Here is a 56515-nt window from a genome sequence, read left to right as displayed (position 1 = left end):
TGGTGGAGGGAGCAAAGAGGTCAAGTCTCCCGACAGAATGAAGCAGGACGGTCAGTGGAATGCTCAAGACCTGAGTGTGATGCACGCTCCTTGGAGTTCCGCACAGATCCGGGTTGAGTTTATTTTTGATAAATCCGGGTCGGACCCACGCTGTACTAGTCGAACCAACATTTAAAGTTTCAAGGGCAATATCTTCATACGATTTGGCGCGTAGTTGAATCCCTCTACCGCTCGCGCAAATCCGCTGTCTGCGTTGCTCGCCGACAACTTATACGGCGAGCAACTTCATTACTTTCAAAGAATCCTTAACAAACCAGCTAGCCTGCCATTAAGATTTTTGAGATTTTCGGCTTTCCTCAATCAACAACTCAAAATAAACCCACCCTCCCACACAATCAATTAAATGAACAACACCACCATTGAAAGCCTCATTAGCCTCAAGGGCATCAATAAAGGTTATAAAATAAACAACAATTACCTGCCCATCCTTCAAGATGTATTTTTGACCATAAAAACAGGCGAAAGCTGTGCTCTCTTGGGAGCTTCGGGATCAGGTAAAAGCACACTGCTGAATATTCTCGGGTTACTGGACTCAGTTGATGCCGGTGAGTATCGCTTCGCCGGTCACGATGTATGCTCCGCTACCCCCGATGAACTGGCAGCCATTCGCAATCAACAGATCGGATTTGTCTTTCAGAGTTTCAACCTGATACCGCGCCTTAACGCTATCGAAAACGTGGCATTGCCACTAAGGTATCGCTCAATGAAGCCTGGTGATGCGCGACAACGAGCGCAGCAAATGCTCGCAGAGGTCGGTCTGGAACAGCGAGCTCATCATCGCCCGGCAGACTTGTCGGGTGGTCAGCGACAACGACTGGCGATTGCGCGGGCACTTGTAGGTCAACCCTCCTTGATACTGGCTGACGAACCCACCGGCAACCTCGACCCTGGCACGGCTGATGACATCATGGACCTGTTGATTTCGCTCAACCGGGCACATGACGTAACGCTTGTCGTGGTCACCCACGATTCGGCGATCGCCAGGCGCCTGAATCGGCAGATTCGCGTTACTAACGGTGCTGTACAGGAACTCTGTCCTTGTCCCGCGTGATGCCGGGTCGCGGACGAAGCGCACTTCTGCTGATGCATGACGTCAGCTCCAGCCTCCGCACGCTGGGCAAGCGTTCGGTTCTCGCGCTGCTGGGGATCGCCATTGGCAGTTCGTCGGTGGTTGCCATGATCAACATCGCAAGTAACGCCGCCGAAGAAGCATCAATGATTTTCAAAGGAATGGGAGTTAACACGTTCGTGGCCCATCTATCCACGGCGAACGAAAAACGGACACCTGCTTACGCGACCTTTGATGCCGGGCAATTTCGCAAGGCAGTACCCAATCTTCTGAACATTGCACCGACCGCGTACGTCGGAGCTTCGGTGGTATTCAAGGGGCGCAGTCTGAACGCCGACCTGATTGGCAGCACAGGCGAGTTGATGGATGCCATGGATTTAACACTCCGCGCGGGGCGCTTCATGTCCGAATTCGATCAGGGTGAAACTTACGTGGTGGTTGGACACTCACTCGCCGAGACCCTGGGAGCGGCCGATGAACCACTGCGTACAGGGGACCGGATTCGCATCAACAACTACCTGTTTCAGGTGATCGGCATTCTGCAGGACAGGCCCGATACCCTGCTCATTCCAATCAGGGCCAATGACTCCTTGTTCCTTACCTTGAACGGCATGCGCCGAATCAGCCCTTTGGCACAAATACGTAACGTGATTATCCGGGTCTCCCCCGATCAGGAGATCAACGCGGCTGCTACAGCATTAGTCGACCCTTTGAAACAGTTGCCAGGCGTAACAGATGTCGCAATGTTGCTCCCGCATCAGCTCATGGATGGAATGTCGCGTCAAAACCGTACCTTCGCTTACTTGTTGTTGGCGCTTGGGGCAATTTCTTTGGTGGGAGGCGGTACCGGCGTGATGAACGTCATGCTGATGAACGTGACTCAAAGACGACGAGAGATCGGCGTTCGCATGGCGCTGGGCGCATGTCGGCGGGACATTCGCAATCTTTTCATGCTGGAGGCGATCACACTGACCGCCGTGGGCGCCTTTTGCGGTGGAGTCCTGGGCATCGGCTTCGCATTCATGTACGCCCATTTGTCTGACTGGACGTTTTTCCTCGCACCTGCTGCACTACCGCTCGGCGTCATCAGCACCCTGGGGGTGGGTGTATTTTTTGGTCTGTATCCGGCCGTACTGGCTTCTCGGCTGCAACCGGTTGAGGCGTTGCGCGATGAGTAGCGGACGAGCCTTGATGGTCACCCTGCTTTGCCTTTTTACCCAGAGCGGCAAAGCGTCAATGGAAATCACCCGACAGCTGTCGGCGCCGACGTTACACGACGGCCACTCTCGCAGTGCACTGTTGAGCCAGCAGGCGACACACATATCCTTGGGCGACGCCGTGTATCTCGGATTGCGCAATCATCGCGGAATTCGAAGTGCTTATCTGCAACGCGTGGGACAGAAATTCGACTTGCGCGTGGCCAAGGATGCGTTCAGTCCGAAGCTGTTGCTCAAGGGACACTACACAGATAACCAGGGCAGCGAAGACCGGGCCCGAAAGACGTCGCTATCCCCCAGTGTCAGTTTGCTTGGCGAATACGGTACGCGTCTGAGCGTGAGCTGGACCCGACAACTGAATGATGCCGAGCGTGCAGGCCGCTTTCGCGGCGACGGCCTGGAGATGACGTTGATTCAGCCACTTCTGCGGGGTGCGGGGCGGGATGTCTCCACTGCCCCCCTGCGCCTGGAACAACTCAAGGAGCAAGCGAACCGCCTGAATCTCAAGACCAGCGTCTCCCAGGCAATTGTCGACATCATCACGACCTACCGCGAACTGCTCAGGTCGCAAGAGCAACTTGCCATTGTTCAGGAGGCGCTCAGGCGAACGCGATCGCTGCTGGATGTGAACAAGGCGTTGATCACTGCCGGGCGAATGGCCGAGTTCGAAATCGTCCAGACCGAAGCCGAAATTGCTGTGCAGGAAATGGACGTCGAAGAAGCACAGAATCAGGTGCACATCAGTCGTCTGGATCTTCTGCGTCTGCTGGCTCTGGACTTGTCTACCCCACTCCACGCCAGCGAAGTGCTGGAGGCATTCCGCATCACGATCGACCAGCCGGAAGCTCTGCGCCTGGCACAGATTCAGCAACCGCAATATTTATCCATGCTGCTCGGCAGCCATCAGGCCGATCTGAACCTGCTCATCGCCAAAGACCAGGCGCGTTGGGATGTCTCGTTGGTGGCCGGCGCCACTCAGATTCATGGTCGCTATGACAACGGCATCGGTTCCGGAAGAAACTGGGATAGCTACGCCGGTGTGCAACTGGAAATCCCCATAGGTGCCCTCAGTACCCGCCAGGCCGAGATTCACGCGCATATCAATTTGCAGACGCAGGAAATCAATCTGGCAGACGCTCGCCAGGAACTGGAGCGCGACGTCAATAACGCAGTGCGTGAGCTCGGCACACGCTGGCGCCAATATGAAATTGCGCAGCGAGCCACCGAACTGTCCAGACGCAAGCTTGAAATCGAACAGGAAAAACTCAACGCCGGGCGCTCCAGCAACTTTCAGATCATCAGCTTTGAGAGCGATCTGCGAAACGCCGAAAATGCTCGTCTGAGTGCATTGATCTCGTATTTGAACGCCCAGACCCAACTCGACCTGACCCTCGGCATGACCCTGGAAAGCTGGGAGATTGCACTCAATGACGTCTGATAACAAAGCCCCAGTCATTTGGTACTCAAGTCGCTTTGTCTGGGTTGCTCTGTCGATATCGTTGGTCCTGGCAGGCATCGCGATCATCAATGTGCAAGCATGGATTGTCAGCAGACCCGATGGTGAAAACTGGGTGAGCATACGCAACGAATCACTGGTTCACAAAATCGGCCTGGCAGGAACAATAGAGCCCAATAAGACTGTCCTTCTGACCGCGCCATTTGAAGGCAACATTCAAACAATCCGGGTGGGGCAAGGACAGCGGGTGCACCAAGGCCAGACACTGTTGACCATGGACCCTGCTTCCATCGAATCGCAGCTGCGCGATGCCCTTTCGGCGCAGCTCAAGGCGCAGCGTACTGCCCGGGAGCTGACAGATTGGGAGAACAGTGCGCAAGTCGCACGGGCACGCCGAACAGTCCGTACGGCCGAAATAGCCGTGAGCAATCTGCAGCGCCGGCTTGGCGACACTCAGCGACTATTGAAGCGCGGCATCATTGCGCGCAGCGAGCTGGACGATTTGAATCAGCAGATGCAGATGCACGAGCTTGAACTGGTGGCAGCTCAAAACGAGTTGCAACACGTATTGGATGAGGGGGCTGGCGAGCATCGGCGAGTGGCAGAAATGGAACTGAAGAATGCCACAGTCAGGTACGAAGGATTGCAAGCGTTGCTCGCTGACCAGAACATCCTCGCACCTTTCACCGGAGTGGTCGTGCCTGCCCGTACTTCGCAACTCCCCGGTGCAATCTCACTCGGGCCTTTGCAGGCAGGGGCCAGACTCAGTCAGGGACAAGCGTTGTTCGGACTCGCCGATATCGAGCATCTGAAAATCGTGGCCTCGGTATCGGAGCTCGACATCAATCAGTTACATCCGGGACAAGAGGTCGAGATAGAGGGCGATGGTTTCGAGGGCGAACGCCTGAAGGGCACAGTGCAGGTGGTCAGCAGCCTGGCCGAACCGAGCGACGAATCAAGCGGCGGTGCGAGTTTCTCGGTAACTCTGTCAGTCTCGAAATTGACCCCTGAACAGATGCAACGTGTCCGGCTGGGCATGAGCGCACGCCTGGCCATCATCACTTACCGCAATGAGCAGGCGATCATTATCCCGCCGCAGGCAATCCGCCTGGAGGGTCTGAGCAAAGTTGTGGATTATCGGGAGGCAATGGATCGCCCCATCCAGCAAATCCCAGTCTCCACCGGACGATCAACCCTCGATGGTGTAGAGGTCTTTGGGCTGCTGCCGGGATTCATTCGCCTGGGGAACCAGGGCAATCCGTTGTAAGCCGCCCTGATTCAGATTGCCCCGAAAGGCGTTTCTGGTATTTGATTGAGCCTTTCCCATTGGTAAAAGGATTTGCTCATGAGCTACCGCACACTGGGTCATTCGGGTCTTCAGGTGTCCACCCTGACTCTGGGCACCATGATGTTCGGCGAACAGACCAGCACCGAGGATTCCCTGCGCATCATCGACAAGGCCTGGGATCAGGGCATCAACTTCATCGACACCGCCGATGTCTACACCAACGGCCGTTCCGAGGAGATCGTCGGCGAGGCCATCGCCAGCCGCCGCCACGAATGGGTGCTGGCCACCAAGGTCGGCTTCGGTCCCGTGGACGGCGTCCCCAACCGCAGCGGCCTGAGTCGCAAGCACCTGTTCAACGGTATCGACGCCAGCCTGACGCGCCTGGGCACCGACTACCTCGACATCTATTACCTGCACCGCGAAGACCACAATACGCCGCTGGAAGTCACGGTGTCGGCCATCGGCGATCTGATTCGCCATGGCAAAATCCGCTATTGGGGCCTGTCGAACTACCGTGGCTGGCGCATCGCCGAAGTCATCCGCATCGCCGACAAACTGGACGTTGACCGGCCGGTGATCAGCCAGCCGCTGTACAACATCGTCAACCGCCAGGCTGAATCCGAGCAGATCACGGCTGCGCAAAACTACGGTCTCGGCGTGGTGCCCTACAGCCCGCTGGCGCGCGGGGTGCTCAGCGGCAAGTACGCGCCGGACGTGAAACCGGACGCCAACAGCCGCGCCGGGCGGGCAGACAAACGCATTCTGGAAACCGAATGGCGTGTCGAGTCCCTGCGCATCGCCCAGCAAATCCAGCAATACACTCAGGAACGCGGCGTAGGCATCGTCGAGTTCGCGATTGCCTGGGTGTTGAACAACAGCGCCGTTACCTCAGCCATTGTCGGGCCGCGTACCGAAGCGCAGTGGGACGCCTACACTAAGGCGCAGACGGTGAAGCTTACGACCGATGACGAGGCGTTCATCGATTCGCTGGTGACGCCGGGACATGCGTCGACACCGGGGTTCAATGATGTGAGCCACTTCGTGTCCGGCCGCAGACCGCTTAACTGAAGAAACATAAACCACTGTAGGAGCGAGCTTGCTCGCGATGGTGGTCAACGATAACGCGGGGGAGCCTGCCTGCCCGCGGTGTCTGGTCGTTCATCGCGAGCAAGCTCGCTCCTACAGGGTGGATGTTGGAAATATTGATCATCCGGACAATATTCAGCACAAAAACCACGTATCCTGCCCGCCCCGTTTAACCTTCAACCCGCGAGGACAGCTTGTCTAAAGGTATCGCTCTATCGGTTTCAGCCTCGGTGCTGTTTGCCGTCATGTATTACTACACGTCGCTGCTCACCCCCTTGAGCGGTGTGGAAATCTTCGGTTGGCGCATGCTGCTGACCGTGCCGTGCATGACCGTGTTCATGGTGCTGTCCGGCGAATGGAAGCGCGTGTTGGACATCGTTCGGCGGGTCGTTGCCAATCCGAAACTGATGGGCGCGCTGATCGCCTCCTCTTTCCTGCTCGCCGTGCAGCTGTGGCTGTTCATGTGGGCACCGCTGAACGGGTACAGCCTGGACGTGTCCCTCGGTTATTTCCTGCTGCCGCTGACCATGGTCCTGACCGGCCGCCTCGCCTATGGCGAACGCCTGTCCTATCTGCAGAAAATCGCCGTGGTGTTCGCCTGCCTGGGCGTGATCAACGAGGTGTATCAGGTCGGTGGTTTTTCCTGGGCGACCTTGCTGGTCTGCATCGGCTATCCGACTTACTTCGTCGTTCGCAAACGGCTGGCAACGGACAATCTCGGCGGCTTGTGGCTGGACATGGCATTGACGCTGCCGGTGGCGATCTGGTTCGTTCAGAGCGGCGCACAAGGTTTCGGGGTGTTTGACCAGCATCCATGGTTGTCGCTGCTGATCCCGATGCTTGGCGTGATCAGCGCGTCGGCGCTGGTGGTCTACATCATTGCCAGTCGCCTGCTGCCGTTCAGCCTGTTCGGCTTGTTGAGCTACGTCGAACCGGTGTTGCTGCTGGGCGTGGCGCTGCTGTTGGGAGAGAGCATCAAGGCCGGCGAATGGCTGACCTACATCCCGATCTGGATGGCTGTGCTGGTGCTGGTGTTTGAAGGGTTCAAGCATCTGGTGCGGCAGCGCAGACCTTAACTACCGACACAAAACAAAGTGGGAGCGGGCTTGCTCGCGAAGGCGGTGTATCAGTCAGCATTGATGGCGACTGGCACTCCGTCTTCGCGAGCAAGCCCGCTCCCACAGTTTTTTTACAGCGTCAACGGCTTAGTCGGTGGACAACACACCACGACGAACCTGGTCACGCTCGATCGATTCGAACAGCGCCTTGAAGTTGCCTTCGCCGAAACCATCGTCGCCCTTGCGCTGGATGAACTCGAAGAACACCGGCCCCATCAGGGTTTCCGAGAAGATCTGCAACAGCAGGCGCTTGTCGCCCGACTCGGACGAACCATCCAGCAGGATGCCCCGTGCCTGCAGTTCGCCCACCGGTTCGCCATGGTTCGGCAAACGGCCTTCGAGCATTTCGTAGTAGGTGTCCGGTGGCGCGGTCATGAAGCGCATGCCGATGCTTTTCAGGTGATCCCAGGTCTTGATCAGGTCATCGGACAGGAAAGCAACGTGCTGGATGCCCTCGCCGTTGAACTGCATCAGGAACTCTTCGATCTGCCCGGCGCCCTTGGACGACTCTTCGTTCAACGGAATGCGGATCATGCCATCGGGTGCGGTCATGGCCTTGGAGGTCAGGCCGGTGTACTCGCCCTTGATGTCGAAGTAGCGGATTTCGCGGAAATTGAACAGCTTCTCGTAGAAGTTGGCCCAGTAGGCCATGCGACCGCGATACACGTTGTGGGTCAGGTGATCGATGATCTTCAGGCCGGCACCGACCGGGTGACGGTCAACGCCTTCGAGGAACACGAAGTCGATGTCATAGATCGAGTTGCCTTCACCGAAACGGTCGATCAGGTACAGTGGCGCACCACCGATGCCTTTGATCGCCGGCAGGTTCAGTTCCATCGGGCCGGTTTCAATGTGGATCGGCTGGGCGCCGAGTTCCAGGGCGCGCTTGTAGGCTTTTTGCGAATCCTTGACCCGGAACGCCATGCCGCACACCGACGGACCGTGCTCGGCCGCGAAGTACGAGGCCACGCTGTGGGGTTCATTGTTGAGGATCAGGTTGATCGCGCCCTGGCGATACAGGTGCACGTCCTTGGAGCGGTGGGTCGCCACCTTGGTGAAGCCCATGATCTCGAAGATCGGCTCCAGGGTATTGGGGGTCGGCGATGCGAGCTCGATGAATTCAAAGCCCATCAGGCCCATTGGGTTTTCGTATAAATCTGCCATGGTTGGCGCCTCATCATTCTTTATCAATTAACAAAGGTTAGTTGTAAGCAATGCTGAGACCGGTGGGTGGCGCACAGGAGATGCCCCGCACACTGCGGGCGAGAAAATCACCGTAGATCAGTTGAAACCCGAATATCTTCATTATCGACCCAAGGCTCTTGCGGGCGAGGCTTCTGCTGCCAGAAGACGATTATTATTGTATGCGTAACCTGATTCTACACAGCGTAAATCAGTTTGTCCGCCTTCTGTATCAAATCCCCTTTTTCCTTGCCCGCGCAAGGGGTTTATTGCAGAGGAAAATCCCCGCCAGTATCAGCCCGCCACCCAGGCACATGGCCAGTGTCAGCGGCTCATCCAGCAGCAGCGCGCCAAGAATCACCGCCGTCAACGGGTTCAGGGCAATGAACACCCCGGAACGCGTCGCACCGATTTTGCGAATGCCGTCGTAATAGCCAATGTACGCCAGCGCCGATCCCAGCACGCCGAGGTACAAAAGACTCGACCATTGCTGCGCACCCAGGTGGGCGATCGCGACAACACTCGCCTCACCACGGACGATGCAGGCCATCCAGAGCATGGCGGTGCCCAGCAGAATCGAATACGTCACTGTTTGCACCGGCCCCAGGGTCTGGTTCAGTTCTCTGGAGCACAGCGAGTAGATGCCCCAGCCCAGGACACAGCCGAAAATCAGCAGATCACCGAGCCAGGCGTCGGCTCCACCGGCCAATAATTGCGGGTTGCGACTGACGATCACCTGGCTCGCGCCTGCGATGCAGATCGCAATGCCGACGACTTTTGCCCGGTTCAAACGCTCCTTGAACAGTAGCCAGGAAGCCAGGCCGATCACTGCCGGGTTCAGAGCCACGATCAAGGATGCCCGTGAAGCGTTGATGTACTGCAAGCCATAAAAGAAGCACAGGTTGTAAAAAAAAATCCCGAAAAAGCCAAGCAATGACAATTGTAGCCATTGCCGGGCGCTGGGCCGGGCCAGCGGTATCCGCGCCAGGCGCACAAACAGTAGCAACGCCACGCTGGCCAGCAGGAACCGCAGACTGGCAGCCAGCAGCGGGCTGAGGCTGCCGGCCAGATAGCGTCCGGCAACGAAGGTGCCACCCCACACCATGGTGACCGCCGCCAGCTTTAGGTACACCGGCAGATCCGAGGGTTTTGACAGGGTTTGCTCGCAGATCGTCATAAGATTCCAGGGCCGGATGTCGGAGAGATGACGTATCATTCGACTAATACACAGTCATCGTAAAATGAGTAAACACTCATGACTCTCACTCAACTGGAGATTTTCTCCATCGTGGCCGAACTCCACGGCTTCACGGCAGCGGCCAATCGCCTGGGTATTTCCCAATCGGCGGTGTCCCATGCCTTGAAGTCCCTGGAGCAGGAATTGGGTGTCGAGTTGTTGCGCCGGCATCAATCCCGGGTCGAGCCAAGCGACATTGGCCAGCAGTTGTTGCTGCGCGCCCGAGCGATGCTGGGCCTGGCCAACACCCTGCGCCAGGAAGCGGCCGATGCACGGGGCATGAAACGCGGCACGTTGCGCATCGGTTCCTTCGGCCCGACCTCATCGATCAAGTTGCTGCCGTTGATTCTGCAGCAGTACCGCGTCGCCCATCCCGGCATCGAGGTGCATATCGACGAAGGCCCTGATCGCCAGGTACTCCAGTGGCTGGAGGAACGACGGATCGACATCGGCTTTGTGGTGTTGCCCGAGGAGCGTTTCGATACGGTCGCGTTGATCGAAGACCAGATGGTCGCGCTGCTGCCCGCTGGCCATCCGCTGGCAGCTCACGACAGCCTGAGCCTGAAGGATCTGTGTCACGCCCCGTTTGTGCTGACCGAGGCCGGCTCTTCGGAGCTGGTTTCACGCCTGTTCGCCGAGGCCCGACTGATGCCCAACATCCGTTATCGCTGCTCGCAGTTGATGAGCACCCTGGATGTTGTCGCGCGTGGCGACGGGGTGACGGTGGTTGCCGAAGGTTCATTACCCAATCAGATTGACAGCCGCTGCGTGAAAAAACCGCTGTCGCCGGCGGTGGTGCGCCAGGTCGGCCTGGCGGTACTCGATCGACGCCAGGCATCACCCGCGACGCTGGCCTTTATCAATCTGGCCGTAAGCCTTGACTTCCATAGAACGGCATAACCGCCAAGGGCCAACTATCATGGCCCATACCCGAACTCTTCATGGGAGGCGTATTACCCTGCCAGCGTTTGAGAGCCCTACTTTTTTCGTGACAGGATTCGCGAATGCCACTGAAAGCCAAAACCCGCAGTCGCGGTACAAGAATTGCTGTCACCCTGATCAGTGGATTGCTCCCAGTGCTGCTGGGGGCCGCCATTCTTTACATGCAAGCAGGCCGTGCACTCAAACAAGACGCCGAACAAACCGCCGAAGAAGCGATTCGCCAGTTCGACTTGATGCTCGACAACAACTCCCAGGCCGCTCGCGAACTGCTGCCGCTGTCTGGCCAAAGTTGTGCTGACGTCAAACTGGCTCTGCGTGAACAGGTCACTCGCCGCCCATTCGTGCGCGCGACCAATCTGGTGTGGGACAACAACCTCTATTGCAGCTCTTTGTTCGGCGACTACCAGGAGAACGTCAACCCCGGTGACTACACCCAGGGCGCCTTGTGGCTCATGAATGGCAACCTGGTGACACCCGACACCGCCTTGCTGGTGTACCGTCTGAGCGAAGGGAAAAAAGGCGTGCTGACAACCCTCGATGGTTATCACTTGAGCAACATTCTGCGCTTGATCGGTCGCAAGACCTTGCTGTTGCTGCAGGTCGGCCCGGACTGGATGTCCGTCGATGGCAAGGTTCACACCGGTGCTGTACCTGAACCGCCCGTTGCGCCAAGCCGTTTGTCCTCCGGGCACTATGCATTTGCCGTGGCAGCCGGTTTCCCCGAAGGCGAAACCTGGCGATACATGAGCAGCGAATATCCGCCGCTGTTCAGCCTGCTGATTTTCTTCGGTGTGATTGCCGGGTCAATCGGTCATTTCCTGCAAAAACGCTCATCGGCACCCACCCAGGAAATGCAACGGGCACTGGAAGCCGCAGAGTTCATTCCCTATTTCCAGCCCGTGGTGCATGGCGACAGCAAAAGCTGGTCCGGTGCTGAAGTGCTGATGCGCTGGAAACATCCGAAGGAAGGCCTGGTGCGTCCGGACCTGTTCATCCCGTTTGCCGAGCACTCGGGACTGATCGTGCCGATGACCCGCTCGCTGATGCGGCAGACTGCTGCCCTGCTCGCCCCGCAATCCGCCAGATTCAACAAACCGTTTCACATTGGCATCAACATCACCGCCAGCCATTGCCAGGACCTGGAACTGGTCAAGGACTGTCGTGACTTTCTCGATACGTTCGAACCGGGCTCGATCCATCTGGTACTGGAGCTGACCGAGCGCGAACTGATCGAGCCCACGGCCATCACCCTGCAACTGTTCGAGCAACTTCGCGAACTGGGTGTGAAAATCGCCATCGACGATTTTGGCACGGGTCACTCGAGCCTTGGCTACCTGCGCCAGTTCAATGTGGACTTCCTGAAAATCGACCAGAGTTTTGTCGCCATGATCGGTATCGACACACTCTCGAGCCACATCCTCGACAGCATCATCGAACTGGCAGTCAAACTCGACCTTGCCCTGGTGGCCGAAGGTGTCGAGACCCGTGAGCAGAGTGATTACCTGAGCGCTCATCAGGTCAACTTCCTGCAAGGTTATCTATTCGGCAAACCCATGCCCGGCGCGGAATTCATTAGTGCATTAAGCGACCATTAACTCGCGAATTTAATTGATAAAACAACGCTTGCACGCACCAATTTGAATCAAAACGCTACTGCCGTTACATGAAAAAAAAGACAGGATTTACTCTTGGCCAATTAACTACTACAATTTTTCATGCCTGCGCTAATTTGGCAGGTGAGCCACTATCACCGAGTCGCTTCAAGGCTCTTGGCTTATAGCTTTGTTTGCGGTTGGTATCAGCCAAATACACTATTGGAGTAAAGATATTGTCCAGACTCGCTGAATTTCGTGCAGCCGAAAAGGCCCTTCAAGAGCAGCTCAAGCAGCTGGAATCCCTGAAGAACGATGCCGGGCTCAAGAAAGAAATCGAATTCGAAGAGAAGCTCCAGGGTTTGATGAAAACCTATGGCAAGAGCCTGCGCGACATCATCGCCATTCTCGACCCCAACCCGGCAAAATCCGGCCTGCAGGCAGCAGCACCTAAAACCCGCCGCGCCCGTGTGGTCAAGGTTTATCAGAACCCGCACACCGGCGAGCTGATTGAAACCAAGGGCGGCAACCACCGCGGCCTGAAAGCCTGGAAAGAACAGTACGGTGCAGCCACCGTTGACTCCTGGCTGCGCGGCTAACTCTCGCGGTGACAAAAAAGCCCTGCATATGCAGGGCTTTTTCATGGGTTATCTAAATGCCCGGGGCAGGCACCAGACAACTACCTGACTGCCAACAACTTTGTGCTTAATCCATTTGGATATCTAAAATTTTCTTCATGCATCGAAAAAGCACTGACGCCAACTAAAGTTTCAAGCTGTTACGGGCAGCGTCTATTTCTTCCTGGCTCGCCTTATAAGCCTCGGCCTGCCCTGCGTAGGAAAGAACATAGGCCTTATCGGCATCCACCGCGGCCACCAGTGTTTGAGAAAGCACGTGCCTGCCGTTTTGCGTGACGGTGCAGGTTGTTTCCAGCGCGGCCAATCGACTCAAGGTAGTCGAATGAATTCGCGTGCAGACACTTTGATACCCACCCTGAAAGAAGTCTTTTTGAACCGACTTGCGCATCTCCAGCAATACGCCTTCGAGGTTTACCTGGTGATCGCTTTGTACCGGGCTCATGGTCAGTTCCATCACCATGAGCGGCGATCCATTCTGATCATTTTTCACCGCCCGCTGACGGCTGACCCCCGACGCCGATTCAGGCACTTCTTCGACCTGCCAGCCTTCCGGCCAGGTCACTACTGGCGCATCGGCGCGAGCAACGCCAGCCAGCGAAAACACGCTTAGCAGGATGAACAGCACGTTACGGATTCGAATCATTGCAATGGGCACTCAAGGATCAAGCTGTAAAGTCTGGGCCCAGGCCGGCTGTCAGGCAATAGCCGACTGTTTGGGTTTGGTGATGTCCGAACCCTTGCGTATCATTGTCACCAATTGTTAGCCCACATATTTCCCGGAGGGCCCATGAGCCTGCACGAATTGAACACCTTCCCCGGCGTCACCGCCCAACCGGACGCCGCTACGCAGAAATTCGTCTTCAACCACACCATGCTGCGGGTCAAGGACATCACCAGGTCCCTGGATTTCTACACGCGCATCCTGGGTTTTACCCTGGTGGAAAAACGCGACTTCCTGGAAGCCGAGTTCAGCCTGTATTTCCTCGCGCTGGTCGACAAAAACCAGATCCCGGCCGATGCCGCCGCGCGCACCGAGTGGATGAAATCGATCCCCGGCATTCTGGAACTGACCCACAACCATGGCACAGAGAACGATGCGGATTTCGCCTACCACAATGGCAATACCGACCCACGCGGTTTCGGCCACATCTGCATCTCGGTGCCGGATATCGTCGCCGCTTGCGAGCGCTTTGAAGCACTGGGCTGCGACTTCCAGAAACGCTTGAGCGATGGTCGCATGAAGAGCCTGGCGTTCATCAAGGACCCGGACGCCTACTGGGTAGAGATCATCCAGCCTGCTCCGCTGTAGGAGCGAGCTTGCTCGCGAAAAACCCGAGAACGCCGCGGGGCACCTGCCAACCCGCGTTATCGTTAACGACCATCGCGAGCGAGCTCGCTCCTACAGGCGTTGTGTTTTCAGTGCCGGCGCCGATGCCCCTTGTAGGAGCGAGCTTGCCCGCGAAAAACCCGAGAACGCCGCGGGGCGCCTGCCAACCCGCGTTATCGTTAACGACCATCGCGAGCGAGCTCGCTCCTACAGGCGTTGTGTTTTCAGTGCCGGCGCCGATGCCCCTTGTAGGAGCGAGCTTGCTCGCGAAAAACCCGAGAACGCCGCGGGGCACCTGCCAACCCGCGTTATCGTTAACGACCATCGCGAGCGAGCTCGCTCCTACAGGCGTTGTGTTTTCAGTGCCGGCGCCGATGCCCCTTGTAGGAGCGAGCTTGCTCGCGAAAAACCCGAGAACGCCGCGGGGCACCTGCCAACCCGCGTTATCGTTAACGACCATCGCGAGCGAGCTCGCTCCTACAGGCGTTGTGTTTTCAGTGCCGGCGCCGATGCCCCTTGTAGGAGCGAGCTTGCTCGCGAAAAACCCGAGAACGCCGCGGGGCACCTGCCAACCCGCGTTATCGTTAACGACCATCGCGAGCGAGCTCGCTCCTACAGGCGTTGTGTTTTCAGTGCCGGCGCCGATGCCCCTTGTAGGAGCGAGCTTGCTCGCGAAAAACCCGAGAACGCCGCGGGGCGCCTGCCAACCAGCGTTATCGTTAACGACCATCGCGAGCGAGCTCGCTCCTACAGTCGTTGTGTTTTCAGTGCCGGCGCCGATGCCCCTTGTAGGAGCGAGCTTGCTCGCGAAAAACCCGAGAACGCCGCGGGGCGCCTGCCAACCAGCGTTATCGTTAACGACCATCGCGAGCGAGCTCGCTCCTACAGTCGTTGTGTTTTCAGTGCCGGCGCCGATGCCCCTTGTAGGAGCGAGCTTGCTCGCGAAAAACCCGAGAACGCCGCGGGGCACCTGCCAACCAGCGTTATCGTTAATGACCATCGCGAGCGAGCTCGCTCCTACATGGGTGATGTGCAGGGCAAAAAAAAAACCCCATGATCAATCATGGGGTTTGGTGTTTTCAGCGCTGGGCTTTATGCCGGGGCGGAAGTACGGATCAAGTGATCGAAGGCGCTGAGAGAAGCTTTGGCACCCTCGCCCACCGCGATCACGATCTGCTTGTACGGAACAGTGGTCACGTCGCCGGCAGCGAACACACCCGGCACCGAGGTTTCACCGCGAGCGTCGACGATGATCTCGCCGCGCGGCGACAACTCTACGGTGCCTTTGAGCCAATCGGTGTTCGGCAGCAGACCGATCTGCACGAAGATCCCTTCCAGTTCCACACTGCGCAATTCGTCGTTCTGGCGATCCTTGTAGCGCAGGCCGTTGACCTTCTGACCGTCACCGGTGACTTCAGTGGTTTGTGCGCTGGTGATCACGGTGACGTTGGGCAGGCTGTGCAACTTGCGCTGCAATACCGCATCGGCACGCAACTGCACATCGAACTCCAGCAGCGTGACATGAGCCACGATACCGGCCAGGTCGATGGCCGCTTCGACACCCGAGTTGCCGCCACCAATCACTGCCACGCGCTTGCCCTTGAACAGCGGGCCATCGCAGTGCGGGCAGTAGGCAACGCCTTTGTTGCGGTATTCCTGCTCGCCTGGAACATTCATTTCTCGCCACCGCGCACCGGTTGCCAGAATCACGCTCCTGGCCTTCAGCGATGCACCGCTGGCGAAGTGTATCTGGTGCAGCTCGCCATTCTTGCCAGGCACCAATTTGTCCGCACGTTGCAGGTTCATGATGTCCACGTCGTACTGCTTGACGTGCTCTTCCAGGGCCACAGCCAGCTTCGGACCCTCGGTTTCCTGCACCGAGATAAAGTTCTCGATGGCCATGGTGTCCAGCACCTGCCCACCAAAACGTTCGGCCGCGACACCGGTGCGAATACCTTTGCGGGCCGCATAGATTGCCGCCGAAGCACCGGCCGGGCCACCGCCAACCACCAGCACATCAAAGGCATCCTTGGCGCTGATTTTCTCGGCCTGGCGTTCGATGCCGCTGGTGTCGATCCTGGCGAGGATTTCTTCCAGGCCCATGCGGCCCTGGCCGAAGTTCACACCGTTCAGGTAAATGCTGGGCACGGCCATGATCTGGCGCTCGTCGACTTCGCCCTGGAACAGCGCACCGTCGATGGCGACATGGCGAATGTTCGGGTTCAGTACCGCCATCAGGTTCAACGCCTGGACCACGTCCGGGCAGTTCTGGCATGACAGCGAGAAGTAAGTCTCGAAGTTGAACTCGCCTTTGAGCGAGCGAATCTGTTCGATCACTTCCGCACTGGCTTTGGACGGGTGACCGCCGACTTGCAGCAGGGCCAGCACCAGGGACGTGAATTCATGGCCCATCGGGATGCCGGCGAAACGCAGGCTGATATCCGCTCCCGGGCGATTGATCGAGAACGACGGCTTGCGTGCATCATCGCCGTTGTCGAGCAAAGTAATCCGGGTGGAAAGACTGGCAACGTCTTTCAATAGTTCGAGCATTTCCCGGGATTTCGCACCGTCGTCGAGGGAAGCAACGATCTCGATCGGCTGGGTGACCCGTTCCAGGTACGATTTCAACTGGGCTTTAAGATTGGCGTCCAACATACGGGCGATTTCCTTTTTGCTGATTCATTTGGAGCAGGCATAAAAAAACGCCCGAGCGAATCTCGCCCGGGCGTTTTTATTGGGCGGTGCAGCTTGCTTAGAAGGTGCGGAAGTCCGCCCTGATGAAGCGAGTCACAGACTTAGATCTTGCCAACCAGGTCCAGCGACGGAGCCAGAGTGGCCTCGCCTTCTTTCCACTTGGCAGGGCAAACCTGGCCCGGGTGAGCAGCGACGTACTGGGCAGCCTTGATTTTGCGCAGCAGCTCGGAAGCGTCACGGCCTACACCGCCATCGTTCAGTTCAACGATCTTGATCTGGCCTTCCGGGTTGATCACGAAGGTGCCACGGTCAGCCAGACCGGCGTCTTCGATCAGCACGTCGAAGTTACGGGAGATGGCGTGGGTCGGGTCGCCGATCATGGTGTACTGGATTTTGCCGATGGCTGGCGAAGTGTTGTGCCAGGCAGCGTGGGCAAAGTGGGTATCGGTGGAAACGCTATAGATCTCGACGCCCAGTTTCTGGAAAGCGTCGTAGTTGTCAGCCAGGTCTTCCAGCTCGGTCGGGCATACGAAGGTGAAGTCTGCCGGGTAGAAGAAAACCACAGACCATTTGCCTTTCAGGTCAGCGTCCGAGACTTTTACGAAGTCGCCATTTTTGAATGCGTCAGCTTTGAACGGTTTAACTTGGCTGTTGATGATAGGCATCGTTGACTCTCCGTCAGGGGGTTAAGAAGTTGATGGAGAGAACTTTACCCACTCGTCGGATAGAAGGCTCATTGGCAAACCTCATGCTGCTGATTGGCTTTCGCTATTAGCCGGCTGTATTAATAGAAGAAAACGGTATCTAGGACTCAATCGGCCTTTCTGTAATGCGTGCCATCCCGAAGAACGGACTGGCCTCGATGTAACGCATGGCCGACTTCATGTCCTTCCAGCCCACGTAACTCATGAGCGACTTCAAATCCCAGCCACTTTGATGCGCCCAAGTCGCAAAGCCACGGCGCAAGGAATGGCTGGTGTAGAGTTCGGCGGCAATGCCGGCGCGCTCCAGCGCCTGACGCAATAACGGAATCACGCTATTGGCGTGCAACCCCTCCTCGCCCAAATGCCCCCAGCGGTCGACGCTACGGAATACCGGCCCACGCACCAGGGCTGCCTCGGTAATCCAGTCGATGTAAGCCTGCACCGGACACAAACGCTGCAAGGCCGGCGTTTGATACGTCTTGCCGAGGTTGTCGCGATCACTCTTGCTGCGCGGCAGATAGAGACTGATGCCGGAACCAGCGCTTGCCTGCACGTGTTCAACCCGCAGCCGGCACAACTCATCACTACGAAAGCCGCGCCAGAAGCCCAGCAGGATCAACGCCATGTCGCGCCTGGCCCGCAGCAAACCCGGTCGGTCGCCTTCGGCCCTGGCGGTTTGCACTTCCTGCTCCAGACAACTGACCACCTGCTCCAGATGCTGAAGCTGCAAGGGTTCGGCCTGTTTTTCCTGGGCCGGGTGCAGCGCGCGGATGCCCTTGAACACCTTGCGCACCACCGGCGCCTTGGTGGGATCGGCAAAACCCTGGCTGTTGTGCCACTGCGCCAATGCCGACAAACGCAGTTTCAGCGTATTGATCGATAACACGCCGGCATGGGCCACCAGGTAGCGCGCCACGCTGTCGCCGGTTGCCGGCAGAAAACCGCCCCACGTGACTTCGAAGTGTTCGATGGCTGCCCGATAGCTGCGACGGGTGTTGTCGCGAGTCGCCGCTTGCAGATAGCGATCCAGATCGCTCATAGAAAATGAACCTGTTTGACCGACTGTAGGAGCGAGCTCGCTCGCGATGATCGTTAACGATAACGCTGGTTGCCAGGTGCCCCGCGGCGTTCTCGGGTTTTTCGCGAGCAAGCTCGCTCCTACGGCGGCACGAATAACACAAAACTCTGTAGGAGCGAGCTCGCTCGCGATGGTCGTCAACGATAACGCTGGCTGGCAGGTGCCCCGCGGCGTTCCCGGGTTTTTCGCGAGCGAGCTCGCTCCTACAGGGTTTGTGTACGGAAATAGCGCGAGGAATACCTCGAAACCGTGATCACACGGGGTAATACCAGTATATCCCGTGTCAGCTACATTCAGTATTTAACTTTTCAGATTGAATGGTACAATGTGTATTTACGTGGTACGTACCACATCATCAAATCCCGGGAGAACTCATGGCACGCGGCGGTGTAAATAAAGCGGTGGTGCAAGCCGCTCGGTTGGCGATCCTCGCCCGTGGCGAAAACCCCAGCATCGATGCCGTACGGATCGAGATGGGCAATACCGGTTCGAAAACCACGATTCATCGCTACCTCAAAGAGCTCGATGACAGGAACGAACCGGTCGAACCACCGGCGGAACCGATTGACGACGAACTGATGGCGCTGGTGGCGCGGCTCGCACAACGCCTGAAGGAGCAAGCGCAGGAGCCCATCGACCAGGCGCGCGCGCAGTACGAGGAACAACGCAAGGCGCTGGAAAACCAGCTCGGCGAAGCGCAAGAAGCCAATAGCGAACTGCACCAGCAATACGAGTTTCAGAGCCTGGCGCTGACTCAGGAATCCGAGGCCCTGCAAGAAACCCGCGCCATGCTGCAAACGGAGCAAACCCGCAACGCCGGGCTGAACCAGGCGCTGGCCGATTTCGAATTACGCTTGAAAGACAAGGACGAGCAGATTCGCTCCCTTGAAGAAAAACACCTGCACACTCGGGACGCACTGGAGCACTACCGCAACGCGGTCAAGGAACAGCGCGAACAGGAATTGAGTCGCCATGAAGGCCAGGTGCAACAGATACAGATGGAGCTGCGCCAGGCACAACAAAGCGCGCTGGTGCGCCAGGACGAAATCACCCAATTGCACCGCGACAACGAACGCTTGCTGACCGAAAACCGCGGCACGCTGCGCGAGCTGAGCCTGCTCCAAGAACAGCTCAAGCAAAGCAATACCCGTCAGGATCAGTTGCTGGAACAGGCCACCCGCGTCGACAGCGAGCGCACCCTCCTCCAGGAACGCCTGCGCGTCGCCCTGCTGGAAAGCCAGGCCCTCAAACAGAACGTCGACGAGCAGTCGCAGCTCAACAGGTCACTGGAAATCGAGCTGACCAGAACCCGGACGGATCTGGAAGAACGCGTACGTCTGGCCGCAACCATTGCGGCAGCGGCAGACGCAGCGAAGGACGATTAACCGGCGACCGGCGTACGCATGGTGACGAACTCTTCGGCGGCCGTCGGGTGCACCCCGATGGTTTCGTCGAAGTCGCGCTTGGTGGCGCCGGCCTTCAAGGCAATCGCCAGACCCTGGACGATTTCACCGGCATCCGGACCGACCATGTGGCAACCCAATACCTTGTCGGTCCTGGCGTCGACCACCAGCTTCATCAGCGTGCGCTCCTGACATTCAGTCAGGGTCAGTTTCATCGGCCGGAAGCGGCTTTCGAAGATCTGCACGTCGTGGCCGGCTTCGCGGGCCTCTTCCTCGGTCAACCCGACGGTGCCGATGTTTGGCAGGCTGAACACCGCTGTCGGGATCATCTTGTAATCCACCGGACGATACTGCTCCGGCTTGAACAGGCGTCGTGCAACCGCCATGCCCTCTGCCAGGGCAACCGGTGTCAGCTGAACACGACCGATCACATCGCCCAGCGCCAGGATCGACGGCTCCGCCGTCTGATACAGCTCATCGACCTCGACAAAGCCTTTCCTGTCGAGTTTGACCCCGGTGTTTTCCAGCCCGAGATTGTCCAGCATCGGACGACGGCCCGTGGCGTAGAACACGCAATCGGCTTCCAGCTGGCGACCATCCTTGAGCGTGACTTTCAGACTGCCGTCGGCCTGCTTGTCGATGCGCTCGATGTCCGCGTTGAATTGCAGGTCCATGCCGCGCTTGGTCAACTCTTCCTGCAAGTGCTTGCGCACGGAAGTGTCGAAGCCGCGCAGGAACAGTTCACCGCGATACAACAGCGTGGTCTCGGCGCCCAGGCCGTGGAAGATCCCGGCGAACTCGACCGCAATGTAGCCCCCGCCCACCACCAACACTCGCTTGGGCAGTTGTTTAAGGAAGAACGCCTGGTTGGAACTGATGGCATGCTCATGTCCCGGGATATCCGGAATCTGCGGCCAGCCACCGGTAGCGATCAGGATATTTTTGGCGGTAAAGCGCTCGCCATTGATCTCGACCTGATGCGGATCGACGATCCTGGCGTGGCCTTCATGCAAGGTCACGCCACTGTTGACCAGCAGATTGCGATAAATGCCATTGAGGCGATTGATCTCGCGGTCCTTGTTGGCGATCAGCGTCGGCCAATCGAACTGCGCCTCATCCAGGCTCCAGCCAAAACCGGAAGCCTGCTCGAAGTCTTCGGCGAAGTGCGCACCGTAGACCAGCAACTTTTTCGGCACGCAGCCGACGTTCACACAGGTACCGCCCAGGTAGCGGCTCTCGGCCACGGCCACTTTCGCACCGAACCCGGCGGCAAACCGCGCAGCCCGCACACCACCGGAACCGGCACCAATCACATAAAGGTCAAAATCGTAGGCCATTTTCAATCTCCTCGGCAGGTGACCAGCATACCCGCAGACATTTGTGGGGCAAGCGCTGCAGACGATATGAGGCCGGAAAATGAAAAAGCCACCCGAAGGTGGCTTTTCAACACAATCCGGTCTTCGGCTATCAGTAAGCCTTGCCCGTCTTGTAGAAGTTCTCGAAGCAGAAGTTGGTCGCGTCGATGTAGCCTTCGGCGCCACCGCAGTCGAAACGCTTGCCCTTGAACTTGTAGGCGATCACGCAACCATCCTGCGCCTGTTTCATCAGGGCGTCAGTGATCTGGATCTCGCCACCTTTGCCTGGCTCGGTTTGTTCGATCAGGCTGAAGATGTCCGGCGTCATGATGTAACGACCGATGATCGCCAGGTTCGACGGGGCATCTTCCGGCTTTGGCTTCTCGACCATGTTGCGTACGCGGTACAGGTCGTCACCGATCAGGTCGCCTGCAATCACGCCGTACTTGCTGGTTTCCTGCGGGTCTACTTCCATGATCGCGACGATGGTGCAGCGGTACTGCTTGTACAGCTTGACCATCTGCTTGAGTACGCCGTCACCTTCCAGGTTGACGCACAGGTCATCCGCCAGCACCACGGCGAACGGCTCGTCACCGATCAGTGGACGACCGGTCAGAATCGCGTGACCCAGACCTTTCATTTCGGTCTGACGGGTGTAGGAGAAGGAGCACTCATCCAACAGGCGGCGGATGCCGACCAGGTATTTCTCCTTGTCGGTGCCCTTGATCTGGTTTTCCAGCTCGTAGCTGATGTCGAAATGGTCTTCCAGGGCGCGCTTGCCGCGACCGGTGACGATGGAGATTTCGTTCAAGCCGGCATCCAATGCCTCTTCGACGCCGTACTGGATCAGTGGCTTGTTTACCACCGGCAGCATTTCTTTGGGCATGGCTTTAGTCGCTGGCAGGAAGCGAGTACCGTAACCGGCTGCTGGGAACAAGCATTTCTTGATCATATAAGTCCTTGTAACGGCTGTGTGTACGAGTTTCGGCGCAGTCTAATCAGGCGGCGTGCACCTTACAATGCCCCGCGCTGGCTAACCGATGCCAACATAGAGAAATATTCTTGCCGTTAGTTCCCTGCGCGGGTGCGCAGGTTACCGGGCAAACTCTTATGCATAGCAGAGATTCGCGCAATTGCACGCTTTCTACCTTGGCCGGGGCATCCCACCATACGCCCAACGGCACCCGGTGCGCGCGTTTGGCGGTATCATGGCGCGATTGAACCAGACAACGAGGTTAATAAATGTCGGCAGTAAAAAGCGTCAACGGATTCCTGATCAATCAGGTGAAAGACGGTCAATGGTGGGTGGCGAGTGCCGCCGGTGAAAATATCGCCGGACCTTTCCCTTCCGAAGCCCTGGCAATCGAAGTGGCTTCGGTACTGGAGCTTGAGCATCCGGAACCCAAGCGACGCGGCAAGGACAAGAACTGACCGACGCCCCTTTCGAATAGCCCTGTCATTGCACAGGGCTTTTTTGTGAATACAGAAAAAGAAGTGGCCTTTCGCTATAACCTTTTGATCCCGGCGCTGTCTCAGCCTTGCCCCACCACCCTGACGATGATCAATCCATGAACAAGATTTTGCCTTTGCTAACGGTATTGGCCCTGAACGGCTGCGCAACATCGGAAGAAACCTACCTGAACAATGGAGAGCAGGGCTTGACGATCGATTGCTCGGGAGAGGCCAATTCCTGGGCCGCCTGCTACGAAAAAGCCGATGCCTCCTGTGCGGGCACCGGCTACCGGATTGTCGGTACCGACGGCACGCCATCGCTCAAGGAAAGTGAAAAGACCCTCGGGGCCGATATCGGCAATTTCAAGAGCCGCAGCGTCGTGGTGGTCTGCAAATCAGGCACTCGACCCTACAGATGAATTTCGGCGAACTTGATCCCGAGTCCGCGCAGCGTTTCGATCAATTCGTCGAGTTTACCGAAGGACTCGACTTCATCATTGTCATCCACCAGGAAATAGCTGCGCCCGGCGCTTTTCTTGAAAAACACGATCCACTCTCCAAGGTCCGCCGGATTCTGAATCACATGGGTGGCAGAGATAAGCCCCTCTGCATGGCGCGCCCGGACCTGCTCTCGCTTCATACTCGACTCCAGAAATAACGATGCCGCCAAAGCCAGGCTTTGGCGGCATCGGTGCTGTTGGTCGATAGTCTATCAGCCGGAAATGCACTCGGTGGCGGCATTCTGTACGTCCTTTGGACGTACCGGGACGTTGGACATGCTCTCGTGCAGCTTGATGCTGCTGCCGCCCGAGCGCTCTTCAATGTCGAATACGGCAGACGGACCCGAGGAAAACTTGAGCGGGACGATCACGCGCAATCCATCCTTGTGCGGCTGGATTTGCAAGGCACCACGACTGTCGGCCAGTTTTTCGCTGAGGCATTGCGCATATTCATGGGGCTTCTTGCCAGAAATCACGTTCATGGTCGGCAGCGACTCGTTGATTTCAGAGACGTTCGCACAACCACTCACCAATACCGCCAGCGAAAGAAACGAAAAACCCCATTTCATACAAAACCTCCTATAAAGACGCTCGGACAGCGCAGATGCGTTTTTTCTCCAGGGCAACCTGCTTTATCGCTCATCAAACGTGAAATTAGCGTTTTTAATTGTCAAAGTGGCCGGATAATAAGGCGGTGGGGCTGATAAACTGCGCCAATCGCCCATGCTATCGTTTTGATTTTGTAGAAAAAGCCCTTCTGGAGGCGCCTCATGAAATTTATCCATCAGCGCGAGCACCTCAATGAAGACGACATTGTCGTCATTCAATGCTCCCAAATGTGCAACATCCGTTTGATGAACGACGCCAACTTCCGCAGCTTTAAAAATGGCGGCCGTCACACCTATCACGGCGGTGCATTCGACACGTTTCCGGCGCGCATCACCGCCCCGAGCACCGGTTTCTGGAACATCACGATCGATACAGTCAACCGTCGCCCTATCAGCGTGACCCGCAAACCCACCCTGACACACTCGATCAAAATCATTCGCCGCTCCAGCTCGAAACTGAGCTGAACAGCGCACCCGAAACAAACGACAGGCAGATACAACCGTGGCCCAAACGACCAAGTACGTCATCAAATACAAACTCAACGGTGAGCGCCGCTTCGAGTTTGCCCAGCTTGAACACGGCACCGCAGAAGAAGCCAAGGCGGCGCTGGATGCCATTCATGGACAGGACGACGTCATCAGCGAAATCAGCGTCAGCAAAGCGCTGTAACACGATCCGGAGCGACAACGGACGTCGGCTCCCGCTCGCAATTCGACCGCAAGCGCCGGAGTGCCTGCTTCACCCCTGCCCTCCAGACTGGCCACCTCACCAACAAGAGGCCCGGCAATGAGCGAGCAATATCTGGACAACCTGGACTGGCCCCGGCTGGAACAGCAACTTGATCAGGACGGTTGCGCCGTCATCCCGTCACTGTTGAGCCACAAGGCTTGCGATCAGGTCAGCGCCTGGTACCCCGGGGCCGAAGCCTTTCGCTCGCACGTGGTAATGGCTCGCCACGGGTTCGGCCGCGGCGAGTACAAGTATTTCAGCTATCCATTGCCGGACCTCGTGGCCCGCCTGCGCAGCGCGCTCTACCCATGGCTGGTACCCATCGCCAATCGCTGGTATGAACAGATGGATCTACCGACCCGCTTTCCAGACGCTCATCAAGCCTTTCTCGAACGCTGTCATGCCGCTGGTCAGAACCGTCCGACGCCGTTGTTGCTGCAATACGGTCCGCAGGACTACAACTGCCTGCATCAGGACTTGTACGGTGAGCACGTTTTCCCGTTGCAAGTGGCGATTCTTCTGTCCGCCCCGGATGAAGACTTCACCGGCGGCGAATTTGTCATGACCGAACAGCGCCCGCGCATGCAGTCACGCCCGATGGTCATCGGCCTGAAGAAAGGTGACGGGCTGATATTTGCCGTCAACCAGCGGCCGGTCAAAGGGGTTCGCGGTTACTACCGCGTGACCCTGCGTCACGGCGTGAGTCGCCTGCACAGCGGCAAACGGCATACCCTTGGAATCATCTTTCACGATGCGTTATGACCCCATGAATCCGCTGACTTTCGATCTGTTTGCCAATGCCGAGCCCGAGCAACAGCCCAGGCGCGAGCAGATCGGCGAACAATCCTATGTGCTCAGAGGCTTCGCCCTGCCCTGGCTTGAGCGTTTGTTGCCCGCCCTGGAGGCGGTGCTGACGGCCGCGCCGTTTCGGCAGATGATCACACCCGGCGGCTTTACCATGTCGGTCGCCCTGAGCAGTTGTGGCACATTCGGCTGGACCACTGACCGCAGCGGTTATCAGTACACCCGCCACGATCCGCAGACCGGCCAGCCCTGGCCGAGGATGCCCGAGGTGTTTTTCCAGTTGGCGCAAGCGGCGGCGCAGGCAGCGGGGTTCAGCGAATTTGCGCCGGACTCCTGCCTGATCAACCGTTACATTCCCGGGGCAAAAATGTCATTGCATCAGGATAAGGACGAGCATTCCTACGCAGCCCCTATCGTTTCGGTATCGCTGGGCTTGCCGGCGATGTTCCTGTTCGGCGGTTTTGCACGCAGTGACAAAAGCCAGCGCACCCCCTTGCTGCATGGCGACATCGTGGTCTGGGGTGGCGTTGATCGTCTGCGTTATCACGGTGTGTTGCCGATCAAGGACGGTCATCACCCGAGGCTCGGCGAGCAACGCATCAACTTCACCTTCCGTACCGCCGGATAAAGACTTCGAATTTGACCGCAAGCGCCGGAGTGTGTGGCAATTGCCCCATGGTTAATGTGCAGGCAACTCCTCAAAGGACATGACGCCATGACAACCCAATCGAGCAAGATCAGCACCGAAAACGATCCGCGCTGGGCCGCCGTGGTCGCGCGCGATCCCAAGGCTGACGGGCAGTTTGTCTATGCCGTGAAGACCACCGGCATCTACTGCAACCCCAGCAGCCTTGCGCGCTTGCCCAAACCACACAATGTCGAATTCTTCGATAGCGCCGAGCAGGCACAGGCGGCGGGTTATCGCCCAAGCAAACGCGCGACCAAAGACCAGAGCGAACTCGCCGCGCAACATGCCGCCACCGTGGCCGCCGCGTGCCGCCAGATCGAAAGCGCGGAAACGCTGCCTGCCCTTGGCGAGCTGGCCGAAGCGGCGGGGCTGAGCAGCTTCCACTTCCATCGCGTGTTCAAGGCCGTCACCGGCCTGACGCCCAAGGGCTACGCCGACGCTCATCGCTCACGCAAGGTGCGCGAGCGCCTGGCGGATGGAGGCTCGGTGACCGATGCCCTGTACGACGCTGGCTTCAACTCCAACAGTCGATTTTATGAAGCGGCAGACCATCTGCTCGGAATGAAACCCGGGGACTACCGCGCGGCCGGCCAAAACAATGACATTCGTTTTGCCGTCGGCCAGTGTTCACTGGGGGCGATACTGGTGGCGCAGAGTGAGCGCGGGGTCTGCGCGATCCTGTTGGGCGATGATCCGCACCAACTGGTCTGTGATCTGCAGGATAAATTCCGGCGCGCCAACCTGATTGGTGCCGATCATCAATTCGAGCAATTGATTGCCAGGGTCGTCGGCTTTATCGAGGCGCCGGCCATTGGCCTTGATTTACCTCTGGACGTACGCGGCACGGCGTTTCAGGAGCGTGTCTGGCAAGCGCTGAGGGAAATTCCCGTTGGCAGCACGGCCAGCTACGCCGACGTCGCCCAGCGCATCGGCTCGCCGAAAGCCGTTCGCGCCGTGGCTCAAGCCTGCGGCGCCAACAACCTGGCCGTGGCGATCCCTTGCCATCGCGTGGTGCGCAGCGATGGCCACCTGTCGGGCTATCGCTGGGGTGTCGAGCGCAAACGTCAGTTGCTGGAACGCGAGTCGCAGTAATCAGCGATTCACATCCACCACCACGCGCCCGCGCAACTGCCCGGCAAGCAAGCGCGGCGCGGCTTCGATGGCTTCGCTCAGGCCGATTTCGTGACTGATCAATGGCAACAGGTTGAAGTCCAGATCCTTGGCCAGTCGACCCCAGGCTTCCACGCGCCTGGCTTTGGGCTGGGTCACGCTATTGATACCGGCCAGGGTCACACCGCGCAAAATGAACGGTGCAACGGATGCCGGAAAGTCCATGCCTTGGGCCAAACCGCATGCCGCGACGGTGCCATTGGCCTTGGTACTGGCGCAAGCATTGGCCAGGGTGTGGCTGCCGACCGAATCGATGACCGCCGCCCAGCGCTCTTTGGCCAACGGCTTGCCTGGCTCGGACAGCGTGGCACGGTCGATGATTTCACCAGCGCCCAGTTGCCTCAGGTAGTCATGCTCCGACGTACGTCCTGTGGACGCGACCACCCGATAGCCGAGCCTGTTGAGTAACGCGATGGCGAAACTGCCGACGCCACCGTTGGCTCCGGTCACCAGGATGTCGCCCTGCTCAGGCGTTACCCCGTTGTGCTCCAGAGCAAGGATGCACAGCATGGCCGTGTAGCCCGCCGTTCCGATGGCCATCGCCTGGGCAGCGGTGAACGCCTTGGGCAACGGAATCAGCCAGTCACCGTTCAGGCGAGCCTTCTGCGCCAATCCTCCCCAGTGTCCTTCACCCACACCCCAGCCATTGAGCAGCACCTGGTCACCGACCTTGTAGTCCGGATGCCCGCTGACTTCGACGACGCCGGCCAGGTCGATGCCCGGCACCATCGGGAATTTGCGCACCACCGGACTGCTGCCGGTGATCGCCAGGCCGTCCTTGAAATTCAGCGTGCTGTAGGCAACACGCACCGTGACATCGCCCTCGGGTAACTGATCGTCCTGGATCTCTTGCAGTGTGGCCCGGTAACCGCTGTCGTCTTTGTCGATCAAAATGCCTTTGAACATGACGGCCTCTCAATGAAATCAGTCTGGTTGTGGTGCAATTGAAATAACACATCGCAACAGATTGCCGTACCCGACTTTAAGCCAACCGGGCAAACCGCCCATTCCCGGTACCCATGATCGCAATGGCGAAAGTGGAGGTTGCCATCGACGCTGAAGAAAACCGGACCCTGCGAAAGGACGACTGGCCTTGCACCAGTCGTTGCGTTACAAATCCTGTTCTACCGTCCCTGCCCTGCTTTCAACGTCGGAGAACACAGCACATGAACCAATGGCCAGATACCCGCATTCTTGATCTGCTCGGGATCGAACTGCCGATCATTCAGGGGCCGATGGCTGGCGCCACGAACTCGTCCATGGTGATTGCAGCCTGCAATGCCGGCGGGTTGGGCTCGATGCCAGCGGCGATGCTCAGCATCGATCAATTGCGCGAGGAACTGAAAACGATCCGCCAACACACCCAGCGCCCGATCAACGTCAACTTCTTCTGTCATCAGCCTCCAGCCCCTGATGAACAACGCGCGCAGGAGTGGAAAAACCTGCTGCAACCCTACTACCAGGAACTCGGTGTCGATTTCGATGCGCCAACGCCCGTGTCCAACCGCGCGCCGTTCGATCACGCGGCCTGCGAAGTGGTCGAGGAATTTCGCCCTGAAGTGGTGAGCTTTCACTTTGGCCTGCCGGAAAAAGCCCTGCTCGACCGGGTCAAGGCCACGGGTGCCAAAGTGCTGTCCTCGGCCACTACCGTCGCAGAAGCGGTGTGGCTGGAGCAGCATGGCTGCGATGCAATCATTGCCATGGGCTCCGAAGCCGGGGGCCATCGCGGGATGTTTCTCAGCGATGACCTGAGCAGCCAGGTGGGGACGTTCGCCCTGGTGCCTCAGGTCGTCGATGCGGTGAAAGTGCCGGTGATTGCCGCCGGCGGCATCGCTGATGCACGAGGTGTCGCCGCCGCCTTCATGCTGGGCGCTTCGGCGGTTCAGGTGGGTACGGCTTACCTGTTCACGCCAGAGGCCAAGGTCAGCCCGTCCCATCACAAAGCGTTGCGCACCGCCAGGGAAAGCGAAACGGCGATTACCAACGTGTTCACCGGTCGCCCGGCACGGGGCATTCTTAATCGAGTGATGCGTGAACTGGGGCCCATGAGCGCCAAGGCACCGACCTTCCCCCTGGCCGGTGGCGCGCTGATGCCGCTGCGGGCCAAAGGTGAAGCAGACTTCAGCAACCTCTGGGCCGGCCAGGCATTTACCCTCGGAGTCGAATTGACCACCGCGGCACTGACTCGACAACTGGCTGAAGGAGGATTAGCGAGACTGCTGCGGGCCCCTGAGCATCACTTTCGTTAAAATTGTATACAATTTTTTCGACAGCACATTCCGTTTAAAGGCAATTCGCTATATATTTCTGTACATAACGATTCACCCCTGCTGCAATTGCCTTTAACGGAGCCGTTTCATGACCATTCGTGCCTCACGTTTTGCCCCTGCCTGCCTGGCAAGCCTTGTCGCTGTATTTGCCTTCGGCTCAGCCCAGGCGGACGAAGTCCAGGTGGCGGTCGCTGCCAACTTCACCGCGCCTATCCAGGCCATCGCCGCTGACTTTGAAAAAGACACCGGGCATAAACTGGTCACCTCGTTTGGTGCTACCGGCCAGTTCTACACCCAGATCAAAAACGGCGCGCCGTTCGAAGTGTTCCTCTCGGCAGACGACAGCACCCCGCAAAAACTTGAAGCCGAAGGCGACTCCGTCAAGGGCTCGCGCTTCACCTACGCGGTCGGTACCCTGGCGCTGTGGTCGGCCAAAGAAGGCTACGTCGATGCCAAGGGCGATGTGCTGAAAAAGAACGAATATCAGCACCTGTCCATCGCCAACCCGAAAGCTGCGCCTTATGGCCTGGCGGCTACCCAGGTGTTGGCCAAGGAAGGGCTGAGCGACAAGGTCAAGGACAAGATCGTTGAAGGCCAGAACATCACCCAGGCCTACCAATTCGTCTCCACCGGCAATGCCGAGCTGGGTTTTGTCGCCCTGTCGCAGATCTACAAGGACGGAAAAATCACCAGCGGTTCGGCCTGGATCGTTCCGGCCAGCCTGCACGACCCGATCAAACAGGACGCCGTGATTCTCAACAAGGGCAAGGACAACCCGGCCGCCAAGGCATTGGTTGACTACCTCAAGGGGCCGAAAGCGGCAGCTGTCATCAAGTCCTACGGCTACGAAATCTGATGTCGCTATCGAGTGCCGATTATTCCGCCATTTGGCTGACCCTGAAACTGGCGTCCCTGACGACCGTTATCCTGCTGATTGTCGGCACTCCGATTGCGTTATGGCTTGCGCGCACCCGCTCCTGGTTGCGCGGCCCGGTCGGGGCGATTGTCGCCCTGCCCCTGGTGCTGCCACCGACGGTGATTGGCTTTTATCTGTTGCTGGCGCTCGGCCCTCACGGGTTCATCGGCCAGCTCACCCAATCACTCGGCCTTGGCACCCTCACTTTCAGTTTTGCAGGGTTGGTCATCGGTTCGGTGTTGTATTCGATGCCATTCGTAGTCCAGCCGCTGCAGAACGCTTTTTCCGCAATCGGCACGCGCCCGCTCGAAGTCGCCGCGACATTGCGGGCAAACCCCTGGGACACCTTTTTCAGCGTGACACTGCCACTGGCCCGCCCCGGTGTCATTACCGCCACCATTCTCGGTTTCGCCCACACCGTCGGCGAGTTCGGCGTGGTGTTGATGATCGGCGGCAATATTCCCGAAAAGACCCGCGTGGTCTCGGTGCAGATCTACGATCACGTCGAAGCCATGGAATACGCCCAGGCCCATTGGCTGGCCGGGGCGATGCTGGTGTTCTCGTTTGCCGTCCTGCTGGCGCTGTACTCCAGCCGTAAAACCAAAGCGGGCTGGAGCTGACCGATGATTCAAATGCGTCTGAAACTACGCTACCCGGGCTTCGCCCTGGACGTCGACCTGCAACTGCCGGGCCGTGGCGTCACGGCACTTTACGGTCATTCCGGCTCGGGCAAGACCACTTGCCTGCGTTGCATCGCCGGCCTGGAGCGGGCCGATCATGGCTTTATCCAGGTCAACGATGAAGTCTGGCAAGACAGCGAAAACAAGGTTTTCGTCGCGCCGCACAAACGCGCGCTGGGCTACGTGTTTCAGGAAGCCAGCCTGTTTCCTCATCTCTCGGTGCTGGCCAACCTGGAGTTCGGTCTCAAGCGCATCCCGAAGCCGCAGCGCCGGGTCGACATGGCTCACGCCACCGAGTTGCTGGGCATCAGCCATTTGCTAGACCGGCACCCACAACACCTTTCAGGCGGTGAACGGCAGCGCGTCGGCATCGCCCGCGCCTTGCTCACCAGCCCGAAACTTTTGTTGATGGACGAACCGCTGGCCGCGCTGGATGCCCAACGCAAAAGTGAAATCCTGCCCTACCTGCAACGCCTGCACGATGAGCTCGACATCCCGGTGCTGTACGTCAGCCACTCCCAGGATGAAGTCGCGCGGCTGGCCGACCATATCGTGCTGCTGAGCAACGGCAAGGCACTGGCCAGCGGCCCGATCGGCCAGACTCTGGCGCGCCTCGACTTGCCGCTGGCGATGGGGGATGACGCCGGCGTGGTGATCGAAGGTCGCGTCAGCGCCTATGACGCCGACTATCAATTGCTGAGCCTGCAATTGCCCGACACCACCCTCAACATTCGTGTGCCTCATACGCCGCTGGATCCGGGCCAGGCACTGCGCTGCAAGGTCCAGGCGCGGGATGTGAGCCTGAGCCTGCACGGTGCCGGGCAAAGCAGCATCCTCAATCGCCTGCCGGTCACCGTGGTCAGTGAAATGAACGCCGACAACGCCGCCCATGTGCTGATTCGCCTGGATGCCGCAGGCACCCCACTGCTGGCGCGCATCACGCGTTACTCGCGCGATCAACTCAACGTCCACCCTGGCCAGCAACTCTGGGCGCAAATCAAAGCGGTTGCGGTGCTGGCGTAAATCCGGCGACACGCCTGCACCGGGGCCGGCAGCGCCTGAACCGACGAATTGACCTGCCTGTTTTTTTGCACGATCACCAATGGCTTCTATAGTTGATCTGAACAGGAATCCGCTACGGAGTCGCCATGGAAGACATTTTCGTCGTGAAGCGTTGTAACAAGATCATCATCCATGCTCGCCGTGCGGGTGAAATTGGCCACCTGCCACCGGATACCGCGGCCTGGTATCGCATCGCCGATACCCGCACCCAAGGCTTCATCGGAGATGGCTATGCTGTTGAAGAGGACGCACTGCGTGTTTGCCGGCAGTTGAATGCCAGATCACGAGTGACAGCCCTGCAAGGTTGACGGCCTGTCACCATTTTTTAACGGGTCTATACTGAAAATGCCTGAAGGATCAGCGACCCCATCGGCAGATAGCTCGCTCCAGGCGGGCTTTTTGCTGCCACACCCAGGTTTCTTGAACGGAGGTGTCTCCCATGTCCGAAAAAGAGTCCATCACCACCCTGCTCACCTTGCTGGACTCCCGTCAGGTACGCTTGGCTGCGGCTTGCAAGGAAATCGCCGACTGGGTCGATCATCAAGGCGGGCATCCCACCGCCCTCAGAATTCGTGATCGCCTGAACGACATCGAGAAGGACACGCCGCTGATCCGGCACACGCTGTCGTCCCTTAAGCCTGACGACCGACCTCTGCCTCGGTTCAGATGATCCGTCACGGATTTGCGGTGCGAGGACAGGCCCGATTCGGGCAGCATGATCGGTGACGGTGACGTCTCCGAACGTTTGGCTGCCTGCCAGTTTTTCACCCTCTCCCACAACCCGGCCTGACGCCGGGATTTTTTGTTGCGCGAAACCTGCCGTCCACACCGCCAATAACTGGCGTTCAGCCTGGACCGAGCGACTGACCGCTTGCCCGCGCGAGGACTCAATCGGAGGAAAAATCCATAAACAGAGGCGTCATTTTATTGCCTGTCGGTGCCCTTGCGAGCCGGCTCCATGATCTCGCGCAGGGACATGCGCTTGAACGTCTCGACCAGTGCTCGCCCTTCCTCCGGTGCACAAGTGACCGCCAGGCGCATGGTCGCCTCGCCCAGGTGCCAAATCAAAAACGCCGACTCCTGAACCTGTTGTTCATCGATGTCGGGATACACGCGAAACATCGCCTGGGCCAGTAGTGCGCTGGCCACCCGGCTCTCCACCAGCTCCAGTTGCAATAACTGCTTGTCAGCCTGCATGCCGGACCAGATGTCACGCATCACCGGTGTCGCCATCACGATCTCGTAATACAGATCGAGCAACTGCGAATAGGCGGCACGCAAGCCCTGGGCATCCTCGACGGCCTCCATCGCCTCTGTAATGCAGCGACGACTCTCAGCGTTGTAGCGTTCGGCCAGCGTGCGGATGACGGAACTCTTGTCGGGAAAATACTGATAAAGAGAACCGATCGAGATCCCGCAGCGCTCAGCGATTTCACTCATCTTGAGTTGATCGCTGCCCTTTTCCGCGATCAATTGAGTCGCCGTCGCCAAAATCCGCTCCTGACGTTCGCGGCTGCGCTGTTGCGTGGGATTGCGTCGAACCGCTTGTGCAGCAGGCTGTTCGAGGGCTTCAGGAGTCTTTTTGCGCACGAGTGAATTTCCCGATCAATAACGTGACATGTACTCACCTTAGCATCGCCACTCCCAACGCCCAATAACAGATACCACACGTCGGGGAACTCGAACTGACGGGTTGACGGAAAAACATGAGGATCTATCATCTTTTAAACATGAGCATCACTCACATTAACCGATGGAGATGAACGCGATGAAAACCGATCAACCAATCACACTGGTCCTTGGTGCCACGGGCAAAACCGGGCGGCGAATCACACAACGACTCGAAGCTGCCGGCCTGGCCGTCCGCCGAGGCTCCCGTAACGCGAATCCCCCTTTCGACTGGGAAGATCGATCAACCTGGGACGCAGTGATAGATGGCGTGCATGCGGTCTACCTTTGCTTTCAACCTGATCTCGCCGTTCCTGGCGCTCTGGAATCCATCCAGGCTTTCACCGACCTGGCGGTCAAAAGCGGAGTCCGCAAACTGGTTCTGTTATCCGGGCGCGGCGAAATCGAAGCGGAACAGGCTGAGCGTGTTGTACAGAACAGCGGGATTGACTGGACGATTCTGCGGGCCAGCTGGTTCTGCCAGAACTTTAGCGAGGCGCACTTTCTTGAACCCATTCTGCAAGGTGAACTCGCACTCCCCGTCGGCCAGGTCGCCGAGCCCTTTGTCGATGCAGAAGACATCGCCGAGTGTGCCATCGCTGCACTGACCCGACCCGGACACACCAACCAGCTCTATGAATTGACCGGCCCTCGGGCATTGACCTTTGCCGATGCCGTGACCGATATTGCCCGCTCCACCCGTCGCAACATCGAATTCGTGGCCGTACCAGCGGACGCCTATCGACAGGCCATGGAACAGGAACAACTTCCCCAGGAGTTGATCGACCTGGTGCTCTATCTCTTCACGACTGTGCTCGATGGCCGCAACACGCCAATTGCCGATGGCGTACAGCGGGTACTGGGGCGGCCGGCACGCGACTTCAGCGACTATGTGCAACGCACTGCCGCTACGGGCATCTGGGGAGATGGAAGCCCGACGTAACGCATTGGCGAGAACAGGATTCCTCGGCTAGGGTCTCTTGCGTATCGAACTGCGGCGCCTTAATTGGCAGGAGCCTGATCAAGGAGGAACCCATGTCACTCAATCGTAGTGCCGAACAAATCTACCGCCAGTGGTCCACCCCGATCCTGCTGGAGCTCAAGGAGCGAGAACATCAACTGACCCCGTCAGACCGCCAGGCACTGGAAAACGAATTGCTGGAAAGAAGGCTGATCAACACCGGCAATCCGACCGGCAGCGATCGCCGCAAGGCAGACCCGGCGTCCTGAATAGCATCAGGCAACCACGATCAAGAAAGAAATGATGGAGCAGAAACAAACAAGGGCTTGCATCCACTTTCGCTGCAAGCCCTTGATTTTTAGTTGACGCCCGACAGGCCTGTCAAACACATCAAAAGTCCAGATCGACGCATCCAGTCCGGTCGTACGAACTCTCGTCGGGGCCGTCACTTTTTACCGCGCTAAAACCACCCACCACGATCATCTTCCAGTTCCTGGCGACACTGCTTGAGTTGGGCGTTGTAAATCTCTGACTGCTTTTGCACTTTCTGGGCAACCTGCATCAGCCACGGTTTACTGCGATAGGAATTGCGGCTAAAGCCCCCACGCCCCTCGTGATAAGCCAGGTACTGATTGTAGGTGTCCCATTTGGAGATTCCGAGCTGACGCTGAGTGCCAGTGGTGTACCAACCGATAAACATGATCGCGTCGTCGAAGCTGTCACGCGAACCGCCGTTGGCAGTATCGTTCTTGTACTCGCCCCACACCGGATCCTGAGCCTGCGCATAACCGTAAGCCGAGCTGACCCGCCCCCAGGGGATCACCCAGAGCAGGTAGTCACGAGGCGGCAATGCGTCAGCCACGAAGCTGCTTTCCTGCTTCATGATCGCCATGGCCACATGCAGAGGCGTCCCATATTCACTCTGCATCTCTAGCGAGTCCTCATACCAGTCGGGATACTCACGGTAAATGCTGCAGAGATTGCCTTGATCCCTTGGTGGTGTAGTCGTGCAACCTGTCAAAAAAGTAACCAACAAAGCCAACAGTAAAACTTGTCCTTGTTTCATTCATCATCCTCAAAAACAAGGGCATAAGGTGCCCTCCGTTTACTGCAAGGCGCCTGAGTCAGGCAGTTGCAGGCAAAAACCTCAGAAGACATCTTTCCTGGTGGCGTCACCCTTATTGAGGGACTGCTTTGTAAGTGCCTGTTGCAGACATTCGGATGTAGAACGGGATGAGTTGCGGGGCAGACTTTTGATTTTGCGATGCAAAGAAATAAGGACCACCGTCTGACTAGCTGCCTACTTCAGCGCCAGGGCCAGGGTCAGGCCGGGGTCCATGACGAACTATAATTTAGTGTTGGGGGACCGTCGGAGGTAGCGCTATGCGTATCTTCAAGCAGCTCCTGCTCCTGGTCGCGGGGCTTCTGGCAAGTAGCCTCTCGCTGGAGGCAATCAGCAGTGGCGGCCTAGGTCAAAATCCTCACCCGGCCGTTCTGGTCAGTGGGCAGCCACAGCAATGCGGGCAATTCCACCATTTCCACAGTGGCTCGTTTCATATGGGAAACCGGCATTTCGTGCCAATGGGAAACCGGCATTTCGTACAAATGGGCAACCGGCATTTCGTACCAATGAACAACCGGCATTTCGTACCAATGGATAACCGGCACTTCGTACTAATAGATAACCAGCATTTCGTACCAATGGATAACCGGCACTTCGTACTGATCCACCGGATAAACAGCTTCGAGGTGATCAGAGGGCCCGGGGTCAGCAATCAGCCCTTCGATTCCAGGCACGTTCACTTTGTGCGCCGCTTCGATCCGCGGACGGGGCTATTTCTGATTCAACCGGCAACATTCGGGAAGTAATGGACCAGCTTGGTCAAACCACTGTCGTGATGACTGAGCAATACATCCGCAACCGCAAGGGGAAGAAGGTGAAATCTACAAAATAGGGCGTTCGGCAAAAAAACTAAGGGCCTGAATGAGGTATCTCACGCAAGCCCTTGATATTCATGGTGCCCGAAGCCGGAATCGAACCGGCACGCCCTTACGAGCGGGGGATTTTAAGTCCCATGCGTCTACCAGTTTCGCCATTCGGGCGGTAGCGCGGTGAAGCGTCCAGGCTCTGCCAAATAACGATCTGGCAATTCTGACGCCTGTGCAGCAGAGGTGGAAATATATACATCCCGCCCCGGTGAAGCAAGTTCGCAAATACCCTTTTCAAGACTAAATCTTGCAGGCTACTGCAAATAAAAAAGCTCCGTAAATCAAAGATCTACGGAGCTTGTTTATTAGTGGAGGCCGAGGTCGGAATCGAACCGGCGTAGGCGGATTTGCAATCCGCTGCATAACCATTTTGCTACTCGGCCTCAAAACATTTGGTGTCTAGTAGCGCGACATCAAATGCGTACAAACTTGGAGCGGGAAACGAGACTCGAACTCGCGACCCCGACCTTGGCAAGGTCGTGCTCTACCAACTGAGCTATTCCCGCGTCTTGGTGTGGCGCATTCTATAGAATCCAGAAGCCCCGTCAACCCTTTGATTCAAAAAAGTTTTATTTCTTTTCAACGTCGGTCTTCAGATGTGGCCAGGCAGCCCGCAGGTACTGGACCATCGACCACAAAGTCAGGCCAGCCGACACCATCAGCAAGGTGTAGCCCAGCAAGACCCAGAAACTGAAATCCTTGGAATTGGCCAGCAGGATCACCAGCGCCAGCATTTGCGCGGCGGTTTTCCATTTGCCCAGGTTCGACACAGCGACGTGGGCACGAGCGCCCAGTTCGGCCATCCATTCGCGCAGTGCCGAGACGACGATCTCGCGACCGATGATCACGGCGGCAGGCAACGTGAGCCACAGGTTTCCGTGTTCCTGCACCAACAGTACCAGTGCAACCGCCACCATCAGCTTGTCGGCAACCGGATCGAGAAAAGCCCCGAACGGTGTGCTTTGTTCCAGGCGGCGGGCCAGGTACCCATCCAGCCAGTCGGTGGCGGCAGCGAATGCGAAGACCGAGGCGGATGCCAGGTAGCTCCATTGGTAAGGCAGGTAGAACAGCAAAATGAAGATCGGTATGAGCAGAACGCGTAGAACGGTAATCAGATTAGGGATATTCATCGGCACAACTGGCTACGAGGTGAGGGGGCATTCTACTCGCTGTGCAGATTTGCATAAATCAACTCTGCGAGCTTTTTACTGATCCCGGGGGCTTTGGCAATTTCTTCGATGCTTGCACGAGACAGCTCCTGCAATCCACCAAAATGTTTCAACAAATCCCGCCGACGTGTTGGTCCAACGCCGGCGACGCCTTCCAGTGTAGACGTCCGACGGGTTTTTCCACGTCGGGCGCGGTGCCCGGTGATGGCAAATCGGTGTGCTTCGTCGCGAATCTGCTGGATCAGGTGCAACGCGGGAGAATCGCCGCGCAACGTGAACTCATGTGCAGCGTCGTTCAGGTACAGGGTTTCGAAACCGGCCTTGCGCGTCGCGCCTTTTGCCACGCCCAGCAGAATCAGATCAGGTACGGCCAATTCATCGAGCACATCGCGGGCCATGGACAACTGGCCTTTACCGCCATCGACCAGCAGGATGTCCGGCAACTTGCCCTCCCCGTCCTTCAGCTTGCTGAAGCGTCGGGTCAACGCCTGATGCATCGCCGCGTAATCATCACCGGCGGTAACGCCCTCGATGTTGTACCGACGGTAATCGGCCTTGATCGGGCCCTCGGGGCCGAAGACCACGCAGGACGCCACCGTCGCCTCGCCACTGGAATGACTGATGTCGTAGCACTCAAGTCGTTGCGGCGGCTCATCCAGCTTCAGCACCTCTGCCAGCGCATCGAAGCGTGCCGTAATGTGCTGACGATTCGCCAGGCGCGCACTCAGTGCCTGCTCGGCATTGGTCACCGCCAATTGCTGCCAACGCGCCCGCGTACCACGCACGCGATGGCTGATGGTCAGTTCACGACCGCGCAGCTCGTCGATGGCGGCGATCAGTGTTGGAAAGTCATCGTGAACCACATTGACGATCAGTTCGCTCGGCAAGTCGCGCTCAGGACTGCTGATGAAATATTGGCCGAGAAACGCGGCCATGACTTCGGAAACGTCTTCCTCAATACCAACCTGAGGGAAGAAGTTCTTGCTGCCCAGTACCCGCCCGCCCCGCACGCTGATCAAGTGAACACAGGCACCGCCCGGGTTGACGAAGGCAGCAATCACATCGACGTCTCCGGTTCCGCCTTCCATGCTCTGTTGATCCTGAACCCGGCGCAGCAACGCAATCTGATCCCGCAACTCGGCTGCTCGTTCGAACTCGAGATTTATTGCCGCCTCTTCCATCCCGGCGGACAACTCGTCAGTCAGGGCATTGCTGCGCCCCTCAAGAAACATCACCGAGTGACGCACATCCTCGGCATACACCTGGGGTTCGACCAGCCCGACGCAGGGCGCCTTACAACGTTTGATCTGGTATTGCAGGCAGGGACGGGTTCGGTTCTTGTAATAACTGTCTTCGCATTGCCGAACGAAAAACGTCTTTTGCAGCAGGCTCAGGCTTTCGCGGATCGCACCGGCGCTCGGGTAAGGACCGAAATACTTGCCCTTGGCCTTTTTCGCGCCGCGGTGAATGCTCAGGCGTGGAAACTCTCCGTCGGAGAGATAGACGTAAGGGTAGGACTTATCGTCGCGCAGCAGGATGTTGTAGGGGGGGCGCCATTCCTTGATCAGCGTCTGCTCAAGCAGCAAGGCTTCGGTTTCGTTGGCCGTGATCGTGGTTTCGACCTGGGCGATTCGCGCTACCAGTGCGGCGGTCTTGGGGGCAAGCCCGGTCTTGCGAAAGTAGCTCGACAGGCGATTCTTGAGGTTTTTCGCCTTGCCGACATAGAGCAACCGCGCTTCGCTGTCGAACATGCGGTACACGCCGGGGCGGCCGCTAACGGTCGACAGAAAGGCGCTCGGATCAAAGGTGTCGGTCATTTTCAGAGGCTGGCGTCGACCATGCCATGTCGAACCGCCAACAGCGTCAACTCGACATCACTGCTGATCGAAAGCTTTTCGAAGATGCGGTAACGGTAGGTGTTCACGGTTTTCGGGGACAGGCACAATTTGTCGGAAATGATCTGTACTTTCTGGCAACCGACGATCATCAGCGCGATCTGGATTTCCCGCTCCGATAATGCATCGAAAGGTGAATCGTTGGTGGGCTGGAATGACTTGATCGCCAGCTGCTGGGCAATCTGCGGGCTGATGTAACGTTGCCCGGCGAACACCAGGCGGATGGCCTGGACCATTTCCGGCAAGCCTGCCCCTTTGGTCAGGTACCCTGCCGCACCGGCTTGCAACAGCCGTGTAGGAAACGGGTCCTCTTCACACACGGTCACCGCGACGACCTTGATATCCGGATGGCTGCGCAGCAATTTGCGAGTGGCTTCGAGCCCGCCGATACCCGGCATCTTGACGTCCATCAACACCACATCGGGCTTCAGCTCACGCGCCTTGAGCAGGGATTCTTCACCCGACTCGGCCTGGCCGACTACTTGCAGGCCATCGATGTCAGCCAGCATTCGTGTAATGCCTGTACGAACGAGATCATGGTCATCGACTACTAGAACCCTAATCAAGCAGACACCTCGCGATATGGTCTTATTCGGTTGCCAGACACCTTAGCAAAAAGCATCTGGCAGACCTAGCGGAAAGCGTCAGATTAAAAGTTTCAATTCATCTTGAAAGGCTTGTTGCAAGCGTGTTTCAGCAATGCGGGCCCGGGATCTCCAGCTGCATCCTCAGGAAACATTCGTCCTTGCCTGCCACCCTCAGTCCCTTGCGCTCGTACAGCACTTGCGCCGGGTTGTTTTGGAAAACCGTCAGGCGCAACGCCGGGCGCCGCTCCTTACGCGCGAGAGCCAGTACCTGATCGATCGCCCAGGATCCTGTGCCCTGCCCACGAAACGCTTCGACGATATGCAATTCGCGGATATACAAGGCTCTGGCATCACGACTCAGGCTGACATAACCCAGGACATTGTCGCCCCTTGCAATCAATCGGTTGTCTCGTCCTGCCCAGGCCACGTCGAACGCTTCGTCCTGCCACAACAGATCATGCTCGATGTAGTAACGCAGCATGCCTCTACAGGTCAGTTCGCGGGCGAATTCCAGGTCATCCGGTGTTGCCGGACGCCATTGGCGTTCCATCATTCCAGCTCCACGGAGAGGGTCAGTACGGTCATGGTGCGTCCTTGTGACGATATGTTTGTTGTTGAGGTGCAGAGTGTGTCACAACCTTCGGAGCACTCAAGTGATAGAAAGCGCCGTCGTTGGCCGATAGCATTTTCTGATTGAATCTGCGTACCGGCCTCTAGTAAGCTCGGTCCATCCATCGGAGACAGACCATGTTCAACACTCTCTTGCAGCTTCGTACCGCCAGCGCCTTGCGCTCGGTTGCGGCTGCCCGGGTGAACAACGGTTGTGCTCCGGTCAGCTTTTATTTTGGGTATTGGTTTAGCCACTGGCGCGCCTGATACCCACACGGCGCCCACTTTAAACGGGTCGCCACCAGAGAATTCTCAACCCCCGGTCGGCCTCCCGACCGGGGGTTTTGTTTTTTCAGCCCCATCACTTTTAGCGACACATCAGTCATTCAGAGGATTCAGAACATGAACTACGCCACCTATTACCGTTACGACAGTTTTACCGCCTGGCGATTTACCACCCTCCGCTCGGGACAGCCTGCCGCCTCCGATCGGTCACCCACAGGTGGCAAGCACACACACGCAGCCAATCTGGCCAATTGTCGAACACCCCAGTAGGGCCGAGCGCGCGGGCATGAACCCGCCACCAGCCCAGGAAGCCTTGAATATGAATTCGTCCGTCTCTGCACTGCCGCTGTCCACCTTGAGCCCTGCCAATGAAGCGCTGACCCTGCGCCTGCCCAGCTCATTGCAACTCAAACAGCAATTGCCCCTCGGCAACGCCCTGATCCAGCAAGTCGCCGCCCACCGCCAAGCGGTTCGGGCGATCCTCAACGGTGAAGATTCCCGTCTGCTGGTCATCGTCGGCCCATGCTCGATACACGATCCGAAATCAGCCATCGAATACGCCGGCAACCTTGCCCGCCTCGCCGCCGAAGTCAGCGACCAGATGCTGCTGGTGATGCGCGCCTACGTCGAAAAACCCCGTACCACGGTTGGCTGGAAAGGCCTGGCCTACGACCCGCATCTGGATGGCAGCGATGACATGGCCGCCGGCCTGACGCTGTCCCGCGAGCTGATGCGCGAAATGCTCCGCCTGGGCCTGCCCGTGGCCACTGAACTGCTGCAACCGATGGCGGCAGGTTACTTCGATGATCTGTTGAGCTGGGTGGCGATTGGCGCCCGGACGACGGAGTCGCAGATCCATCGGGAAATGGCCAGCGGCCTGGGCATGCCTGTAGGGTTCAAGAACGGGACTGACGGAGGTGTCGCTGTCGCCAGTGACGCCATGCGCTCCGCGGCCCACCCCCATCGTCATTTCGGTATCGATAGCCAGGGACACCCGGCGATCATTCAAACCCCCGGCAATGCGGACACTCACCTGGTATTGCGCGGCGGCCATCGCGGACCGAACTACGACAGAGCCAGCGTCGCGCAGGTGAACAGCGACCTGTCCAGGCTCAGGATTCCGGCTCGTATCATGGTCGACTGCAGTCACGCCAACAGTGGTAAAAACCCGTTGCGCCAGCCGGCCGTGTTCAACGATGTGCTTGAACAACGTATGCAAGGTGATCGTTCGCTGATTGGCATGATGATCGAAAGCCATTTGTTCGAGGGCTGCCAGCCGTTGAGCTCGTCATTGCAATACGGTGTGTCAGTGACCGATGGCTGCCTCGGTTGGGCCGGAACAGAACAACTGTTGCTTGAAGCGGCAGATCGGCTGCGAGCGCAAGGCAACGCCTGATAGTCGGCATCATCCATCCGCCCTCCGGCCTTCATTCGAAGACTGGAGGGCAAATGGCAATCAATGCCCCATCAGGGACTGCACCTTCACCAGCGTCGCCCCGGAATGCTGGCAAGTGTCATCAAGGCGTTCGACAGAATAGGAAACACGGATCGCAGAATCTCGATGCTCAATCCAGAAGCGGTAGGGAACTATGAACACCAACGGTTCGCCGGCCGTGTCTCTGGTTATTTCGCGGTCGTCACAGTGATTGAAGCTCTCCCCGTCACATTTCAGGTAAACCAGCTCCCCTTTTTGAGCCCTGGGGTTTTCGATGACGATGGTCACGCCATCCTGTGCATCAAGCAGATCCACCCAACCTTCGTCTGCTTCCAGCACAGTGGGCGCTGGCAGTGCCCCCCGCCCCGGCTTGCAGATCATCAGTGTCGTTACTTCAGAGTAACGGGGACCATGCCCTGCTTGCTTGACGCAATAGTCGACGGAAACCCGGGAGCCCAGGTTGGCCGCAATGTACTCCGGGCTCACCCAAAACGACAGTTCGTCCCCCACGGAAAAGGACTCGACCTTGAGTGCGTCACTGAAACTTCCTTCGATCGAAACGCCAGCCCAGGACAGCAACACCCAGTCGCCTGCCGCCATGCGCGCATAGGGTTTGATCGTGACGATCGCCCCTTCCTCCACCCGACCCGGATCAAGCGTTCTACCCATCGTATCGTTCACCGTCGCAGGCAACAGGTCCGATTGCACATCACCTACGCACAGTTGCAAACGATGGGAATTCACAGGCTCCGTAAAACAGCTGCTCATGAGTGAGTAACTGATTTCGAGTGAGCCACCGTCAAGCGCCACGATAAGTGCGCTGCCCACAGTGAAGATCATGTCCTCGCCGACCCGGTCCTCACTGACAAAGCGTGCCACCTGAAGATTGCAGGCAAGGCCATCGGCGTCCAGCCCCGCCCAATGCAATAGCAACTTGTCGCCGCAGGTCATGCCTGGATAAGGCAAAACCCTGATGACGGCTTTTCTGTCAGCGGGGTTCAGAACGCCGTTTTCCGCCTGTTCAAGTATGGGAAGTGGTAAAGGTTGCTGCGCGAGACTCAAGGTATCGGGTTCATAAACAGTCATTCATTCGCTCCAGTCCCTGGAATGAACGCCGAACAGGTGGTCGGCGTTGGATGACGACAATTTAATCTCACGGTCAACAGTAGTGATGTCAGCCCCTCGCTCCGGCTCGCCTGGAAAAAAGATATATCCGAAGTAGGTCTTTGATCAGTAGCAAGCGGATTGCCGCGAAAAGTCGTCAAACCATTCCGACTAATGCCTCAACCACTCTTAAGCATTCGTACCTGTTCTATTCCGCTTTTCGCAAGCTTCGGCGGACTATTCATACATCACACCAACCTCGAGTGTTTTAGAGTGAAACGCCATGCAGTCCCAATGAACTTCTGCGTTGAGGTATGAATATGCAAAGGAATGCAAACACTTGTTATCCGTTACTGCTGGTCCACGGCCTTTTCGGTTTCGAAAGAATCGGCAAGTTCGAGCTCTTTCACGACATCAGGCAGGCGCTGAGGAACGCCGGAGCAAGGGTGTTCGTTCCCCATTTGTCGGCCGCCCATGACAACGAGGTACGCGGTGACCAATTACTCACGCAGATCGAGCGGGTACTGGAAGGAACCGGTGCAAGCAAAGTCAACCTCATAGGCCATGGCCAGGGCGCACTGACTGCACGTTATGCCGCAGCGATTGCGCCAAACAGGGTCGCGTCGGTGACTTCAGTCAGCGGGCCGAACCATGGCTCGGAACTGGCCGATTTCCTGCGCAAGGCTTTGACGCCGGGCTGCCTTCCGGAACATGTGGCCGAGACGGTGGTGACCGTCTTCGCCGACTTCCTCGCGACATTAAGCGACAATCAGTACCAACCGCGGAGTGCCATTGCGGCCCTCAATGCGCTGACCACCGAAGGCGTAAGCGCATTCAACGACAAGTACCCGCAAGGCCTGCCGACCACTTGGGGTGGCAAGGGGCGCGAACGGGTCAACGGTGTTCGTTACTACTCGTGGAGCGGCGTGCTGCAGTCGAATGTTCTCGAAGAAGGACTCTATGCGCTCGATCCGCTCCATGCCCTGTGTCGGGCCCTTTCCGTTTATTTCGTCACGGAAGGCGAGCAGAACGACGGTTTGGTCGGTCGCTTCAGTTCCCATCTGGGCACGGTCATCCGGTCCGACTATGCGCTGGATCATCTGGACACCATTGGCCAACCGACCGGCCAGTTGCGCACGGGAGTCGACCCGATTGAATTGTATGTCCAGCATGCCGGGCGACTGAAAGACGCCGGTCTTTGAGGCGTCACCCGCCGTGGATCCCGCGTGGAACGGAACTTTGAGGAGAAATAGCTCACTGAATCCGGTAGGCTCAGCACTTTATCGAGTATTGAAAGGAGTATTTTCCCATGGCTAAAGCCACTGCCCGTCACATCCTTGTTGCCTCGGAAGCCAAGTGCAACGAACTCAAGGCTCAAATCGAGGCCGGCGCCGACTTCGCCGAGGTTGCCAAGGCAAACTCCACCTGCCCTTCCAGCCGCCAGGGCGGTGACCTGGGTTCGTTCGGTCCGGGCCAGATGGTCAAGGAATTCGACACCGTGGTCTTCAGCGCGCCGATCAACGTGGTCCAGGGCCCGGTCAAGACCCAGTTCGGTTACCACCTGCTGGAAGTGACCAGCCGTCAGGACTGATCGACGCTTGAGCCATTCACACAACGGCCCGCCTTTTGGTGGGCCGTTGTGTTTCCGACACGTAATTCGGCTGGCGAGGGACGCGCCGCTAGCGTACAAATTGTGGTTAACGACCACCCGGCTCTAAGGCTGAAAATGCGACTGGCTTTCACTACCTTGTTGTTCACGACCGTGGCCCTGTTGTCGGGTGCCGCGGGTGTGAATGCAGCACCGCAACCGGCAATGACCGTGTACGGCGAACCGGCAAAATACCCTGCCGGCTTCAGTCATTTCGCCTACACCAACCCGCAGGCCCCCAAGGGCGGCACGATGCGGCGCTCGGCAATCGAAATCGGTCAGTTCGACCATGTCTTGCCTTACATCGACAAAGGCATCGGCGTCACACAGATCGACGGCTTGCTCTATTCACCGCTGGCCCAGCGCTCGCTGGACGAGCCGTACACCGTGTACGGCCTGGTGGCAGAGAAAATGGAGCGCTCCGGGGACGGCCTGTCGCTACGTTTTTACCTCAACCCCAAGGCGCGCTTTGCCGATGGCAAACCGATTACCGCCGAAGACGTGCGCTACACCTTCGACCTGCTGATGACCCAGGGCAGCCTGCGTTACCGCACCCAGTTCGCCGACGTCAAAGGCGTCGAAGTGGAATCGCCGCTAACCATCCGCTTTGATTTCAGGAACAGCGAAAATCGCACCCTGCCGCTGGATATCGCGACCCTGCCGGTGTTTCCCGAACACTGGTGGAAGACCCGCGACTTCGCCAGTGGCGGCGGCTATGAAGCACCGTTGGGCAGCGGTCCCTATAAAGTCGGCAAGATCGATTCCGGGCGCAGCATCACGTTCGAGCGCAATCCCGACTGGTGGGGTAAAGACCTGCCGGTCAGCCGTGGCCTGTACAACTTCGATCATTTCAGCATCGAGTACTTCGGCGATACCGACGTGGCGCGCCAGGTCCTGCGCGGTGGCGCCTATGACTACAATCGCGAATTTTCCGCCACCAGCTATTCCATCGGCTACGACAGCCCGGCCCTGAGCGACGGTCGCCTGCAAAAGGCCCACCTCGCCACCGAAGCGCCGCAGCCGGCCCAGGGTTTTGTGTTCAATCTGCAAAAGCCCATGTTCCAGGACCGTCGCGTGCGCCAGGCCCTGGTGATGCTGTGGGACTTCGAGTGGAGCAACCGGCAGATGATGCGCGACATGTACATCCGCCAGCAGAGCTTTTTCTCCAATACTGATCTTGCTGCCCGCAAACTGCCGGACGCGGGTGAGCTGGCGATTCTCGAACCGCTGCGCGGGCAGATTCCCGACGAAGTCTTCACTAAAGTGTTCGAGGCGCCGAAGACCGATGGCAGCGGCGTGATTCGCGACAAGCAGTTGCAGGCCCTGGACTTGCTCGAACAGGCCGGCTGGAAACCCAAAGGCGATCAACTGGTCAATGCCGACGGCGAGCCTTTGAGTTTTACGTTCCTGGTCAGTCAGAACGGCATGGACCGCCTGCTGTTGCCCTATAAACGCACGTTGAAACAGATTGGCATCGACCTGAACATCCGCCGAATCGACTCGTCCCAGTACGTCAATCGCCTGATGAGCCGCGACTACGACATGATCGTCACCGGCTACCCGGTCACCACGTCTCCGGGAAACGAACTGCTCAACTATTTCAGTTCGGCGGCGGCCACCGACCCGGGATCAAACAATTACATGGTGTTGAAGAACCCGGCAGTGGACACTCTGATCACCGGGCTGATCCGCGCCAATACCCAGGCCGACATGCTGCATTACGCCCACGCCCTGGACCGGGTGCTGCAATGGAACTACTACTGGATTCCCAACTACTACCCGCCGGGAACCTCTACAGTGTGGTGGAACCGCTTCGGCATCCCGAACGTGCAAGCGAGCAATGACGAAGCCATCGAAAGCTGGTGGGAGATGAGCACCACGCCATTGACCAACCAACAGATGACCGCCGAGCGTATCAGCCGTGGCAAACCCGGAGGGCCGCACTGATGTGGGCTTACATATTACGGCGCCTGCTGCTGATCATTCCGACGCTGGTGATCATTCTTCTGGTCAACTTTGTCATCGTCCAGGCCGCGCCGGGCGGGCCGGTCGAACAGGCCATAGCGCACCTGCAAGGCATTGGCGGCGCTGCGGTCGGCGGCGGCTCCGGCGAAACCATGAGCGGCAAGTCCCGGGCCAGTCGCGGGCTCGATCCGCAGCTGATCAAGGACATTGAAAAACAGTACGGCTTCGATAAACCGGCACACGAACGCCTCTGGCTGATGCTCACCAGCTACGCGCGCCTGGACTTCGGCAAGAGTTTCTTCCGCGGCGCCACCGTCACCGACCTGATCCTCGAAAAAATGCCCGTGACCATTTCCCTCGGGCTCTGGGCGACGCTGATCACCTACCTGGTGTCGATTCCCCTGGGCATCCGCAAGGCCGTGCACCATGGCAGCCAATTCGACATCTGGAGCAGTACCGCGATCATCATCGGCTATGCCATGCCGGCGTTCCTGTTTGCGATGTTCCTGATCGTGGTCTTTGCCGGTGGCACTTCGCTGAACTGGTTTCCGGTCCGCGGGTTGGTCTCGGACAACTTCGAATCGCTGTCGACCGTTGGCAAAGTGGCCGACTACTTCTGGCATCTGGTGTTACCGGTGACCGCGCTGGTGATCGGCGGTTTCGCCACACTGACCATCCTCACCAAGAACTCGTTCCTCAATGAAATCACCCGCCAGTACGTGGTCACTGCCCGGGCCAAGGGTTTGAGTGAACGACGTGTGCTCTATGGACACGTATTCCGCAACGCCATGCTGCTGGTGGTGTCGGGCATTCCCCAGGCGTTCATCAGTGTCTTTTTTGCCGGTTCCCTGCTGATCGAAGTGATCTTCTCCCTCGACGGCCTGGGCCGCATGAGCTACGAAGCGGCGGTATCACGGGACTATCCGGTGGTGTTCGGCTCGTTGTTCATCTTCACCCTGTTCGGCCTTCTGATAAAACTGGTCGGCGACCTCTGCTACACCCTGGTCGACCCGCGTATCGACTTCGCCGCGAGGAACGGCTGATGCTCAAGCTTTCACCGCTGGCGCGTCGCCGTTTCGAGCGATTCAAGAAAAACCGTCGGGGCTGGTGGTCGCTCTGGCTGTTTGTCGGCCTGTTCCTGATGACCCTGGGCGGCGAGCTGATCGCCAATGACAAACCGTTATTGGTCAGCTATCAAGGCCAGTGGTACTTCCCGGTCTTCAAGCGCCACACCGAACAGGAGTTCGGCGGGCAACTGCCGTTTCAGGCCGACTACCGCAGCGACTATGTACAGAAGCTGATCAAGAAGGACGGTGGCTGGTTGCTGTTTCCGCCGATTCCGTTCAGTGATGACACCCCTAACTACGACCTGAACAAACCCGCCCCCAGTCCGCCCTCCAGCGTCAATTGGCTGGGCACCGACGACCAGGCACGGGACGTGCTGGCCCGGGTGATCTTCGGTGCCCGGGTGTCGATCCTGTTTGCCTTGATGCTGACGTTTGTCAGTGCCCTGATCGGCATCGCGGCCGGGGCACTGCAAGGCTATTACGGCGGCTGGGTGGATTTGCTTGGCCAGCGTCTGCTGGAGGTGTGGTCGGGGTTACCAGTGCTGTACCTGCTGATCATCCTGTCGGGCTTCGTCGAGCCGAATTTCTGGTGGCTGCTGGGAATCATGGCGCTGTTTTCATGGCTGGCCCTGGTGGACGTGGTGCGCGCGGAGTTCCTGCGCGGGCGCAACCTGGAATACGTCAAGGCCGCACGCGCACTGGGCCTGACTGACCGCAAAGTCATCGTGCGACACATTCTGCCCAACGCGATGAACGCGACCTTGAGCTACTTGCCGTTCATTCTCACCGGAGCGATTTCCACCCTGACCGCGCTGGACTTCCTCGGCTTCGGCATGCCTGCCGGCAGCGCGTCCCTGGGTGAACTGATCGGTCAGGGCAAGCAAAACCTGCAGGCGCCGTGGCTGGGCCTGACGGCGTTCTTCACCCTGGCGCTGATTCTTTCTTTACTGGTGTTCATTGGCGAAGCACTGCGCGACGCGTTTGATCCCCGGTCATGATGTGGATGTTGATATGACCAACCTGATCGAAATCCGTGACCTCAGCGTGGCCTTCAGCGGGCAGGCCGTGGTGCGCAATCTGTGCCTGGACATCCGCCCCGGCGAATGCCTGGCGCTGGTGGGCGAATCGGGGTCGGGCAAGTCAGTGACGGCCCACTCGATCCTCCAGTTGCTGCCGCAAACCGACACCGAGACAACCGGCAGCATTCGCTATCGCGGCCAGGAACTGGTGGGCGCCGATACCGGCAAGTTGCGACAACTGCGCGGCAATCGCATAGCGATGATTTTCCAGGAGCCGATGACCTCCCTCAACCCGCTGCACAGCATCGAAAAGCAGATCGGTGAAACCTTGCTGGTACACAAAGGCCTGGCGGGCAAAGCCGCGCAAGCGCGGATCCTTGAATTGCTGCACCTGGTGGGCATCCAGAAACCCGAAGAACGCCTCAAGGCCTATCCCCATCAATTGTCCGGCGGCCAGCGCCAGCGGGTGATGATCGCCATGGCCCTGGCGTGCGAACCGGAACTGCTGATTGCCGACGAGCCGACCACCGCGCTGGACGTGACGGTGCAGCGCAAGATCCTGCTGTTGCTCAAATCCCTGCAACAGCGGCTGGGCATGTCGCTGCTGCTGATCAGCCATGACCTCAATCTGGTGCGCAGCATCGCCCAGCGCGTGTGCGTGATGAAGGCCGGGGAAATCGTCGAGCAGGCGCCTTGCGAGATCCTTTTCACCGAGCCGAAGCACCCTTACAGCTGCGTATTGCTGCACGCCGAACCCGAGGGCCAGGCCTTGCCCCGGGACGCGCGCGAAAACGTGCTGGAGGTGGATAACCTGCAGGTGCGGTTTCCCGTCGGTGGAGGCCTGTTTCAGCGCAAGACCTGGCTGCGGGCCGTCGATGGCATCAGCCTGAACATTCAACGTGGCAAGACCCTGGGCATTGTCGGCGAATCCGGTTCCGGCAAGTCCACACTCGGCCAGGCGATCCTGCGTTTGCTCGACTCCGAAGGCAGCATCCGCTTTCAAGGCCAGGCGCTGGATGGCCTGACGCAAAAGCAGCTACGCCCATGGCGCAAGAAGATGCAGGTGGTGTTCCAGGACCCCTTCGGCAGCCTCAGTCCGCGCATGTCGGTAGCGCAGATCATCAGCGAGGGCCTGGAAGTGCACAGCCAGTTGAGCGCTGAAGAATGCAATGCCGAAGTGATCCGGGCACTGAGCGAAGTCGGCCTCGACCCGCAAAGCCGCCATCGCTATCCCCACGAATTCTCCGGTGGACAGCGCCAGCGCATCGCCATCGCCCGGGCGCTGGTGCTGAAGCCGGCGCTGATCCTGCTCGACGAACCGACCTCGGCGCTGGACCGCACGGTGCAGAAACAGGTGGTCGCCCTGCTCCGCCAGCTTCAGGAAAAACACGGCTTGACCTATCTGTTCATCAGCCATGACCTGGCGGTGGTGCGCGCCCTGGCCCACGACATGATCGTGGTCAAGGACGGCAAAGTGGTGGAACGCGGCGCCAGCCATGAGGTGTTTGCCTCACCGCAGCATCCGTACACCAAGGAGCTGTTGGCGGCGGCGTTGTTGGGGCAGGCATAATCTTGCCGTTAGACCGCATCGCGGCCTTCGCGAGCAAGCCCGCTCCCACAATTGATCTGTGTCGTGCACAAATCCCCTGTGGGAGCGGGCTTGCTCGCGAAGAGGCCAGCACAGGCAATACATAATCAGGATCAGCCCCCATGAACACCACCGAAAGCCTCAAGGACTACCAGCGCGTTCGCTTGCTGGCAATCCGCTCGTTGTTCGAGATCATCGAGCAATCGAGCGAGGGCACGGTGATTGTCGACCGCGATGCCAACATCGTCTGGATGAACGAGCGCTATGCCCGGCGCTTTGGCCTGCAATCGGCGGAAGTTGCGATTGGCAAACCCTGCGAAAGCGTGATCCCCGGCAGCCTGTTGCGTGAGGTGGTGCGCACCGGCCGGCCGATTTTGCTGGATATGCAAGACACCCCCAAAGAGCCGCTGGTGGTCATGCGCCTGCCGATTCACGACGATGCCGGCGTGGTGATCGGCGCCATCGGTTTCGCCCTGTTCGACGAATTGCGCAGCCTGTCGCCGATGCTCAAGCGCTACATGAGCATGCAGGAAGAACTGGCTTCCACCCGCTCGCTGCTGCGGGCGCGACAGACCAAATACAACTTCGCCCACTTCATCGGCACCAGTGCCGCCAGCCTGGAAGTCAAACGTCGCGCCCGGCGCAGTGCGAGTACCGAATCGCCGGTGCTGCTGCTCGGCGAAACCGGTACCGGCAAGGAGTTGCTGGCCCAGGCCATCCACAACGCCTCGCCCCGTGCGCACAAGGCGTTCGTGAGCATCAACAGCGCGGCGATTCCTGAATCGTTGCTGGAAGCCGAATTCTTCGGCACCGCCCCCGGCGCGTATACCGGTGCCGACCGCAAGGGCCGTGCTGGCAAACTGCAAATCGCCCAGGGCGGCACGTTGTTCCTCGATGAAATCGGCGACATGCCGCTGCCCCTGCAAAGCAAGCTGCTGCGGGTATTGCAGGAAAAGGAATTCGAGCCGGTGGGCTCCAACGAGGTGATCCAGAGCGATGTGCGGGTGATCGCCGCGACCTCCACGGACCTCGAGGCGGCCATCAAGCGTGGCGAATTCCGCGCCGACCTGTATTACCGACTCAATGTGTTGCCGATCCAGGTTCCGCCCCTGCGCGATCGCCTCGATGACGTGCCGGCGCTCAGCGAGGCGATTCTTGAGGAGCTGCGCAGCCAGCATGAACTGCACCACGAAGCCCTGGAACTGTTGGGGCAACACGCCTGGCCGGGGAACATCCGGGAACTGCGCAATGTGCTGGAACGGGCCGCTTTGCTCAGTGATGACTTGCGCCTGACGGTGGCGGACATCCGTGCAGCGATTGGTACGTTCACCCCGGTGGAGCGCGTGGCGCCATTGGCCATCGAACCGATTGCCCACGAGACGTTCAGTGCGGCGCGGGAGCGGTTTGACCGGCAACTGATCGAAACGACCCTCGCGCAATGTGGGGGCAAGGTGATTGATGCAGCGGCGCGGTTGGGGTTGGGTCGGTCGACGTTGTACAAAAAGATGGTGGCTTTGGGAATTGCAGAGTCTCACTAAAGAGACATATATCTCCTTTTATAGAACGTCCATCGCGAGCAAGCTCGCTCCTACAGGATAGGGTGTTCCACTGGCCAACTCGGTCAACTGTGGGAGCGGGCTTGCTCGCGAAGAGGCCGGCACTACCGAAAAAGGTCTCAATACAGAGACAATATTTCCTTACAGCATCAACCAGATCAAAATATATCCTTATATTTCAACAAGTTAAGCATCTGGCACAAAACTCGCTATACGCCTCTCCTGTCAAGTTTCACCCTACAAAAATAACAAACCAGGAGACACACCATGAGTGTGATCATTGCCTTGGCAGCCCTCGCGCTGCTGATGCTGGCTGCCTACCGTGGCTATAGCGTTATCCTTTTTGCCCCGATTGCCGCCCTCGGCGCTGTCCTGCTGACTGACCCGTCCGCCGTCGCCCCCGCTTTCACCGGGGTGTTCATGGAAAAAATGGTCGGTTTCATCAAGCTGTATTTCCCGGTGTTCCTGCTCGGTGCGGTGTTCGGCAAGTTGATTGAACTGTCCGGCTTCTCACGCTCCATCGTCGCGGCCGCGATTCGCTTGCTCGGCACCCGCCAGGCGATGCTGGTGATCGTGCTGGTCTGCGCCCTGCTGACCTACGGCGGCGTATCGTTGTTTGTGGTGGTGTTCGCGGTCTATCCGTTTGCCGCCGAAATGTTCCGCCAGAGCAACATCCCCAAGCGGCTGATTCCGGCGACCATTGCCCTCGGCGCCTTCTCGTTCACCATGGACGCCCTGCCTGGCACGCCGCAGATCCAGAACATCATCCCCAGCACCTTCTTCAACACCACTGCCTGGGCTGCACCGTGGCTGGGCGTGATCGGCACGATCTTCGTGTTCTGCGCCGGCATGCTGTTTCTCCAGCGCCAGCGCAACAAGGCCCAGCGTACCGGTGAGGGCTATGGTTCGGACCTGCGCAACGAACCGGAAACCGCCGCCGACATCAAACTGCCCAATCCCTGGATCGCCCTGTCTCCGCTGCTGGCAGTGGGCATCATGAACCTGCTGTTCACCCAGTGGATTCCCCAGTGGTACGGCAAGACCCACAGCCTCGCGTTGCCGGGCATGGCCGTGCCGGTGACCACGGAAATCGCCAAGCTCACGGCGATCTGGGCGGTCCAGGCCGCGCTGTTGGTGGGCATCCTCATGGTGCTGGCGTTCGGCTACAAGGCGATCAGCCGCAAACTCGCCGAAGGCAGTAAAAGCGCGGTCAGCGGTGCGCTGCTGGCGGCCATGAACACCGCCTCGGAATACGGTTTCGGTGCCGTGATCGCGTCCCTGCCCGGCTTTCTGGTGCTGGCCGACTGGCTCAAGAGCATTCCCAACCCACTGGTCAACGAAGCCATTACCGTGACCCTGCTGGCTGGTATCACCGGTTCCGCCTCGGGTGGCATGAGCATCGCGCTGGCGGCGATGTCCGAGCAGTTCATCAGCGCCGCCCATGCTGCGAACATTCCGCTGGAAGTGCTGCACCGGGTCGCCGCGATGGCCAGCGGCGGCATGGACACCCTGCCGCACAACGGCGCGGTGATTACCCTGTTGGCCGTCACCGGGCTGACCCACCGCGAGGCTTATAAAGACATTTTCTGTATTACGCTGATCAAGACCCTGGCGGTTTTCGTGGTGATCGGCACCTTCTACGCCACTGGCATTGTGTGAGGTATTCATGACGACTCTTTCGGGCAAGACCGCACTGGTCACCGGCTCCACCAGCGGCATCGGCCTGGGGATTGCCCTCAGCCTGGCCAAGGCCGGGGCCAACCTGATCCTCAACGGCTTCGGCGATGCCTCCAGCGTGATCGCCGAGGTGCAACAGTTCGGCGGCAAGGTCGGCCATCACCCGGCCGATGTCAGCGATCCGGCGCAAATTGCCGACATGATCGCCTACGCCGATCGCGAGTTCGGCGGCGTCGACATTCTGGTCAATAATGCTGGTATTCAACACGTGGCAGCGGTGGATGAGTTTCCGGTGGAACGCTGGGATTCGATCATTGCCATCAACCTGTCGTCGGTGTTCCACAGCACCCGTTTGAGTCTGCCGGGCATGCGCGCCAAGGGTTGGGGCCGGGTGATCAACATCGCCTCGGTGCATGGTCTGGTCGGCTCGGTGGGCAAGTCAGCCTATGTCGCGGCCAAGCATGGGGTGATCGGCCTGACCAAAGTGGTCGCCCTGGAAACCGCGACCACCCAGGTCACCTGCAACGCGATCTGCCCGGGCTGGGTACTGACGCCACTGGTGCAAAAGCAGATCGACGATCGTGCCGCCAGTGGAGTCGATCTGCAGCAGGCGCAGCACGATTTGCTCGCCGAGAAGCAGCCATCGCTGGAGTTTGTGACGCCGCCGCAACTGGGTGAACTGGTGCTGTTCCTGTGCAGCGATGCCGGCAGCCAGGTGCGTGGCGCGGCGTGGAATGTGGATGGTGGGTGGCTGGCGCAGTAACTGGCCGATGGACCGCGTTATCGTTCTTCGCGAGCAAGCCCGCTCCCACAGGGGATCGCATTTCCATGTGGGAGCGGGCTTGCTCGCGAATGGATCTACAGACATAAGAAGAGGCAAACCATGTCCGACATCCTCTGGCAACCCGACGCCAAACGCATTGGCAAGACGCGCATGGAGGCTTTCCGGCGCTTCGTCAATCAGCGGTATCACCTCAAGATTGACGACTACCCTGCCCTGCACCAATGGTCCATCGAGCAACGTCCCGACTTCTGGCAGGCGATCGTCGATTTCTTCGACATTCGTTTTCATGAACAACCCGACACCGTGCTGCTCGAAGGCCCTGAGATGCCCAGCGCCCAGTGGTTTCCCGGCGCGACCCTGAACTTTGCCGAACACTTGCTGCTGCGTCGCGACGATGCGGTGGCCGTGGTCGCCATCGGGGAAAACGGTCAACGCGAACACCTGACCTGGGCCGAACTGGCAGAACAGGTTGCCGGTTTTCAGAACGGTTTGATCGCCGCCGGCGTCGGTGTGGGTGACCGGGTCGCCGCCTGCATGCCCAACACCTGGCAAACCCTGGTGGCGATGCTCGCCACCACTAGTCTTGGCGCGGTCTGGTCCTGTTCTTCACCGGACTTCGGCACTCAAGGGGTGGTTGACCGCTTCGGCCAGATCGAACCGAAAGTGCTGGTGACCTGCGCCGGTTATCGCTATGCCGGCAAGGAGATCGACCAGACCGCCAAGGTCAACGAAATCCTCGAACGCCTGCCGTCGTTGCAGCAGTTGATCATCCTGCCGTATGGGCGGCCGCATACGCGGATCGAACATTTCCGCACCCCGGCCAACGTGACGCTGTGGGACGATTTCTACGAGCCCGGCGGCGAACCGGATTTCGTCCCGGTGCCCTTCGCCCACCCGCTGTACATCCTCTACTCCAGCGGCACCACCGGCGTACCCAAATGCATCATCCACAGCACCGGCGGCGTACTCCTGCAACACGTCAAGGAACACGGCTTGCATTGTGATCTCGGCCCCGGCGAACGCCTGTTCTACTACACCACCTGCGGCTGGATGATGTGGAACTGGCTGGTGTCGGCGTTGGCGACAGGCAGCTCCGTGGTGCTGTATGACGGCTCGCCGTTCCATCCCGACCCGCAACGCTTGATCGACCTGATCGACGACGAGTCCATCAATGTCTTTGGCA

57 protein-coding genes and 3 tRNA genes (2 of these 60 running past the window's edge) are annotated in these 56515 nt (G+C 58.5%); 39 read left to right on the top strand and 21 right to left on the bottom strand.

Features of this window, described 5'->3' with window-relative positions:
- The 7 genes from AC06G5_RS13690 to rarD all read left to right on the top strand — a co-directional run.
- Window positions 1–175, top strand: the final stretch of a protein-coding gene (locus tag AC06G5_RS13690) for a hypothetical protein (protein WP_480459682.1). The gene continues 422 nt to the left of window position 1, outside the view; only the last 175 of its 597 coding nucleotides appear in the window; its start codon lies off the left edge, out of view; it ends in the stop codon at window positions 173–175.
- Window positions 176–403: 228 nt separating this feature from the next.
- Window positions 404–1111 (top strand): ABC transporter ATP-binding protein, encoded by a 708-nt coding sequence (locus AC06G5_RS13685; RefSeq protein ID WP_413425617.1) that lies wholly within the window; start codon window positions 404–406, stop codon window positions 1109–1111.
- Window positions 1111–2307: an ABC transporter permease gene (locus AC06G5_RS13680; protein ID WP_413425699.1), complete on the top strand. Its 1197-nt coding sequence runs from the start codon at window positions 1111–1113 to the stop codon at window positions 2305–2307. Before AC06G5_RS13685 ends, AC06G5_RS13680 begins: the two co-directional genes overlap by 1 nt.
- Window positions 2300–3784 (top strand): TolC family protein, encoded by a 1485-nt coding sequence (locus tag AC06G5_RS13675; RefSeq protein ID WP_413704943.1) that lies wholly within the window; start codon window positions 2300–2302, stop codon window positions 3782–3784. The genes AC06G5_RS13680 and AC06G5_RS13675 overlap by 8 nt, the downstream gene beginning before the upstream one ends.
- Window positions 3774–5069 carry an efflux RND transporter periplasmic adaptor subunit gene (locus AC06G5_RS13670; protein WP_413425613.1) on the top strand — a complete coding sequence of 432 codons (1296 nt, stop codon included), beginning with the start codon at window positions 3774–3776 and terminating at the stop codon, window positions 5067–5069. The genes AC06G5_RS13675 and AC06G5_RS13670 overlap by 11 nt, the downstream gene beginning before the upstream one ends.
- Before the next feature lie 78 nt (window positions 5070–5147).
- Window positions 5148–6158, top strand: a complete 1011-nt coding sequence (locus AC06G5_RS13665) for an aldo/keto reductase (protein ID WP_413425611.1) — start codon at window positions 5148–5150, stop codon at window positions 6156–6158.
- Window positions 6159–6370: 212 nt separating this feature from the next.
- Window positions 6371–7252, top strand: coding sequence for an EamA family transporter RarD (gene rarD / locus AC06G5_RS13660; protein WP_413425609.1), 882 nt, complete (start codon window positions 6371–6373; stop codon window positions 7250–7252).
- Between the two features lie 129 nt (window positions 7253–7381).
- On the opposite strand, the gene hppD is transcribed toward rarD, so the two are convergent.
- Both hppD and AC06G5_RS13650 read right to left on the bottom strand, forming a co-directional pair.
- Window positions 7382–8458, bottom strand: coding sequence for a 4-hydroxyphenylpyruvate dioxygenase (hppD, locus tag AC06G5_RS13655; RefSeq protein ID WP_008020954.1), 1077 nt, complete (start codon window positions 8456–8458; stop codon window positions 7382–7384).
- A gap of 250 nt (window positions 8459–8708) precedes the next feature.
- Window positions 8709–9653: a DMT family transporter gene (locus AC06G5_RS13650; protein WP_413425606.1), complete on the bottom strand. Its 945-nt coding sequence runs from the start codon at window positions 9651–9653 to the stop codon at window positions 8709–8711.
- 78 nt (window positions 9654–9731) lie between these two features.
- On the opposite strand from AC06G5_RS13650, the gene AC06G5_RS13645 reads away from it, so the two are divergent.
- The 3 genes from AC06G5_RS13645 (at window position 9732) to AC06G5_RS13635 (ending at window position 12846) form a co-directional block, all read left to right on the top strand.
- Window positions 9732–10613, top strand: a complete 882-nt coding sequence (locus tag AC06G5_RS13645; protein WP_413425604.1) for a LysR family transcriptional regulator — start codon at window positions 9732–9734, stop codon at window positions 10611–10613.
- 104 nt (window positions 10614–10717) lie between these two features.
- Window positions 10718–12250 (top strand): EAL domain-containing protein, encoded by a 1533-nt coding sequence (locus AC06G5_RS13640; RefSeq protein WP_480459681.1) that lies wholly within the window; start codon window positions 10718–10720, stop codon window positions 12248–12250.
- A 233-nt stretch (window positions 12251–12483) separates the two neighbouring features.
- The gene (locus tag AC06G5_RS13635; RefSeq protein ID WP_007975932.1) at window positions 12484–12846 is read left to right on the top strand and encodes a histone-like nucleoid-structuring protein, MvaT/MvaU family; all 363 of its coding nucleotides are present in this window, start codon (window positions 12484–12486) and stop codon (window positions 12844–12846) included.
- Between the two features lie 163 nt (window positions 12847–13009).
- On the opposite strand, the gene AC06G5_RS13630 is transcribed toward AC06G5_RS13635, so the two are convergent.
- Window positions 13010–13528: a DUF4946 domain-containing protein gene (locus AC06G5_RS13630; protein WP_413425599.1), complete on the bottom strand. Its 519-nt coding sequence runs from the start codon at window positions 13526–13528 to the stop codon at window positions 13010–13012.
- A 144-nt stretch (window positions 13529–13672) separates the two neighbouring features.
- On the opposite strand from AC06G5_RS13630, the gene gloA reads away from it, so the two are divergent.
- Window positions 13673–14194 carry a lactoylglutathione lyase gene (gloA, locus tag AC06G5_RS13625; RefSeq protein ID WP_480459680.1) on the top strand — a complete coding sequence of 174 codons (522 nt, stop codon included), beginning with the start codon at window positions 13673–13675 and terminating at the stop codon, window positions 14192–14194.
- 1110 nt (window positions 14195–15304) lie between these two features.
- On the opposite strand, the gene ahpF is transcribed toward gloA, so the two are convergent.
- The 3 genes from ahpF to AC06G5_RS13610 form a co-directional block, all read right to left on the bottom strand.
- Window positions 15305–16867, bottom strand: a complete 1563-nt coding sequence (gene ahpF, locus AC06G5_RS13620) for an alkyl hydroperoxide reductase subunit F (protein WP_480459679.1) — start codon at window positions 16865–16867, stop codon at window positions 15305–15307.
- 140 nt (window positions 16868–17007) lie between these two features.
- A complete protein-coding gene (gene ahpC / locus AC06G5_RS13615) occupies window positions 17008–17571 on the bottom strand; it encodes an alkyl hydroperoxide reductase subunit C (protein ID WP_010460707.1) in 564 nt (187 codons plus the stop codon).
- A 139-nt stretch (window positions 17572–17710) separates the two neighbouring features.
- A complete protein-coding gene (locus AC06G5_RS13610) occupies window positions 17711–18649 on the bottom strand; it encodes a site-specific integrase (protein WP_413424990.1) in 939 nt (312 codons plus the stop codon).
- A gap of 413 nt (window positions 18650–19062) precedes the next feature.
- Between AC06G5_RS13610 and AC06G5_RS13605 the strand changes: the two genes are divergently transcribed.
- Window positions 19063–20073, top strand: a complete 1011-nt coding sequence (locus AC06G5_RS13605) for a DNA-binding protein (protein ID WP_413424988.1) — start codon at window positions 19063–19065, stop codon at window positions 20071–20073.
- On the opposite strand, the gene gorA is transcribed toward AC06G5_RS13605, so the two are convergent.
- Both gorA and galU read right to left on the bottom strand, forming a co-directional pair.
- Entirely contained in the window at window positions 20070–21428 is a 1359-nt protein-coding gene (gene gorA, locus AC06G5_RS13600) for a glutathione-disulfide reductase (RefSeq protein WP_413704951.1), read from the bottom strand. The two genes, AC06G5_RS13605 and gorA, sit on opposite strands and share 4 nt — an antisense overlap.
- A 130-nt stretch (window positions 21429–21558) precedes the next feature.
- The gene (gene galU, locus AC06G5_RS13595; protein WP_007975949.1) at window positions 21559–22398 is read right to left on the bottom strand and encodes a UTP--glucose-1-phosphate uridylyltransferase GalU; all 840 of its coding nucleotides are present in this window, start codon (window positions 22396–22398) and stop codon (window positions 21559–21561) included.
- A 290-nt stretch (window positions 22399–22688) separates the two neighbouring features.
- On the opposite strand from galU, the gene AC06G5_RS13590 reads away from it, so the two are divergent.
- Together AC06G5_RS13590 and AC06G5_RS13585 are read left to right on the top strand one after the other, a co-directional pair.
- Window positions 22689–22877, top strand: coding sequence for a hypothetical protein (locus AC06G5_RS13590; RefSeq protein ID WP_480459677.1), 189 nt, complete (start codon window positions 22689–22691; stop codon window positions 22875–22877).
- A gap of 137 nt (window positions 22878–23014) precedes the next feature.
- Window positions 23015–23317 (top strand): hypothetical protein, encoded by a 303-nt coding sequence (locus AC06G5_RS13585; RefSeq protein WP_413704952.1) that lies wholly within the window; start codon window positions 23015–23017, stop codon window positions 23315–23317.
- Here the strand turns inward: AC06G5_RS13585 and AC06G5_RS13580 are convergent.
- Both AC06G5_RS13580 and AC06G5_RS13575 read right to left on the bottom strand, forming a co-directional pair.
- Window positions 23308–23538, bottom strand: coding sequence for a hypothetical protein (locus AC06G5_RS13580; protein WP_413704953.1), 231 nt, complete (start codon window positions 23536–23538; stop codon window positions 23308–23310). The two genes, AC06G5_RS13585 and AC06G5_RS13580, sit on opposite strands and share 10 nt — an antisense overlap.
- Before the next feature lie 72 nt (window positions 23539–23610).
- A complete protein-coding gene (locus tag AC06G5_RS13575) occupies window positions 23611–23967 on the bottom strand; it encodes a hypothetical protein (RefSeq protein ID WP_413704954.1) in 357 nt (118 codons plus the stop codon).
- A gap of 201 nt (window positions 23968–24168) precedes the next feature.
- Here AC06G5_RS13575 and AC06G5_RS13570 point away from each other — a divergent pair, with 201 nt between their 5' ends.
- The 5 genes from AC06G5_RS13570 (at window position 24169) to ada (ending at window position 27320) form a co-directional block, all read left to right on the top strand.
- The gene (locus AC06G5_RS13570; protein WP_007900033.1) at window positions 24169–24471 is read left to right on the top strand and encodes a DUF1883 domain-containing protein; all 303 of its coding nucleotides are present in this window, start codon (window positions 24169–24171) and stop codon (window positions 24469–24471) included.
- 37 nt (window positions 24472–24508) lie between these two features.
- Entirely contained in the window at window positions 24509–24676 is a 168-nt protein-coding gene (locus AC06G5_RS13565; RefSeq protein WP_007975954.1) for a hypothetical protein, read from the top strand.
- A 117-nt stretch (window positions 24677–24793) separates the two neighbouring features.
- A complete protein-coding gene (locus AC06G5_RS13560; RefSeq protein WP_413704955.1) occupies window positions 24794–25498 on the top strand; it encodes a 2OG-Fe(II) oxygenase in 705 nt (234 codons plus the stop codon).
- The gene (gene alkB, locus AC06G5_RS13555; RefSeq protein ID WP_480459675.1) at window positions 25488–26168 is read left to right on the top strand and encodes a DNA oxidative demethylase AlkB; all 681 of its coding nucleotides are present in this window, start codon (window positions 25488–25490) and stop codon (window positions 26166–26168) included. Before AC06G5_RS13560 ends, alkB begins: the two co-directional genes overlap by 11 nt.
- An 87-nt stretch (window positions 26169–26255) precedes the next feature.
- A complete protein-coding gene (ada, locus tag AC06G5_RS13550; protein WP_413704957.1) occupies window positions 26256–27320 on the top strand; it encodes a bifunctional DNA-binding transcriptional regulator/O6-methylguanine-DNA methyltransferase Ada in 1065 nt (354 codons plus the stop codon).
- Here the strand turns inward: ada and acuI are convergent, their stop codons facing one another.
- Window positions 27321–28304 carry an acrylyl-CoA reductase (NADPH) gene (gene acuI, locus AC06G5_RS13545; protein WP_480459674.1) on the bottom strand — a complete coding sequence of 328 codons (984 nt, stop codon included), beginning with the start codon at window positions 28302–28304 and terminating at the stop codon, window positions 27321–27323.
- 260 nt (window positions 28305–28564) lie between these two features.
- On the opposite strand from acuI, the gene AC06G5_RS13540 reads away from it, so the two are divergent.
- The 6 genes from AC06G5_RS13540 to AC06G5_RS13515 all read left to right on the top strand — a co-directional run bounded on the left by AC06G5_RS13540 (window position 28565) and on the right by AC06G5_RS13515 (window position 32996).
- Window positions 28565–29647: an NAD(P)H-dependent flavin oxidoreductase gene (locus tag AC06G5_RS13540; protein WP_480459672.1), complete on the top strand. Its 1083-nt coding sequence runs from the start codon at window positions 28565–28567 to the stop codon at window positions 29645–29647.
- A gap of 109 nt (window positions 29648–29756) precedes the next feature.
- Window positions 29757–30524 carry a molybdate ABC transporter substrate-binding protein gene (modA, locus tag AC06G5_RS13535; protein WP_413424967.1) on the top strand — a complete coding sequence of 256 codons (768 nt, stop codon included), beginning with the start codon at window positions 29757–29759 and terminating at the stop codon, window positions 30522–30524.
- The gene (gene modB, locus AC06G5_RS13530; RefSeq protein WP_413424965.1) at window positions 30524–31204 is read left to right on the top strand and encodes a molybdate ABC transporter permease subunit; all 681 of its coding nucleotides are present in this window, start codon (window positions 30524–30526) and stop codon (window positions 31202–31204) included. Before modA ends, modB begins: the two co-directional genes overlap by 1 nt.
- A gap of 3 nt (window positions 31205–31207) precedes the next feature.
- On the top strand, window positions 31208–32287 hold the full coding sequence (modC, locus tag AC06G5_RS13525; RefSeq protein ID WP_480459669.1) for a molybdenum ABC transporter ATP-binding protein: 1080 nt from the start codon (window positions 31208–31210) through the stop codon (window positions 32285–32287).
- A gap of 125 nt (window positions 32288–32412) precedes the next feature.
- The gene (locus tag AC06G5_RS13520; protein WP_413424961.1) at window positions 32413–32634 is read left to right on the top strand and encodes a hypothetical protein; all 222 of its coding nucleotides are present in this window, start codon (window positions 32413–32415) and stop codon (window positions 32632–32634) included.
- A gap of 131 nt (window positions 32635–32765) precedes the next feature.
- On the top strand, window positions 32766–32996 hold the full coding sequence (locus tag AC06G5_RS13515; protein WP_008020792.1) for a hypothetical protein: 231 nt from the start codon (window positions 32766–32768) through the stop codon (window positions 32994–32996).
- 254 nt (window positions 32997–33250) lie between these two features.
- On the opposite strand, the gene AC06G5_RS13510 is transcribed toward AC06G5_RS13515, so the two are convergent.
- Window positions 33251–33916, bottom strand: coding sequence for a TetR/AcrR family transcriptional regulator (locus tag AC06G5_RS13510; RefSeq protein ID WP_480459668.1), 666 nt, complete (start codon window positions 33914–33916; stop codon window positions 33251–33253).
- A gap of 178 nt (window positions 33917–34094) precedes the next feature.
- On the opposite strand from AC06G5_RS13510, the gene AC06G5_RS13505 reads away from it, so the two are divergent.
- Window positions 34095–34937, top strand: a complete 843-nt coding sequence (locus tag AC06G5_RS13505) for an NAD(P)H-binding protein (RefSeq protein ID WP_480459666.1) — start codon at window positions 34095–34097, stop codon at window positions 34935–34937.
- 92 nt (window positions 34938–35029) lie between these two features.
- Entirely contained in the window at window positions 35030–35224 is a 195-nt protein-coding gene (locus AC06G5_RS13500; protein ID WP_413424955.1) for a hypothetical protein, read from the top strand.
- 191 nt (window positions 35225–35415) lie between these two features.
- On the opposite strand, the gene AC06G5_RS13495 is transcribed toward AC06G5_RS13500, so the two are convergent.
- Window positions 35416–36021 (bottom strand): transglycosylase SLT domain-containing protein, encoded by a 606-nt coding sequence (locus AC06G5_RS13495; protein ID WP_480459665.1) that lies wholly within the window; start codon window positions 36019–36021, stop codon window positions 35416–35418.
- A 317-nt stretch (window positions 36022–36338) separates the two neighbouring features.
- Here AC06G5_RS13495 and AC06G5_RS13490 point away from each other — a divergent pair, with 317 nt between their 5' ends.
- Window positions 36339–36824 (top strand): hypothetical protein, encoded by a 486-nt coding sequence (locus tag AC06G5_RS13490; protein ID WP_480459663.1) that lies wholly within the window; start codon window positions 36339–36341, stop codon window positions 36822–36824.
- Window positions 36825–36971: 147 nt separating this feature from the next.
- Here the strand turns inward: AC06G5_RS13490 and AC06G5_RS13485 are convergent.
- The 7 genes from AC06G5_RS13485 to AC06G5_RS13455 all read right to left on the bottom strand — a co-directional run bounded on the left by AC06G5_RS13485 (window position 36972) and on the right by AC06G5_RS13455 (window position 41145).
- A tRNA-Leu gene (locus tag AC06G5_RS13485) sits at window positions 36972–37058 on the bottom strand.
- A 195-nt stretch (window positions 37059–37253) separates the two neighbouring features.
- Window positions 37254–37327 (bottom strand) — tRNA-Cys (locus AC06G5_RS13480).
- Window positions 37328–37374: 47 nt separating this feature from the next.
- Window positions 37375–37450 (bottom strand) — tRNA-Gly (locus AC06G5_RS13475).
- A gap of 63 nt (window positions 37451–37513) precedes the next feature.
- The gene (pgsA, locus tag AC06G5_RS13470; protein ID WP_008015882.1) at window positions 37514–38074 is read right to left on the bottom strand and encodes a CDP-diacylglycerol--glycerol-3-phosphate 3-phosphatidyltransferase; all 561 of its coding nucleotides are present in this window, start codon (window positions 38072–38074) and stop codon (window positions 37514–37516) included.
- A gap of 32 nt (window positions 38075–38106) precedes the next feature.
- Window positions 38107–39930 carry an excinuclease ABC subunit UvrC gene (uvrC, locus tag AC06G5_RS13465; RefSeq protein ID WP_413705007.1) on the bottom strand — a complete coding sequence of 608 codons (1824 nt, stop codon included), beginning with the start codon at window positions 39928–39930 and terminating at the stop codon, window positions 38107–38109.
- A gap of 2 nt (window positions 39931–39932) precedes the next feature.
- Complete coding sequence (gene gacA, locus AC06G5_RS13460) at window positions 39933–40574, bottom strand: response regulator transcription factor GacA (RefSeq protein WP_008015884.1); 642 nt, start codon at window positions 40572–40574, stop codon at window positions 39933–39935.
- A 127-nt stretch (window positions 40575–40701) separates the two neighbouring features.
- Complete coding sequence (locus AC06G5_RS13455) at window positions 40702–41145, bottom strand: GNAT family N-acetyltransferase (RefSeq protein ID WP_413423577.1); 444 nt, start codon at window positions 41143–41145, stop codon at window positions 40702–40704.
- A 663-nt stretch (window positions 41146–41808) separates the two neighbouring features.
- Between AC06G5_RS13455 and AC06G5_RS13450 the strand changes: the two genes are divergently transcribed.
- Window positions 41809–42885 (top strand): 3-deoxy-7-phosphoheptulonate synthase, encoded by a 1077-nt coding sequence (locus AC06G5_RS13450; protein WP_413705008.1) that lies wholly within the window; start codon window positions 41809–41811, stop codon window positions 42883–42885.
- A gap of 60 nt (window positions 42886–42945) precedes the next feature.
- Here AC06G5_RS13450 and AC06G5_RS13445 read toward each other — a convergent pair whose 3' ends face one another.
- Entirely contained in the window at window positions 42946–44010 is a 1065-nt protein-coding gene (locus AC06G5_RS13445) for a hypothetical protein (protein ID WP_480459662.1), read from the bottom strand.
- 338 nt (window positions 44011–44348) lie between these two features.
- Between AC06G5_RS13445 and AC06G5_RS13440 the strand changes: the two genes are divergently transcribed.
- From AC06G5_RS13440 to AC06G5_RS13395, 10 genes are all read left to right on the top strand, one after another.
- Complete coding sequence (locus AC06G5_RS13440; RefSeq protein ID WP_413423579.1) at window positions 44349–45230, top strand: esterase/lipase family protein; 882 nt, start codon at window positions 44349–44351, stop codon at window positions 45228–45230.
- Window positions 45231–45337: 107 nt separating this feature from the next.
- On the top strand, window positions 45338–45619 hold the full coding sequence (locus AC06G5_RS13435; protein WP_007984657.1) for a peptidylprolyl isomerase: 282 nt from the start codon (window positions 45338–45340) through the stop codon (window positions 45617–45619).
- Between the two features lie 135 nt (window positions 45620–45754).
- Entirely contained in the window at window positions 45755–47623 is a 1869-nt protein-coding gene (locus AC06G5_RS13430; RefSeq protein ID WP_413423482.1) for an extracellular solute-binding protein, read from the top strand.
- Window positions 47623–48684, top strand: a complete 1062-nt coding sequence (locus tag AC06G5_RS13425) for a microcin C ABC transporter permease YejB (RefSeq protein WP_413705010.1) — start codon at window positions 47623–47625, stop codon at window positions 48682–48684. Before AC06G5_RS13430 ends, AC06G5_RS13425 begins: the two co-directional genes overlap by 1 nt.
- Window positions 48684–49706 (top strand): ABC transporter permease, encoded by a 1023-nt coding sequence (locus tag AC06G5_RS13420; protein WP_413423486.1) that lies wholly within the window; start codon window positions 48684–48686, stop codon window positions 49704–49706. The genes AC06G5_RS13425 and AC06G5_RS13420 overlap by 1 nt, the downstream gene beginning before the upstream one ends.
- A 13-nt stretch (window positions 49707–49719) precedes the next feature.
- Window positions 49720–51297 (top strand): ABC transporter ATP-binding protein, encoded by a 1578-nt coding sequence (locus AC06G5_RS13415; protein WP_413423488.1) that lies wholly within the window; start codon window positions 49720–49722, stop codon window positions 51295–51297.
- A gap of 140 nt (window positions 51298–51437) precedes the next feature.
- Entirely contained in the window at window positions 51438–52853 is a 1416-nt protein-coding gene (locus AC06G5_RS13410; RefSeq protein ID WP_480459659.1) for a sigma-54 interaction domain-containing protein, read from the top strand.
- 285 nt (window positions 52854–53138) lie between these two features.
- The gene (locus AC06G5_RS13405; protein ID WP_413423492.1) at window positions 53139–54530 is read left to right on the top strand and encodes a GntP family permease; all 1392 of its coding nucleotides are present in this window, start codon (window positions 53139–53141) and stop codon (window positions 54528–54530) included.
- Window positions 54531–54537: 7 nt separating this feature from the next.
- A complete protein-coding gene (locus AC06G5_RS13400; protein ID WP_413705013.1) occupies window positions 54538–55311 on the top strand; it encodes a 3-hydroxybutyrate dehydrogenase in 774 nt (257 codons plus the stop codon).
- Window positions 55312–55431: 120 nt separating this feature from the next.
- A protein-coding gene (locus tag AC06G5_RS13395) for an acetoacetate--CoA ligase (protein WP_413423496.1) crosses the window boundary here: on the top strand, window positions 55432–56515 show its 5' portion. It continues 872 nt past the right edge of the window; only the first 1084 of its 1956 coding nucleotides appear in the window; the start codon lies at window positions 55432–55434; its stop codon lies off the right edge, out of view.

The organism is Pseudomonas sp. WT-JTC (assembly GCF_056711565.1).
Note: the sequence above shows the minus strand (reverse complement) of the source record. Positions and strands in the feature narration are given on the sequence as shown.

Bases quoted from the DNA above. Each gene is read 5' to 3' on its own strand.
- AC06G5_RS13665 (WP_413425611.1), top strand. From the start codon at position 5,148: ATGAGCTACCGCACACTGGGTCATTCGGGTCTTCAGGTGTCCACCCTG.
- ahpF (WP_480459679.1), bottom strand. From the start codon at position 16,867: ATGTTGGACGCCAATCTTAAAGCCCAGTTGAAATCGTACCTGGAACGG.
- AC06G5_RS13405 (WP_413423492.1), top strand. From the start codon at position 53,139: ATGAGTGTGATCATTGCCTTGGCAGCCCTCGCGCTGCTGATGCTGGCT.
- AC06G5_RS13670 (WP_413425613.1), top strand. From the start codon at position 3,774: ATGACGTCTGATAACAAAGCCCCAGTCATTTGGTACTCAAGTCGCTTT.
- gorA (WP_413704951.1), bottom strand. From the start codon at position 21,428: ATGGCCTACGATTTTGACCTTTATGTGATTGGTGCCGGTTCCGGTGGT.
- AC06G5_RS13585 (WP_413704952.1), top strand. From the start codon at position 23,015: ATGAACAAGATTTTGCCTTTGCTAACGGTATTGGCCCTGAACGGCTGC.
- AC06G5_RS13495 (WP_480459665.1), bottom strand. From the start codon at position 36,021: ATGAAACAAGGACAAGTTTTACTGTTGGCTTTGTTGGTTACTTTTTTG.
- AC06G5_RS13430 (WP_413423482.1), top strand. From the start codon at position 45,755: ATGCGACTGGCTTTCACTACCTTGTTGTTCACGACCGTGGCCCTGTTG.
- AC06G5_RS13415 (WP_413423488.1), top strand. From the start codon at position 49,720: ATGACCAACCTGATCGAAATCCGTGACCTCAGCGTGGCCTTCAGCGGG.
- AC06G5_RS13445 (WP_480459662.1), bottom strand. From the start codon at position 44,010: ATGACTGTTTATGAACCCGATACCTTGAGTCTCGCGCAGCAACCTTTA.
- AC06G5_RS13410 (WP_480459659.1), top strand. From the start codon at position 51,438: ATGAACACCACCGAAAGCCTCAAGGACTACCAGCGCGTTCGCTTGCTG.
- AC06G5_RS13640 (WP_480459681.1), top strand. From the start codon at position 10,718: ATGCCACTGAAAGCCAAAACCCGCAGTCGCGGTACAAGAATTGCTGTC.
- uvrC (WP_413705007.1), bottom strand. From the start codon at position 39,930: ATGACCGACACCTTTGATCCGAGCGCCTTTCTGTCGACCGTTAGCGGC.
- AC06G5_RS13610 (WP_413424990.1), bottom strand. From the start codon at position 18,649: ATGAGCGATCTGGATCGCTATCTGCAAGCGGCGACTCGCGACAACACC.
- AC06G5_RS13590 (WP_480459677.1), top strand. From the start codon at position 22,689: ATGTCGGCAGTAAAAAGCGTCAACGGATTCCTGATCAATCAGGTGAAA.
- AC06G5_RS13400 (WP_413705013.1), top strand. From the start codon at position 54,538: ATGACGACTCTTTCGGGCAAGACCGCACTGGTCACCGGCTCCACCAGC.
- pgsA (WP_008015882.1), bottom strand. From the start codon at position 38,074: ATGAATATCCCTAATCTGATTACCGTTCTACGCGTTCTGCTCATACCG.
- galU (WP_007975949.1), bottom strand. From the start codon at position 22,398: ATGATCAAGAAATGCTTGTTCCCAGCAGCCGGTTACGGTACTCGCTTC.
- AC06G5_RS13435 (WP_007984657.1), top strand. From the start codon at position 45,338: ATGGCTAAAGCCACTGCCCGTCACATCCTTGTTGCCTCGGAAGCCAAG.
- AC06G5_RS13675 (WP_413704943.1), top strand. From the start codon at position 2,300: ATGAGTAGCGGACGAGCCTTGATGGTCACCCTGCTTTGCCTTTTTACC.
- hppD (WP_008020954.1), bottom strand. From the start codon at position 8,458: ATGGCAGATTTATACGAAAACCCAATGGGCCTGATGGGCTTTGAATTC.
- AC06G5_RS13500 (WP_413424955.1), top strand. From the start codon at position 35,030: ATGTCACTCAATCGTAGTGCCGAACAAATCTACCGCCAGTGGTCCACC.
- AC06G5_RS13455 (WP_413423577.1), bottom strand. From the start codon at position 41,145: ATGGAACGCCAATGGCGTCCGGCAACACCGGATGACCTGGAATTCGCC.
- acuI (WP_480459674.1), bottom strand. From the start codon at position 28,304: ATGTTCAAAGGCATTTTGATCGACAAAGACGACAGCGGTTACCGGGCC.
- modA (WP_413424967.1), top strand. From the start codon at position 29,757: ATGACCATTCGTGCCTCACGTTTTGCCCCTGCCTGCCTGGCAAGCCTT.
- AC06G5_RS13680 (WP_413425699.1), top strand. From the start codon at position 1,111: ATGCCGGGTCGCGGACGAAGCGCACTTCTGCTGATGCATGACGTCAGC.
- AC06G5_RS13450 (WP_413705008.1), top strand. From the start codon at position 41,809: ATGAATTCGTCCGTCTCTGCACTGCCGCTGTCCACCTTGAGCCCTGCC.
- ahpC (WP_010460707.1), bottom strand. From the start codon at position 17,571: ATGCCTATCATCAACAGCCAAGTTAAACCGTTCAAAGCTGACGCATTC.
- alkB (WP_480459675.1), top strand. From the start codon at position 25,488: ATGCGTTATGACCCCATGAATCCGCTGACTTTCGATCTGTTTGCCAAT.
- modC (WP_480459669.1), top strand. From the start codon at position 31,208: ATGATTCAAATGCGTCTGAAACTACGCTACCCGGGCTTCGCCCTGGAC.
- ada (WP_413704957.1), top strand. From the start codon at position 26,256: ATGACAACCCAATCGAGCAAGATCAGCACCGAAAACGATCCGCGCTGG.
- AC06G5_RS13515 (WP_008020792.1), top strand. From the start codon at position 32,766: ATGTCCGAAAAAGAGTCCATCACCACCCTGCTCACCTTGCTGGACTCC.
- AC06G5_RS13505 (WP_480459666.1), top strand. From the start codon at position 34,095: ATGAAAACCGATCAACCAATCACACTGGTCCTTGGTGCCACGGGCAAA.
- AC06G5_RS13425 (WP_413705010.1), top strand. From the start codon at position 47,623: ATGTGGGCTTACATATTACGGCGCCTGCTGCTGATCATTCCGACGCTG.
- AC06G5_RS13540 (WP_480459672.1), top strand. From the start codon at position 28,565: ATGAACCAATGGCCAGATACCCGCATTCTTGATCTGCTCGGGATCGAA.
- modB (WP_413424965.1), top strand. From the start codon at position 30,524: ATGTCGCTATCGAGTGCCGATTATTCCGCCATTTGGCTGACCCTGAAA.
- AC06G5_RS13580 (WP_413704953.1), bottom strand. From the start codon at position 23,538: ATGAAGCGAGAGCAGGTCCGGGCGCGCCATGCAGAGGGGCTTATCTCT.
- AC06G5_RS13685 (WP_413425617.1), top strand. From the start codon at position 404: ATGAACAACACCACCATTGAAAGCCTCATTAGCCTCAAGGGCATCAAT.
- AC06G5_RS13575 (WP_413704954.1), bottom strand. From the start codon at position 23,967: ATGAAATGGGGTTTTTCGTTTCTTTCGCTGGCGGTATTGGTGAGTGGT.
- AC06G5_RS13520 (WP_413424961.1), top strand. From the start codon at position 32,413: ATGGAAGACATTTTCGTCGTGAAGCGTTGTAACAAGATCATCATCCAT.
- AC06G5_RS13570 (WP_007900033.1), top strand. From the start codon at position 24,169: ATGAAATTTATCCATCAGCGCGAGCACCTCAATGAAGACGACATTGTC.
- AC06G5_RS13645 (WP_413425604.1), top strand. From the start codon at position 9,732: ATGACTCTCACTCAACTGGAGATTTTCTCCATCGTGGCCGAACTCCAC.
- gloA (WP_480459680.1), top strand. From the start codon at position 13,673: ATGAGCCTGCACGAATTGAACACCTTCCCCGGCGTCACCGCCCAACCG.
- AC06G5_RS13630 (WP_413425599.1), bottom strand. From the start codon at position 13,528: ATGATTCGAATCCGTAACGTGCTGTTCATCCTGCTAAGCGTGTTTTCG.
- AC06G5_RS13490 (WP_480459663.1), top strand. From the start codon at position 36,339: ATGCGTATCTTCAAGCAGCTCCTGCTCCTGGTCGCGGGGCTTCTGGCA.
- AC06G5_RS13605 (WP_413424988.1), top strand. From the start codon at position 19,063: ATGGCACGCGGCGGTGTAAATAAAGCGGTGGTGCAAGCCGCTCGGTTG.
- AC06G5_RS13420 (WP_413423486.1), top strand. From the start codon at position 48,684: ATGCTCAAGCTTTCACCGCTGGCGCGTCGCCGTTTCGAGCGATTCAAG.
- AC06G5_RS13440 (WP_413423579.1), top strand. From the start codon at position 44,349: ATGCAAAGGAATGCAAACACTTGTTATCCGTTACTGCTGGTCCACGGC.
- AC06G5_RS13650 (WP_413425606.1), bottom strand. From the start codon at position 9,653: ATGACGATCTGCGAGCAAACCCTGTCAAAACCCTCGGATCTGCCGGTG.
- AC06G5_RS13560 (WP_413704955.1), top strand. From the start codon at position 24,794: ATGAGCGAGCAATATCTGGACAACCTGGACTGGCCCCGGCTGGAACAG.